The organism is Methylomonas sp. Uni0009, from assembly GCF_054188105.3.
The window spans coordinates 4,133,911-4,189,445 of the sequence record NZ_JBTAFN010000001.1; the positions used below are offsets into that span (position 1 = coordinate 4,133,911).

Annotated in this window: 62 protein-coding genes and 1 pseudogene (2 of these 63 only partly in view); 45 read left to right on the plus strand and 18 right to left on the minus strand. The window is 53.0% G+C overall.

What is annotated here, in order from left to right; translation table 11 throughout:
* Together ACWAU0_RS19080 and ACWAU0_RS19085 are read left to right on the plus strand one after the other, a co-directional pair.
* Window positions 1-434, plus strand: the 3' portion of a protein-coding gene (locus ACWAU0_RS19080) for a glycosyltransferase family 2 protein (RefSeq protein WP_458137596.1). It extends 307 nt beyond the left edge of the window; 434 of the gene's 741 nt are visible here — the last part of the coding sequence; its start codon lies off the left edge, out of view; it ends in the stop codon at window positions 432-434.
* Between the two features lie 28 nt (window positions 435-462).
* Entirely contained in the window at window positions 463-2,577 is a 2,115-nt protein-coding gene (locus ACWAU0_RS19085) for an NAD(P)-binding domain-containing protein (protein WP_458137597.1), read from the plus strand.
* On the opposite strand, the gene ACWAU0_RS19090 is transcribed toward ACWAU0_RS19085, so the two are convergent.
* Window positions 2,566-3,315: an IS5 family transposase gene (locus tag ACWAU0_RS19090; protein WP_129871393.1), complete on the minus strand. Its 750-nt coding sequence runs from the start codon at window positions 3,313-3,315 to the stop codon at window positions 2,566-2,568. The two genes, ACWAU0_RS19085 and ACWAU0_RS19090, sit on opposite strands and share 12 nt — an antisense overlap.
* A gap of 277 nt (window positions 3,316-3,592) precedes the next feature.
* Between ACWAU0_RS19090 and ACWAU0_RS19095 the strand changes: the two genes are divergently transcribed.
* The 3 genes from ACWAU0_RS19095 (at window position 3,593) to ACWAU0_RS19105 (ending at window position 6,140) form a co-directional block, all read left to right on the plus strand.
* Window positions 3,593-4,153 carry a carboxymuconolactone decarboxylase family protein gene (locus ACWAU0_RS19095; protein WP_033159447.1) on the plus strand — a complete coding sequence of 187 codons (561 nt, stop codon included), beginning with the start codon at window positions 3,593-3,595 and terminating at the stop codon, window positions 4,151-4,153.
* 47 nt (window positions 4,154-4,200) lie between these two features.
* Window positions 4,201-5,544: an MptA/MptB family glycosyltransferase gene (locus ACWAU0_RS19100; protein WP_458137598.1), complete on the plus strand. Its 1,344-nt coding sequence runs from the start codon at window positions 4,201-4,203 to the stop codon at window positions 5,542-5,544.
* Window positions 5,545-6,029: 485 nt separating this feature from the next.
* Window positions 6,030-6,140, plus strand: a complete 111-nt coding sequence (locus tag ACWAU0_RS19105) for a GDCCVxC domain-containing (seleno)protein (RefSeq protein ID WP_432205825.1) — start codon at window positions 6,030-6,032, stop codon at window positions 6,138-6,140.
* A 73-nt stretch (window positions 6,141-6,213) separates the two neighbouring features.
* Here the strand turns inward: ACWAU0_RS19105 and ACWAU0_RS19110 are convergent, their stop codons facing one another.
* Complete coding sequence (locus ACWAU0_RS19110; RefSeq protein ID WP_033159446.1) at window positions 6,214-7,122, minus strand: HD-GYP domain-containing protein; 909 nt, start codon at window positions 7,120-7,122, stop codon at window positions 6,214-6,216.
* A gap of 207 nt (window positions 7,123-7,329) precedes the next feature.
* Between ACWAU0_RS19110 and ACWAU0_RS19115 the strand changes: the two genes are divergently transcribed.
* The 9 genes from ACWAU0_RS19115 to ACWAU0_RS19155 all read left to right on the plus strand — a co-directional run bounded on the left by ACWAU0_RS19115 (window position 7,330) and on the right by ACWAU0_RS19155 (window position 14,565).
* Window positions 7,330-8,631 (plus strand): tetratricopeptide repeat protein, encoded by a 1,302-nt coding sequence (locus ACWAU0_RS19115; RefSeq protein WP_051670530.1) that lies wholly within the window; start codon window positions 7,330-7,332, stop codon window positions 8,629-8,631.
* Window positions 8,632-8,746: 115 nt separating this feature from the next.
* Window positions 8,747-9,070, plus strand: coding sequence for a hypothetical protein (locus ACWAU0_RS19120; RefSeq protein ID WP_033159445.1), 324 nt, complete (start codon window positions 8,747-8,749; stop codon window positions 9,068-9,070).
* 15 nt (window positions 9,071-9,085) lie between these two features.
* Window positions 9,086-9,958, plus strand: coding sequence for an HvfB family MNIO-type RiPP peptide maturase (locus tag ACWAU0_RS19125; protein WP_033159444.1), 873 nt, complete (start codon window positions 9,086-9,088; stop codon window positions 9,956-9,958).
* Entirely contained in the window at window positions 9,955-10,716 is a 762-nt protein-coding gene (locus ACWAU0_RS19130; RefSeq protein ID WP_101053409.1) for an HvfC family RiPP maturation protein, read from the plus strand. Before ACWAU0_RS19125 ends, ACWAU0_RS19130 begins: the two co-directional genes overlap by 4 nt.
* Before the next feature lie 17 nt (window positions 10,717-10,733).
* On the plus strand, window positions 10,734-11,288 hold the full coding sequence (locus tag ACWAU0_RS19135) for an HvfX family Cu-binding RiPP maturation protein (RefSeq protein ID WP_033159442.1): 555 nt from the start codon (window positions 10,734-10,736) through the stop codon (window positions 11,286-11,288).
* Between the two features lie 2 nt (window positions 11,289-11,290).
* A complete protein-coding gene (locus ACWAU0_RS19140) occupies window positions 11,291-11,938 on the plus strand; it encodes a DUF3047 domain-containing protein (protein ID WP_033159441.1) in 648 nt (215 codons plus the stop codon).
* A 2-nt stretch (window positions 11,939-11,940) separates the two neighbouring features.
* Window positions 11,941-12,903: an arsenosugar biosynthesis radical SAM (seleno)protein ArsS gene (gene arsS / locus ACWAU0_RS19145; protein ID WP_033159440.1), complete on the plus strand. Its 963-nt coding sequence runs from the start codon at window positions 11,941-11,943 to the stop codon at window positions 12,901-12,903.
* Window positions 12,904-13,133: 230 nt separating this feature from the next.
* Window positions 13,134-13,433 carry a nitrate/nitrite transporter NrtS gene (gene nrtS, locus ACWAU0_RS19150; RefSeq protein WP_165786332.1) on the plus strand — a complete coding sequence of 100 codons (300 nt, stop codon included), beginning with the start codon at window positions 13,134-13,136 and terminating at the stop codon, window positions 13,431-13,433.
* A gap of 67 nt (window positions 13,434-13,500) precedes the next feature.
* Window positions 13,501-14,565: a cobalamin-independent methionine synthase II family protein gene (locus tag ACWAU0_RS19155; protein ID WP_033159439.1), complete on the plus strand. Its 1,065-nt coding sequence runs from the start codon at window positions 13,501-13,503 to the stop codon at window positions 14,563-14,565.
* Window positions 14,566-14,731: 166 nt separating this feature from the next.
* On the opposite strand, the gene ACWAU0_RS19160 is transcribed toward ACWAU0_RS19155, so the two are convergent.
* Window positions 14,732-15,226 (minus strand): MerR family transcriptional regulator, encoded by a 495-nt coding sequence (locus ACWAU0_RS19160; RefSeq protein ID WP_051670526.1) that lies wholly within the window; start codon window positions 15,224-15,226, stop codon window positions 14,732-14,734.
* 279 nt (window positions 15,227-15,505) lie between these two features.
* Here ACWAU0_RS19160 and ACWAU0_RS19165 point away from each other — a divergent pair, with 279 nt between their 5' ends.
* From ACWAU0_RS19165 to ACWAU0_RS19185, 5 genes and pseudogenes are all read left to right on the plus strand, one after another.
* Window positions 15,506-17,659, plus strand: coding sequence for a dihydrolipoyl dehydrogenase family protein (locus tag ACWAU0_RS19165; RefSeq protein ID WP_033159438.1), 2,154 nt, complete (start codon window positions 15,506-15,508; stop codon window positions 17,657-17,659).
* A gap of 169 nt (window positions 17,660-17,828) precedes the next feature.
* The gene (locus ACWAU0_RS19170) at window positions 17,829-18,896 is read left to right on the plus strand and encodes an IS630 family transposase (RefSeq protein ID WP_458137599.1); all 1,068 of its coding nucleotides are present in this window, start codon (window positions 17,829-17,831) and stop codon (window positions 18,894-18,896) included.
* Window positions 18,897-18,911: 15 nt separating this feature from the next.
* Window positions 18,912-19,478 (plus strand): annotated as a pseudogene (locus ACWAU0_RS19175) (TIGR04283 family arsenosugar biosynthesis glycosyltransferase); the annotation flags it as partial.
* The gene (locus ACWAU0_RS19180) at window positions 19,475-20,269 is read left to right on the plus strand and encodes a sterol desaturase family protein (RefSeq protein WP_458137600.1); all 795 of its coding nucleotides are present in this window, start codon (window positions 19,475-19,477) and stop codon (window positions 20,267-20,269) included. The pseudogene ACWAU0_RS19175 and the gene ACWAU0_RS19180, both read left to right, overlap by 4 nt.
* 3 nt (window positions 20,270-20,272) lie before the next feature.
* Entirely contained in the window at window positions 20,273-20,899 is a 627-nt protein-coding gene (locus ACWAU0_RS19185; RefSeq protein WP_033159436.1) for a TIGR04282 family arsenosugar biosynthesis glycosyltransferase, read from the plus strand.
* 36 nt (window positions 20,900-20,935) lie between these two features.
* Here ACWAU0_RS19185 and ACWAU0_RS19190 read toward each other — a convergent pair whose 3' ends face one another.
* From ACWAU0_RS19190 to ACWAU0_RS19200, 3 genes are all read right to left on the minus strand, one after another.
* The gene (locus ACWAU0_RS19190) at window positions 20,936-21,157 is read right to left on the minus strand and encodes a tautomerase family protein (RefSeq protein WP_033159435.1); all 222 of its coding nucleotides are present in this window, start codon (window positions 21,155-21,157) and stop codon (window positions 20,936-20,938) included.
* A gap of 82 nt (window positions 21,158-21,239) precedes the next feature.
* Entirely contained in the window at window positions 21,240-21,842 is a 603-nt protein-coding gene (locus tag ACWAU0_RS19195) for a cysteine hydrolase family protein (RefSeq protein ID WP_033159434.1), read from the minus strand.
* Between the two features lie 28 nt (window positions 21,843-21,870).
* Window positions 21,871-22,452, minus strand: a complete 582-nt coding sequence (locus tag ACWAU0_RS19200) for a carboxymuconolactone decarboxylase family protein (protein WP_033159433.1) — start codon at window positions 22,450-22,452, stop codon at window positions 21,871-21,873.
* A 139-nt stretch (window positions 22,453-22,591) separates the two neighbouring features.
* Between ACWAU0_RS19200 and ACWAU0_RS19205 the strand changes: the two genes are divergently transcribed.
* Window positions 22,592-23,467, plus strand: a complete 876-nt coding sequence (locus ACWAU0_RS19205; protein ID WP_458137601.1) for a helix-turn-helix transcriptional regulator — start codon at window positions 22,592-22,594, stop codon at window positions 23,465-23,467.
* Window positions 23,468-23,477: 10 nt separating this feature from the next.
* On the opposite strand, the gene ACWAU0_RS19210 is transcribed toward ACWAU0_RS19205, so the two are convergent.
* Window positions 23,478-24,380: a LysR family transcriptional regulator gene (locus ACWAU0_RS19210; RefSeq protein ID WP_458137602.1), complete on the minus strand. Its 903-nt coding sequence runs from the start codon at window positions 24,378-24,380 to the stop codon at window positions 23,478-23,480.
* A 133-nt stretch (window positions 24,381-24,513) separates the two neighbouring features.
* Between ACWAU0_RS19210 and ACWAU0_RS19215 the strand changes: the two genes are divergently transcribed.
* The 18 genes from ACWAU0_RS19215 to traN all read left to right on the plus strand — a co-directional run bounded on the left by ACWAU0_RS19215 (window position 24,514) and on the right by traN (window position 41,310).
* On the plus strand, window positions 24,514-25,059 hold the full coding sequence (locus ACWAU0_RS19215; protein ID WP_458137603.1) for a carboxymuconolactone decarboxylase family protein: 546 nt from the start codon (window positions 24,514-24,516) through the stop codon (window positions 25,057-25,059).
* A 146-nt stretch (window positions 25,060-25,205) separates the two neighbouring features.
* Window positions 25,206-26,495, plus strand: a complete 1,290-nt coding sequence (locus ACWAU0_RS19220) for a pyridoxamine 5'-phosphate oxidase family protein (RefSeq protein ID WP_458137604.1) — start codon at window positions 25,206-25,208, stop codon at window positions 26,493-26,495.
* 15 nt (window positions 26,496-26,510) lie between these two features.
* Complete coding sequence (locus ACWAU0_RS19225; protein ID WP_458137605.1) at window positions 26,511-27,116, plus strand: glutathione S-transferase family protein; 606 nt, start codon at window positions 26,511-26,513, stop codon at window positions 27,114-27,116.
* A gap of 31 nt (window positions 27,117-27,147) precedes the next feature.
* Window positions 27,148-27,621 carry a nuclear transport factor 2 family protein gene (locus ACWAU0_RS19230; RefSeq protein WP_033159427.1) on the plus strand — a complete coding sequence of 158 codons (474 nt, stop codon included), beginning with the start codon at window positions 27,148-27,150 and terminating at the stop codon, window positions 27,619-27,621.
* 196 nt (window positions 27,622-27,817) lie between these two features.
* Complete coding sequence (gene traL / locus ACWAU0_RS19235; RefSeq protein WP_033159426.1) at window positions 27,818-28,099, plus strand: type IV conjugative transfer system protein TraL; 282 nt, start codon at window positions 27,818-27,820, stop codon at window positions 28,097-28,099.
* Window positions 28,096-28,707 carry a TraE/TraK family type IV conjugative transfer system protein gene (locus tag ACWAU0_RS19240; protein WP_033159425.1) on the plus strand — a complete coding sequence of 204 codons (612 nt, stop codon included), beginning with the start codon at window positions 28,096-28,098 and terminating at the stop codon, window positions 28,705-28,707. Before traL ends, ACWAU0_RS19240 begins: the two co-directional genes overlap by 4 nt.
* A complete protein-coding gene (locus ACWAU0_RS19245) occupies window positions 28,704-29,657 on the plus strand; it encodes a type-F conjugative transfer system secretin TraK (RefSeq protein WP_458137606.1) in 954 nt (317 codons plus the stop codon). Before ACWAU0_RS19240 ends, ACWAU0_RS19245 begins: the two co-directional genes overlap by 4 nt.
* Complete coding sequence (locus tag ACWAU0_RS19250) at window positions 29,657-31,036, plus strand: TraB/VirB10 family protein (protein WP_458137607.1); 1,380 nt, start codon at window positions 29,657-29,659, stop codon at window positions 31,034-31,036. The genes ACWAU0_RS19245 and ACWAU0_RS19250 overlap by 1 nt, the downstream gene beginning before the upstream one ends.
* Window positions 31,037-31,063: 27 nt before the next feature.
* Window positions 31,064-31,882 carry a DsbC family protein gene (locus tag ACWAU0_RS19255; RefSeq protein WP_458137608.1) on the plus strand — a complete coding sequence of 273 codons (819 nt, stop codon included), beginning with the start codon at window positions 31,064-31,066 and terminating at the stop codon, window positions 31,880-31,882.
* Entirely contained in the window at window positions 31,879-32,391 is a 513-nt protein-coding gene (locus ACWAU0_RS19260; RefSeq protein ID WP_458137609.1) for a TraV family lipoprotein, read from the plus strand. Before ACWAU0_RS19255 ends, ACWAU0_RS19260 begins: the two co-directional genes overlap by 4 nt.
* 131 nt (window positions 32,392-32,522) lie before the next feature.
* The gene (traA, locus tag ACWAU0_RS19265) at window positions 32,523-32,822 is read left to right on the plus strand and encodes a TraA family conjugative transfer protein (RefSeq protein ID WP_458137610.1); all 300 of its coding nucleotides are present in this window, start codon (window positions 32,523-32,525) and stop codon (window positions 32,820-32,822) included.
* Between the two features lie 13 nt (window positions 32,823-32,835).
* The gene (locus tag ACWAU0_RS19270; RefSeq protein WP_458137611.1) at window positions 32,836-33,093 is read left to right on the plus strand and encodes an RRXRR domain-containing protein; all 258 of its coding nucleotides are present in this window, start codon (window positions 32,836-32,838) and stop codon (window positions 33,091-33,093) included.
* Window positions 33,090-35,504, plus strand: a complete 2,415-nt coding sequence (traC, locus tag ACWAU0_RS19275) for a type IV secretion system protein TraC (protein WP_458137612.1) — start codon at window positions 33,090-33,092, stop codon at window positions 35,502-35,504. Before ACWAU0_RS19270 ends, traC begins: the two co-directional genes overlap by 4 nt.
* Complete coding sequence (locus ACWAU0_RS19280; protein WP_101053600.1) at window positions 35,494-35,811, plus strand: hypothetical protein; 318 nt, start codon at window positions 35,494-35,496, stop codon at window positions 35,809-35,811. Before traC ends, ACWAU0_RS19280 begins: the two co-directional genes overlap by 11 nt.
* 4 nt (window positions 35,812-35,815) lie before the next feature.
* Entirely contained in the window at window positions 35,816-36,379 is a 564-nt protein-coding gene (lepB, locus tag ACWAU0_RS19285; protein ID WP_101053598.1) for a signal peptidase I, read from the plus strand.
* On the plus strand, window positions 36,366-37,574 hold the full coding sequence (locus ACWAU0_RS19290; RefSeq protein ID WP_165786340.1) for a TrbC family F-type conjugative pilus assembly protein: 1,209 nt from the start codon (window positions 36,366-36,368) through the stop codon (window positions 37,572-37,574). The genes lepB and ACWAU0_RS19290 overlap by 14 nt, the downstream gene beginning before the upstream one ends.
* Window positions 37,571-38,527, plus strand: coding sequence for a TraU family protein (locus ACWAU0_RS19295; RefSeq protein WP_458137613.1), 957 nt, complete (start codon window positions 37,571-37,573; stop codon window positions 38,525-38,527). Before ACWAU0_RS19290 ends, ACWAU0_RS19295 begins: the two co-directional genes overlap by 4 nt.
* Entirely contained in the window at window positions 38,527-41,310 is a 2,784-nt protein-coding gene (gene traN / locus ACWAU0_RS19300; RefSeq protein ID WP_129871405.1) for a conjugal transfer mating pair stabilization protein TraN, read from the plus strand. Before ACWAU0_RS19295 ends, traN begins: the two co-directional genes overlap by 1 nt.
* Before the next feature lie 13 nt (window positions 41,311-41,323).
* Here the strand turns inward: traN and ACWAU0_RS19305 are convergent, their stop codons facing one another.
* From ACWAU0_RS19305 to ACWAU0_RS19355, 11 genes are all read right to left on the minus strand, one after another.
* On the minus strand, window positions 41,324-41,596 hold the full coding sequence (locus ACWAU0_RS19305; protein ID WP_033159592.1) for an HU family DNA-binding protein: 273 nt from the start codon (window positions 41,594-41,596) through the stop codon (window positions 41,324-41,326).
* 143 nt (window positions 41,597-41,739) lie between these two features.
* Window positions 41,740-42,510: a Qat anti-phage system TatD family nuclease QatD gene (gene qatD / locus ACWAU0_RS19310; RefSeq protein ID WP_033159591.1), complete on the minus strand. Its 771-nt coding sequence runs from the start codon at window positions 42,508-42,510 to the stop codon at window positions 41,740-41,742.
* Between the two features lie 13 nt (window positions 42,511-42,523).
* Window positions 42,524-43,459 (minus strand): Qat anti-phage system QueC-like protein QatC, encoded by a 936-nt coding sequence (gene qatC, locus ACWAU0_RS19315; RefSeq protein WP_458137614.1) that lies wholly within the window; start codon window positions 43,457-43,459, stop codon window positions 42,524-42,526.
* Between the two features lie 15 nt (window positions 43,460-43,474).
* Window positions 43,475-43,891, minus strand: a complete 417-nt coding sequence (locus ACWAU0_RS19320) for a hypothetical protein (protein ID WP_458137615.1) — start codon at window positions 43,889-43,891, stop codon at window positions 43,475-43,477.
* A complete protein-coding gene (gene qatB / locus ACWAU0_RS19325; RefSeq protein ID WP_201798989.1) occupies window positions 43,888-44,493 on the minus strand; it encodes a Qat anti-phage system-associated protein QatB in 606 nt (201 codons plus the stop codon). Before qatB ends, ACWAU0_RS19320 begins: the two co-directional genes overlap by 4 nt.
* Before the next feature lie 269 nt (window positions 44,494-44,762).
* Window positions 44,763-46,706 (minus strand): Qat anti-phage system ATPase QatA, encoded by a 1,944-nt coding sequence (gene qatA / locus ACWAU0_RS19330; RefSeq protein ID WP_033159588.1) that lies wholly within the window; start codon window positions 46,704-46,706, stop codon window positions 44,763-44,765.
* A 193-nt stretch (window positions 46,707-46,899) separates the two neighbouring features.
* Window positions 46,900-48,354 carry an ATP-binding protein gene (locus tag ACWAU0_RS19335; protein WP_033159587.1) on the minus strand — a complete coding sequence of 485 codons (1,455 nt, stop codon included), beginning with the start codon at window positions 48,352-48,354 and terminating at the stop codon, window positions 46,900-46,902.
* Between the two features lie 230 nt (window positions 48,355-48,584).
* Window positions 48,585-49,694 (minus strand): helix-turn-helix domain-containing protein, encoded by a 1,110-nt coding sequence (locus tag ACWAU0_RS19340; RefSeq protein WP_033159586.1) that lies wholly within the window; start codon window positions 49,692-49,694, stop codon window positions 48,585-48,587.
* Complete coding sequence (locus ACWAU0_RS19345; RefSeq protein ID WP_033159585.1) at window positions 49,691-50,290, minus strand: hypothetical protein; 600 nt, start codon at window positions 50,288-50,290, stop codon at window positions 49,691-49,693. Before ACWAU0_RS19345 ends, ACWAU0_RS19340 begins: the two co-directional genes overlap by 4 nt.
* A 148-nt stretch (window positions 50,291-50,438) precedes the next feature.
* The gene (locus tag ACWAU0_RS19350; protein WP_033159584.1) at window positions 50,439-50,639 is read right to left on the minus strand and encodes a DUF7706 family protein; all 201 of its coding nucleotides are present in this window, start codon (window positions 50,637-50,639) and stop codon (window positions 50,439-50,441) included.
* Between the two features lie 12 nt (window positions 50,640-50,651).
* Complete coding sequence (locus ACWAU0_RS19355) at window positions 50,652-51,305, minus strand: hypothetical protein (RefSeq protein WP_101053448.1); 654 nt, start codon at window positions 51,303-51,305, stop codon at window positions 50,652-50,654.
* 14 nt (window positions 51,306-51,319) lie between these two features.
* Here ACWAU0_RS19355 and ACWAU0_RS19360 point away from each other — a divergent pair, with 14 nt between their 5' ends.
* The 7 genes from ACWAU0_RS19360 to ACWAU0_RS19390 form a co-directional block, all read left to right on the plus strand.
* Entirely contained in the window at window positions 51,320-51,583 is a 264-nt protein-coding gene (locus tag ACWAU0_RS19360; protein WP_133120691.1) for a hypothetical protein, read from the plus strand.
* Between the two features lies 1 nt (window position 51,584).
* Window positions 51,585-52,148 (plus strand): single-stranded DNA-binding protein, encoded by a 564-nt coding sequence (gene ssb, locus ACWAU0_RS19365; RefSeq protein WP_458137616.1) that lies wholly within the window; start codon window positions 51,585-51,587, stop codon window positions 52,146-52,148.
* Window positions 52,149-52,290: 142 nt separating this feature from the next.
* The gene (gene bet, locus ACWAU0_RS19370) at window positions 52,291-53,340 is read left to right on the plus strand and encodes a phage recombination protein Bet (RefSeq protein ID WP_458137617.1); all 1,050 of its coding nucleotides are present in this window, start codon (window positions 52,291-52,293) and stop codon (window positions 53,338-53,340) included.
* A gap of 94 nt (window positions 53,341-53,434) precedes the next feature.
* On the plus strand, window positions 53,435-53,770 hold the full coding sequence (locus tag ACWAU0_RS19375; RefSeq protein ID WP_415878312.1) for a hypothetical protein: 336 nt from the start codon (window positions 53,435-53,437) through the stop codon (window positions 53,768-53,770).
* On the plus strand, window positions 53,767-54,768 hold the full coding sequence (locus ACWAU0_RS19380) for a YqaJ viral recombinase family nuclease (RefSeq protein ID WP_458137618.1): 1,002 nt from the start codon (window positions 53,767-53,769) through the stop codon (window positions 54,766-54,768). The genes ACWAU0_RS19375 and ACWAU0_RS19380 overlap by 4 nt, the downstream gene beginning before the upstream one ends.
* 351 nt (window positions 54,769-55,119) lie before the next feature.
* Complete coding sequence (locus ACWAU0_RS19385) at window positions 55,120-55,332, plus strand: hypothetical protein (RefSeq protein ID WP_033159580.1); 213 nt, start codon at window positions 55,120-55,122, stop codon at window positions 55,330-55,332.
* 111 nt (window positions 55,333-55,443) lie between these two features.
* On the plus strand, window positions 55,444-55,535 hold the 5' end (the start) of the coding sequence (locus ACWAU0_RS19390) for an AAA family ATPase (RefSeq protein WP_458137619.1). 850 nt of this gene lie beyond the right edge of the window; only the first 92 of its 942 coding nucleotides appear in the window; it begins with the start codon at window positions 55,444-55,446; the stop codon falls past the right edge of the window.

A 55,535-nucleotide genomic window follows, 5' to 3' on the forward strand; every position in this document is an offset into this window, starting at 1 on the left:
TAATCCTCTTACTTGATCCCGTGTCAAATGGTGCCGACATAGCCATAGGTTCGCGCTGCTTAGGTTACATCCAACCCGGCTCAATGAGCTTACCGCAACGGATAGGTAATGGATTGATTGCCAGGATTATTTCCTTGCTCTGGCAAGCCCAGGTAACGGATATTGGACCATTCCGCGCAATTCGTTACTCGGCGTTACAAGAGCTGGCGATGCAAGATCGTGCTTATGGTTGGACCGTCGAAATGCAAGTCAAGGCTCTGCAGCAAGGCTTGATCGTACGCGAGATTCCAGTCGATTGTTTAGTTAGAGTCGGGCGATCGAAAGTTAGCGGCACCGTGCGGGGTGTAGTCGGGGCAGCATTTGGGATGTTCGGCATGATAGTACGTTTGTGGTGGCAAGGCAGGCAGGCGGATAAAGCCAGTTTGCCAATTTAATTCAATCTTTGAACGAGTAAGGATCACCATGGATATCATCAATAAATTGAATAACCCGTTTATTGCCTATGCGAACTGGCTGCATTTGCGCTGGCCGGCTGAAGTACCGGAAGCACTTCCCGAGGTAGGTGTGGATGGCGCGACATCCATTCCGGGCATTCGGATTGCCGGCGATCTTTTGGGTGTGCCGCTACTAAAATTCGCCGCAGACTCCGGGGCAAGAGCGGTACGGGCGTTTATTGCGGAAAACGCGTTTATTGATAAAACTCAAGCGTCGGATCATTTAGATTTGGCTATAGTTGGCGGCGGGGTTGCCGGCCTTGCTGCTGCCTTGGAAGCTCAAAAAGCCGGACTCAAATTTGTGGTCTATGAAGCCAGTGAGCCATTTGCCACCATTGTTAATTTTACAAATGGCAAACCGATTTTCACCTATCCCCGAGAAATGCAGCCGCAAGGCGATGTCAAGCTGTCCGCATCGGTTAAAGAAGATTTGCTCGCAGAATTGCAAAATCAGGCACTACAAGCCGCTGTCCCTTTCGAAATTCGCCGTGTAGACCGTATCGTTCGTAAAGGTAAGATGTTGGAAGTGCAGTTCACCGAACCCAATACTGCTGTCCGCACAACGAGAGTCCTAATTTGCACCGGCAGAAGCGGTGACCACTACAAGCTAGACGTTTCCGGAGAAGATCTCGACAAGGTCCACAATCGATTATTTGATCCCAAAGACTATACGGGTAAAAAGGTCATGGTGGTGGGCGGTGGCGATTCTGCATTGGAAGCGGCTATCAGTCTAAGTGAAGCCGGAGCAGAGGTGACATTGAGTTATCGCGGCTCAAACTTTACTCGCCCAAAGCAGGAAAATATCGATCAAGCTCAAGCATTACTGGGCAGCCAGATACTGTACCAAACCCGCGTTACCCGCATCGAAACCGACAAGGTCTATTTACATGACGCCGAAAATACCCAAATCGAACTGCCAAATGATGCCGTTTTTGTGTTGATTGGCCGGGAAGCACCGGTGGATTTTTTTCATCGTACCGGCATCAGTATCCGGGGCCATTGGTCATTGCGAAAGACGATAGGCTTCGCTTTCACGCTGTTAGCAGTGCTATTCATCTATCGCTGGAAAACTGAAAATAGCGCAGTCGCCGATTTATTTCTGGAGAAAAGCTGGTTCCCCAATAACATTGACGTGGCTATCGGGCCTACCGAAAATCCGCTGGTCAAAATCCTCCAACATGAAGTTAACTCACCAGGTTTCTATTACGAACTGCTCTACACGTTGGTCATTATCGTTTTTGGCATTCGAAGAATGCTCCGCACACCGACACCCTATGTCCGTTGGCAAACTACATCTTTGATTTTGGTGCAAACCATTCCCTTGTTTATATTGCCTTACTTTATTTTGCCATTGTTCGGGGAATGGGGGTTGTTTGAAACAGACGCAGGGGAATGGTTAGCCGACCAATTGTTTCCTGTCGGGGACGGTGGAGACCGAGAATACTGGCGCAGTGTGGGTTTTATTCTGGCTTGGCCATTATTTATTTGGAATGTATTTACACCGCAACCCAACCTGCTATGGCTGGTGATTGCCTTTCTGCAAACCTTTGTGTTAATCCCCTGGCTGGTGCGCCGATACGGTAAAGGGGTTTATTGTGGCTGGATTTGTTCCTGCGGAGCGTTAGCGGAAACCTTGGGTGACGCCCAGCGCGCTAAAATGCCCCACGGTCCGGTTTGGAATAAAGTAAATATGGCCGGGCAAGTCATTTTAGGCGGAGTGCTAGTATTACTGGGGCTTAGAGTGGTTTCCTGGCTATTGCACTCTCAACCAACAGGTGAAGCTGTCGGCGCATTGTTCACCCAACTAACTTTCGACTATACATTGCTTGGTATTCCGCTGAATTATTCAGCTGTGGTGGATTATTTTTTGTCTGGGCTAATTGGCCTCGGTCTTTATTTTCATTTTAGCGGCAGAACCTGGTGCCGCTTTTTTTGTCCGTTAGCGGCATTGATGAACATTTATGGCAGATTCAGCCAATTCAGGATCTTCGCCGAAAAAGAAAAATGCATTTCCTGCAATGTCTGTTCTTCGGTATGTCACCAAGGCATCGATGTAGGGGCTGTTGCCGTTTCACATCGGTAACCATATAAATGCACAAGCCAGGGCGATAGCACCTTCAAAATTGCGTTTTAGTTTGTCATATCGGGTGGCAATAGCTCTAAAATGTTTCAGTCGCGCAAATACGTTTTCAACGAGGTGGCGATATTTATAGAGACACCAGTCCATTTCCTCATTCCCGACTATTGAATTTTGTTTTCTTGGGATGATGGGGACTGTGCCTTGGTCTCGAATTTGAATCCGTAACGGCTCGCTGTCATACCCTTTGTCTGCAATCATGTAGCCCGCCTGGGGGAGCTTGGCCACAAATTCCGGCGCTTCTTTGCAGTCATGTACTTCGCCCCCCGTAATCGAAAACTGGATGGGAAGTCCACCGGCATCAACCGCCATATGGATTTTGGTCGTGTTGCCTGCGACCGATTTCCCGATGGCTGTTGGATTTTCATGGGCGCCGCCGCTACTGTGTTGATGGGCTTTAATAATGCTGCCATCAATAAATAGCCATTCCAAATCAGGCTCAATCACTAGCGCTTGAAAGATACCCCTCAGCTTTTCTTGCAGTGACCAGGCATTGAAGCGCTTGTACACGGCATTCCACTTGCCAAAAGCGACGGGCAAGTCTCGCCAAGGGCAGCCAACACGCAAGCGATAAAAAATCCCTTCGACCGTTTGCCGAAGACCGGGTTTGTCGTAAATGCTGAAACTCAACATAATCGTTTTTAGCTTTTCCCAGTGGGTATCTGTAAGCAGTTGGCGTGGCATTCGCTAGTTATCGTTTGATTGAAAACTCAATCAATATGGCTCGCCAATCGATTTTCAAAGGGATTATGACAAAATGGCAACAGCCCCTAATGAATTTTGCCAATAAAGGCCTACCGATGGCAGATCCGCAATGCGTGCGCTGTTCCGCCTGTGTGAGTAGTTGTCCAACCGGCACATTGAGCTTTGGCCGTTTACAGTCCGATGGCAGCATAATGCTTGATCGGCTTCCTGCCTCACCGGTACAAATCCGAGAAGCGCTAGCTCAGTCGGAGCGATCATGAGTATTATCGACTCCCACCATTCCTATGCATGGTATATACGCCCGTTGCTGGCCCTAATGAGCAGACGCCGGAGCGGATTATCGGAGCCAGTACGTTTGTGGGCGCGTCAGCCCATGGCATTTTTTGGATTTTTACTGATGAACCGTGCCTTGGATCATGGGAATCCGTCATTAAGCAAAACGCTTCGCGCTTTAGTCCGAACGCGCGTTTCTCAACTCAATGGCTGCCGGTTTTGCATCGATTTAAATGCTGCCCGCGCCTTGGATTGCGGTCTCAGTCGTGAAAAGTTAGAAGCCCTCGCCTGGTTTTCCGACTCGTCATTGTATAGCGATGCCGAGAAAGTAGCTTTAGCCTATGCGGAGACTGTCACAACCCTTGGAAATGTGGCTGATGCAAGCCTAATTGAACAGCTGCGGCACACTTTTGATGATGACAGTATCGTAGCCTTAACCGCTCTCATCGCCCACCAAAACATGTCTGCAAAATTCAATGCTGCCTTAGGTGCATCGCCTCAAGAATTATGTATGACCCATTACGGATACCTTCCTTCGGATTGAGGGAAAAAACCATTTACCGCCTTTTAAACACCGAAAGTCCAATGCGATTGACGCGCCTGATCCATCCAAATAGCTTCGGCATTTGTCTATTAGGGTGCTGCGGCTTGCTCGCTTGGTTATCGCGTGCACCGCAATTTTTGAACTTGCCTACATTTGCGGGGACCATGGGGCTAATGTTTGCCTTTTATGTTATCGCATACCGAACGATTCAGCAGTCTGGTTCACATATGGCAAGAACGGTATTTTTCTGGGCTCTGCTGTTACGCCTATCCGGTTTGTTGGGCGAACCCATATTTGAGGATGATTATTTCCGTTATTTGTGGGATGGCTATCGCTTTGCCAGCGACGGAACACCTTTCGGTCGTCCTCCCGAATCATTTTTTAACGACCCCAGCGTTCCTAAGGCTTTTCGGACAATCCTGAGCCAGATTAATCATCCGGATATTCCAACTATCTATGCGCCCACTTTCCAATATTTTTTTCTGATTGCCAACTGGATAGCGCCTGGGCAATTGTGGGCCTTAAAGTTGTTATTGATTGCCGCTGATTTGTTGTTAATCCAGGGGCTATTTCGCTTCGCCGGCGCAAAGCAAACGCTGCTATATGCCTGGAATCCGCTGGTAATTAAAGAAATTGCCTTTACCGCTCATCCCGATGGCCTGATTCCGGCATTGCTTATCGGTAGTTGGTTATTCAGCTCACGAGGCCGACCAATCATTGCTGGTCTAATGCTGGTCGCCGCTGTGGCATCCAAGGCTTCTGCATGGCTATTGGTACCTTTTATTGCCATCAATATCGGGTGCTTGGGCATAGCTGCTTTTGTAGGTGGGTATCTGCTGCTTTATCTACCCTTTTGGGTTCAAGGCGCCACAGACATGACAGGACTCCGTGTTTTTGCTCAGGAATTTGAATTCAATTCCGCGCTGTACGGCTTGATAAGACTTGGGTTACCAGCAAATTGGACAAAAATGCTGTTAGGTATAGCTTTTATTGGTATGACCTCAGTTTATTTTTTCCGGTATTGGCGGCTTGGAAGCCAAAATTTGCCTCGCGGAGACTGGTTATTTGGCGGCTTATTGATCATATCCCCGGTTATTAATCCCTGGTATCTGCTGTGGCTAATGCCGTTTGCCTGTATTTACTCAGGCTTAGGGGTTTGGATTGCATCGGCTGCGCTAATTTTGTCTTATGTGACTGGCCTAAACCTGCAAGATTTCGTATTCGCCCCGTATGAGCATCCATCGTGGGTTAGGCCCTTGGAATTCGGAATAATTGCCCTCGGAATGGCGTTTGACAAGCGGCAATCGGTCAGAACACCCTCGCAAAGCAGGGGGCTTGACGAATATTTCCAGCCCTGTGAGCTGCCAGAGTTTAACCAACGAATGAATTAGTGAGCAGTCCCAACACATATTGAGTTCGATGCCCGCTTGCCAACCCGGCGAATCCTACTCACCATCGCCATAACGTCAACGGGGAGTCACTCGGTTTTGGGTGGTGTCGATGATTATTCTGTTGGCGCTGATTTTTTCCTTATCTGCTTTCCTGCTTTTATTAAGCCAATATCATGAATCGATACCTGGCTTTGTTCATGATGAGTTTCGCTGTTGCTCAACCGGCATCAGCCAAATCTCGCACCGCTGTAATTACGTTACCCGGCATGATCTGAGCGGTCTAAAAAATAGCTCTGAATCGGATCACGGGGGTCACAGACACGACGTTTAACCCCGATAGCCGTCAAGCGATTGTGCACTTCAATGCGGCTAAAACCACTTTCGAAGCCGTGCTGAGTGCTCTTGCGACGTCGAATATACTTCGACGCTAAAAGAGGTAACACCATGAAAAGTATTATTTTGGAATCCACACTGATCTGACCGGAATGCGGGTGCCGCAAAACCGAGACCATGCCCATGCCTGCCAATGGTTTTACGAGTGTCAGGGCTGTCATACCCTGTTAAAACCCAAGCCCGGCGATTGTTGCGTATTCTGATCCTATGGTAGCGTGCCCTGTCCGCCGATGCAGTTACACGGCAAACAGGCCGGGTGTTGCGGCGAAACCTGATTCACAGCCAGTCCCGCAGCTGCCGCAGCCAGCTTTTGCCGTTGCCACTACAGACCGGTAAATACGGCAGCGATTCCTCCAGCAATCTTGCCAGCAAGTCATGATCGATCAAGGCTTGTAAATCCGCTGCGCTGCCTTTTTGCATGGTTGGCTTAAGAGCCAATTTGCCTTGCTGCTTTTCCAAAGCAAAGCCGTTGCCACACACCCGGCAGAAGACCTTGTCGCCGGCTTTCTGGTGTTTATGCACCACCACAACCGGTCCGCACACCGGGCATTCGCGCATCGGAATGCCAGTGTCGCTATGTCCGATAATGCCATCCAGTTCACCGGATTGTGCCAACTCGATGAAACGGCGACCGAAATGCAGATCAAATTGCTTGTCCAGATTCACCTCGATTTGTTCAATCGCCGCAACCAGAGACATTCCTCGTCGATAAGGTCGGGTGCTGGTCATCGCGTCAAAGGCATCTGCAATGCCCACGATACGAGCCGATTCCGCAATCTTTCTGCCGCTTAAACCGGACGGATAGCCCCGGCCATCAACGCGCTCATGATGACTTAGCACCACATCCATTGCCAATGGCGCCAAAGGATGCCCCTCTAACACTTGAGCGCCCAAGGCCGGATGGGTTTTCATCACGGCATATTCCGCATCGGTAAGCTTGCCGGGATTATTAAGAATAGTGTCCGGCACGCCGACTTTGCCCAAATCATGTAAAAAGCCGCCCAACCCAGCAACCACAGCGTCCTGTTTGGAAAACCCACACGCCAATGCCAATCGCGTCGAATACAGCGACACCCGCCATAGATGCCCGCCGGTATAAGGATCGCGGGCTTCGACCAGAAACGCCATGCTGTACAAGGTGTGCAGCAAATTTTGAGTGTGACTTGCATTTTGTATTGATTTCATCGGCATCTCCTGTTTGGCAATACTGTATTCAGTACATTTTTCTTTGTCGTGAGAATGGATGATTTCCTTACACAGGTTTTTATACGACCTGTGTAAGGATTTTGACCGGGATGCGACTGATAGGTGCCCTGTTGCTAACTTAATCCCTCAACCCACCAGCGATAGGATTACTTCTCTTAATAACACATCAAACTTGGGTGAAGTCTCTTGAAAAATCAAACCGTCTTTGATTTAGCATCGGCAAAACACGTGGCCGGTGAGATTGTCGATGCCGCCATCGCTTACCGTGAAATGCTTGCCGCCGACCCGGATCATGTAGAGGCTTTGCACTATCTCGGCGTAGTCTTGCATCAGCAGGGAGATACAGCGGAATCTATCGAGATGATTTTACGTGCCCTGCAACTGGATGCATCCAGCCCGGAACGTTACAACGATCTGGGGAACATTCTCACGGAAAACGGACGTTTTGCCGAGGCACGCCAAGCGTTTTCCGCCGCGCTTGAATTGAACGCTACCGATGCCAATCTCTGGAACAATTTGGGGTCGGTACTGCATCGGCTAAATGAATTTCCCGAAGCGGAAACCGCCTATCGAAATGCAGTCAGTATTAGTCCGAATTTCGTGCCCGCGCTAAACAACTTGGCTGCGCTGCTGGCGGAACAAAACCAAGTGGAAGAGTCTTCTTTTTTTGCTTGCCGAGCATATGTGCAGCCACCTCTGACCGACAAACCCTTGAAGATGCTAGGCATTGCTTACTATCGGCTGGGACTTGTCGCCGAAGCCGCCGACTGTTATCGAAGCTGGTTGGATGCCGAACCCGACAATCCGTTGGCCAGACATCACCTTGTCGCATGCACCGGTCAAGACATCCCCGCTAAAGCCACGGATCGTTACCTGATAAGCCTATTTAACGACATGGCTGAAAATTTCGATACGAAACTGGTCGGTAAACTTGGTTATTGCGGCCCCGATATTGTCGGTAACTTGCTGAATGACTACTTGACGGCGAATGCAAATCTATCGGTACTCGACGGTGGTTGCGGTACGGGGCTGTGCGCGCCAGTATTAAAACCTTACGCACGTCTGCTTACGGGCGTAGATATTTCGTCGCGCATGCTTGGCAAGGCGGCGGAAAGAGCGCTTTACGACGTTTTGGTAGAATCGGAACTGACTAGTTATCTAAAAGGGAAACAGCAATCGTTTGATCTGATAACAATGGCCGACACACTGGTTTATTTTGGCAACCTAAGCGACATTTTCGCATTGGTCCGTCAAGCGTTGTTGCCGTTAGGGACATTTTGCTTCACTGTCGAATCCGCTAGTTCGGTTGAAGCCTCTCTGGGTTATCAACTCAATGCTAGTGGTCGGTACAGTCACAGTAAGAGCTATCTCACTGAGCTGCTAAATGCACACGACTTCATACTGCTACAAGAACACGAGGCAAACATAAGGCATGAGTTTGGTAAGCCTACGCTGGGTATGGGGTTCTTGACACAGATAGCACGCTAAGAAACATCAAAGCATCGAAAAAAATTTGTAAGGAATTCAAACTGACTCCGACTGATGGAGCAGGAAGGCATTGTTGCTTGTCCTGATCATTTATCTATCTATCGGAGAGAACACCATGAACAAAAAAACCTTGTCTTTAACACTAGGCAGCGCGTTGGCTTCAACCTTGATGGGCGCGGCGCCCGCCATTCAAGCGGGCGAAAATCCGTTTACGATGTCCAGCATCAATTCTGCGCAACAATTGGCGGCTGACGGCAAATCGGCTGAGGCCGGTTGCAGCGCCAAGATGAAAGAAGGTAAATGCGGCGAAGGCAAATGTGGTGCCAACAAAATGAAGGACATGAAAGGCGCCGAGGGCGGCTGTAGTGCAAAAATGCCTGAAGGAGGCTGTAGTGGCAAAATGCCGGAAGCAGGTTGCAGCGGTAAAACAGCGAAATAAGCCGGAGTCGCGCCGATGTCTATCACCCATCCTTTCCGTTTGAACGGCGCCGGTTTGGGCTTGCGCCGCAGCATGCTGTCGGCCTTGCAGGTTGAAGTGCCCCACTGCATCGATTTTTTCGAGGTATCACCGGAAAATTGGGTGGGCGTCGGCGGTCGTCTCGGCAAGCAATTTCGCCGCCTGACCGAGCGCCACCTGTTTGTGGCGCACGGTTTGGCCTTGTCGTTGGGCGGCCCCGCGCCGCTCGATACCGGGTTTTTAGGCGAACTGAAACAATTTCTCGATCATCACGATTTTGCCCTATACACCGAGCATTTCAGCTTTTGCAGCGATGAGGGACATTTCTATGACTTATACCCGATCCCGTTTACCGAACAGGCGGTCAAGCATGTCGCCAGCCGGATTCGCCAGACTCAGGATATTCTGGAACGGCCCATCGCCCTGGAAAACGCCTCTTACTATGTCCAGCCGCCACAGGCGGAGATGGACGAACTGACTTTTATCAATGCGGTATTGGCCGAAGCCGACTGTTACCTGCATCTGGATGTGAACAATATTTATGTCAACAGCGTTAACCACGGCTACGATCCGGTGGCGTTTTTACGCGGCTTGCCCGGCGAGCGCATCGTTTATGGGCATGTGGCCGGTCACGACCTGGAGCCATCCGGCTTGATCATCGACACCCACGGCCAGAATACCATAGCACCAGTTTGGGACTTGCTGGCCGAGGCTTATCGACGTTTTGGCGTGTTTCCGACCTTGGTGGAACGGGATAGCAATATTCCGCCCTTGGCCGAGTTATTGGTCGAAGTGGAACGGATCCGTGACTTGCAAAATGTTCATCGGCTCTACCGCAACCCCCATGACATCAGCGAGGTGGCGGCATGAACCCGACACCGGCCTTTCAACAACAGCAGCGGCAGTTTCTGAATTACTTGCGGCAACCGCAAACATCGCAGCTACCTGCAGGCTTCGCCCCTGAACGGCTGGCCGTGTATGTCGATCTACTCTATAACAAATTCGACGAGAGCCTGTCGGCCTGTTTTCCGGTCACCTGCAGTATATTATCTAAAGAAAAATGGCGGGCGTTGCTGCTGAATTTCATCGCAAAACATCGCTGCTTGACGCCGTATTACCGGCAGATTCCCGACGAATTTTTGCAGCATCTGCAACAGGAACGTGAGCATCTCGATGATTGGCCGTTTTTGGCCGAACTGGCGCAGTTCGAATGGATCGAATTACAGCTGTCAATTGCCGAGGCGGAGCCGGTCACGCGAAAGCAGTTGTCCGATGCCGAATTACTGGCCAATGTGCCTGTGTTTGCACCGGTCATGCAATTGTTGTGCTACCAATGGCCGGTGCAGGACATTGGACCAAACTTTTTGCCTAGTGAACCACAGACCACGGCGATTCATATCCTGGGTTTTCGCGATAGCGATGATCAAGTGCAGTTTGTAACCCTGAATATGGCCACGGCCAAGATGATCCTGTTGTTAAATAACGGCTTGACTGGGCAACAGGCCTTGCAAGCAATGAGTGGCGGCGAGCTCCCTGACGCGCAATTTTTAGAACTCACCCAATTCGGTCAGCAGATTCTGGCCGATCTACATAGCCAGGGCGCGATTATCGATATTCGCCCGGTTTGAACTTTGGAGCCTCACTGATGAACGACCTCGCTAAATCCGCCCAAGATCCTTGTACAGCTTGTCTGATTCCTTCCTGCATCGAGCGGCTATGCACTATGCCTAGCCTGCTTTCTCACTGTTTCGACAGAAACTTACAGGGCTTGGCGCCAATTTTTCTACGTCTGTTGTTGGCTTACGAGTTCGGCGAAGCCGGCCTGGAAAAACTCCATGGCGATAACTGGTTTGCCGATGTGAGCTTCCCATTTCCGTTCAGCTTATTGCCAACGGATTTTAGCTGGACCTTGGCCACCGGCTTGGAAATCATCGCCCCGATGGCGTTGATCTTGGGATTTATGACCCGCTTTTTTAGCGCGGCGCTAATGGTGTTGACCGTGGTGGCCATCGCGGCCGTACATTGGCCGGCCGAATGGCACACATTGGCCGAATTATGGAAAGGCTATGCCATCACCGATCAAGGTTATGGCAATTACAAATTGCCGTTGGTTTATTTGTTCATGCTCGGTTCGCTGCTGTTCAATGGCAGCGGCGGCTTGGCTATTGATACTTGGTTAAAACAACGCACAGCGGGTTAAACATGAAAAAATTCTGCTGGATATTTTTAACGATGCTATCGATGAATCACGGGGCGGTTGCCGATAACAAACTGCCTATCGGCGAGTTCAGCCAGAATCGCCTGGAAGGTTGGGAGCATAAAAGCTTCAAAGGCGAAACCGAATACAGTCTGCAAGCTATCGATGGCGTGACGGTATTGACGGCCGATAGTCGTGCCGCCGGTTCCGGCATGTTCAAAGAGCAGCATATCGATCTGGAACAAACCCCGTTCCTGAACTGGTCGTGGCGCATCGGCAAGCGTTTGAACGGATTGAATGAACAAAGCAAACCCGGCGACGATTACGCGGCGCGGGTATATGTGGTGGTCAAAGGCGGGCTGGCGTTTTGGCAAACCAAGGCCATCAATTATGTCTGGGCCGGCAATACGAAAAAGGATACCGTCTGGCCCAATGCCTTTGCCGGTGATCATGCGATGATGTTGGCTTTACGTGGACCGGAAGCCTCACTGAATGTTTGGCAAACCGAAAAACGCAATGTCCGGGCCGATTTCAAGAAACTATTCGGTGAAGACATCACCGCTATCGATGCCGTCGCCATCATGACCGATACCGACAACAATGGCGGTCAAGCCGCTGCCACTTATGGCGACATCTGGTTTTCCAAGGATTAAGCATGCACGACACCAAACCTCTGCTGATTAATAGTGACTTTCCGGCCCTATTCCGCAAGCCGCTGGAAGTGTTGCAAGTCAATCTCGGCTATTTGTGCAATCTGAGTTGCGTGCATTGCCATGTCAACGCCGGCCCCAAACGCACTGAGATGATGAGTCGGGAAACCATTGATCAGGTGCTGGATTTGGCTGAGGCCGCTAACATTGACACGCTGGATTTGACCGGCGGCGCGCCGGAAATGCATCCGCAGTTTTTGTATCTGGTTCGTACTGCACGCCGATTGGGTATTAAAGTCATAGACAGATGCAATCTGACCATTTTGGAAGATCCACGCTATCGATTTTTGGCCGATTTTCTAGCGGAACATGAGGTAGAGATCGTTGCTTCCTTACCGTGTTATTTGCAAGAAAATGTTGATAAGCAGCGCGGCAAAGGTGTGTTCAAAGACAGTCTGGCGGCCTTGCAACGCCTGAATCGGCTGGGTTATGGTCAGCCGGACAGCGGATTGGCCTTGAATTTGGTTTTCAACCCGCAAGACGCCGTGTTGCCGCCCAACCAACAGCAACTGGAACAAGCTTACAAACAGCACTTGCAGCACCATTACGGCATCGTCTTCAACCGCCTGTTTGCCATCGCCAATATGCCGATTCGGCGTTTTGGTAGCACCTTGATCAGTCATGGCCGCTTCGATTCTTACCTGGCGTTATTAAAAGGCAGTTTTCGCGCCGAAAATCTTGAAAACCTGATGTGCCTGAATACTCTCAGCATCGATTGGCGAGGCTATGTTTACGACTGCGATTTTAATCAGATGCTGGATTTGCCGTTAGGTGCCGCAGCTAAACCCAAACAACATATTAACGAATTGCACCTGGAACAACTGCAAGACGCACCGATAGCCACCGCAGCCCATTGTTACGGTTGCACCGCCGGCCAAGGTAGCAGCTGCGGCGGGGCTTTGCTCTGACTTTGGCCTTACCCGGACTTAAGCAAGCAATACAAAAGTGCTTGCTTGGAGGTCCTGCCTATTACATAAAACATGCAAGAATTTACATAATGTAACCTTGATGGTATATTTTGAACAAAGAGCATGGCTTATCATTTTTATCGTCAGCGCTTAAGTGCAGGGTTTTATGCGCATTGATTTTTGCCATACAGCGCGCTCCAAATCTACATTTTTGTTAGAGGTGATCCTGGATGGTTAAGTGGCTTGGTTGCAACGAAGCAGTCGGAAATTTCTTTGCAACATTACTGGATCTGCATTGCACGGCCGGTCGACTCGGCATATACCGCCGCTCCGGCAAGGTCGCTTTGGTAGTGGGAACCCTGTTGAATTTGATTAATCAGCCGCAAGCTGTGTTCGGCCTGCTGTCTTTGGATTACACGGCCATGCAACAACTCGATGTCTTCAAAGCGCTATTAACCTATGGAGTGCCATTTCTGGTGGCTTCCTACGGTGCTTTAACCACCATTGCTGAGCAGCGGACAGGCTCGTAATCCCAGCCATTCACTTGACCTAAAAACCTCTGCAACCCACTCCCTTAACGCCATACAGGAACGCCACATGTCCATACCCACCGAATCTATTGGCAGTATTCCCCGTCCGCCGCAATTGCTGGAAGCACTGCGGGAATTTCGCGCGGGCCGACTATCGCAACAACGACTCGATGCCTGCTACGACGAAGCGGTACGCGACACTTTACAACGTTTTGCAGACACCGGATCACCGGTGATCTCCGATGGCGAACAGACCAAGTCCAGCTTCGCCACCTACCCGTTGCTAGGTTTACACAATATCGCCGAAGACGGCATCGTGATTCCATTTGCCGATGGCCATACCAGGCAATTACCCCGATTAACCACGGGACCATTTCGCTACGGCGTCTATGCCGGCGCATTTGTGCAGGCCGCCAAACGCTATACCACGCGCCCGCTCAAACAGGCGGTGATTTCGGCTTCCGCCTTGAGCCTGCTTTATCCGCCAGAAGGCATAACCGGTTACTCACGAGAAGCGTTCATCGATGACTTGGTCAAGGAAACGGTAGCGGATATTCGCGGCTGTTTGGACCAAGGCGCACACCATGTGCAAATCGATTTCACCGAAGGGCGATTGTCGGTCAAACTCGATCCATCCAAGCAATTGCTGCGGCAGTTTATCGACCTGAACAACCGGGTATTGGCACACTTTACCCCGGAACAACGCCAACGCATCGGCGTGCATACCTGTCCCGGCGGCGACCATGATTCCACCCACAGCGCCGATGTCGATTACGCCGAGCTGCTACCGAATTTGTTCCAGCTCAACGCCGGTAATTTCTACATGCAGATGGCTAACGAAAAAGAGCCAGAGCGCGTGTTGGCTATCATCAAGGACAATATTCGTCCCGACCAACGAGTGTTTGTCGGCGTTATCGACGTGCTGAATCCCAACGTGGAAGAACCGGAATTGGTGCGAGATCGTGTATTGCGCGCAGCCGAATACATCCCGCTAAATCAGCTCGGCACCACCGACGACTGCGGCTTTTCGCCTTTCGAAGACGACACATCAACCGGGCGGGACACGGCATTCGCCAAAATCAAAGCCCGCGTCATCGGCACGGAAATGGCTGCTAAGGTGTTGAATTACTGAATGCGGGTTCGAACGGGCCACAACTCGCAATGTCTAACGGGTAATGCAACGAATGTTAAACAAATGCATACGCCGTAATAAGGCTATGACAATTGAGCTCCTTCGGATTACGCCCTACAGCAATAAATTACATTAACGTAATATTTGAAATGGCTCGACAACTCGGTCATGGACAACTCGGATCCCAAACCAGGCGACCAATATTGGTCAAATCAACGTTTTTGTTGACCGGACACTCCGGGCAATCCTGGCGATTGGGGCGATTTTGACAATTTACGCATTGGCGGATCAGCATATCCGCACGCTCCAGATCACTGTCCAGTTCCTGCAAATCTTCCAGCAATCCCCGAATTCTTTTACGCAAATCATGCAGGAGCGGCTGCATCGCGGCCGATGCTTCTTTGCCGGAAGCACATTTCTGCCGGGTTTGAGCGAGCTTTTGAACCGAGTCCAGTTCGATGCCGACACGACCAAGCTGCAACGCGATAGCCATACGTTTCAAATCTTTCCGAGCATAAAGACGTGTGCCGCCCTCGGTGCGGTCGGGGGCGATCAGTCCTAGTTCCTCGTACAGGCGAATCGTTCTTGGTGTAGTGCCGAGCTCTTCGGCCAATTCACCGATTTTGAGAACATTGCGCTGGTGTTTGGGCGGAAGGCGCATAATGAGTTACAAAATATAAGGTAGACGTCACATAGTGTAGGTATTGCATTAACCGAATACAAATTCCCCTTACAACACCGTCTGCCCGATACGGTGCCTACTAACTCGTGAAGATATTTATTCAGCCTGTTAAATTCAATTTGTTGAGATTTTTGTCAGGAATGACCGGCAAACACGACTAACAGGCAAGCCCAATAGTATTTAAGGAACACTGATGTTTAGCCTGACAACTTGCAAACACCCTCCGAAACCTAGCCCACTCAGAATTGGTAGGTCGGCATGAAAACATCCAGACTTTTGTTAATGCTGGGCATTGCCGCATTGATGGCGACGTTTTTAACCCTGGATTTGCAGCACTATTTGACGCTGGAAAATTTAAAAACCCGGCAGACCGGCATTGCTTATTACCGACAGGTTCACCCATTGCTGACGGCGGCACTGTATGCCATGTTGTATATTGCGGTTATTGCGTTGTCATTACCGGGAGCGACGATACTGACGCTCGCCGGCGGCGCAGTGTTCGGTTTGCTCTGGGGTACGCTGATCGTCTCGTTCGCCTCCAGCATCGGCGCGACCCTGGCATTTTTGGCGGCACGATTTCTACTGCGCGATTGGGTCAGAGCACGGTTCGGCCAGCGTTTACAGACCATCAATGCCGGTTTGCAGCGCGATGGCGCCTACTATCTGTTTACCTTGCGTTTGGTGCCGCTGTTCCCGTTTTTTCTGATCAATCTGGCCATGGGATTGACGCCGATGAAAACCTGGACTTTCTACTGGATCAGCCAAATCGGCATGCTGGCCGGCACCGTGGTTTACGTCAATGCCGGCACCCAATTGGCGAAAATCGACTCGCTGTCAGGGATACTGTCGCCAGGGCTATTGGCGTCGTTCGCCTTGCTTGGGCTATTCCCACTGCTGACCAAAAAGCTGTTGGCGGTTTGGCAAGCGCGCAAAATCTATGCGGGTTGGCAAACGCCCAAACGCTTCGACAACAACCTGATCGTAATCGGCGCCGGCGCCGGCGGTCTGGTGAGTGCCTATATCGCCGCCGCCTTGAAAGCCAAAGTCACGTTGATCGAAAAGCACAAGATGGGTGGCGATTGCCTGAACACCGGCTGCGTGCCGTCCAAGGCCTTGATTCGCTCGGCCAAGCTTCTCTCCCATATTCAACGCGCGCCGGAATTCGGCATTGCCACAGCCTCCGCCGATTTCGATTTTGCCGAGGTGATGGAACGGGTTCAACAGGTGATCAAAACGGTTGAACCACACGATTCGGTGGAGCGTTACACGGAACTGGGCGTCAAGGTGATCCAGGGCAACGCCAGAATCGTTTCGCCCTGGGAAGTCGAAGTCAGTACGCCTGAAGGCGGAAAAAAAACGCTGACCACGCGCTCGATCGTGATTGCCGCCGGCGCTCGGCCGTTCGTGCCGCCGATTCCCGGTATCGAGCAAATCGACTATCTGACCTCAGACAGCGTCTGGCAGCTGCGCGAGCAGCCCAAACGCTTGCTGGTACTGGGCGGCGGGCCGATAGGCTGCGAATTGACGCAAACCTTCGCCCGCCTGGGCAGCCAAGTCACGCAGGTGGAGATGGCGCCACGTATCATGGCGCGGGAAGATAGTGAGGTATCCGGGCTGGTAGAAGCGCGGTTTCGCCGGGAAGGCGTGGACGTACGAGTCAACCATACCGCCAAGGCATTCATCATCGAAAATGGCGAAAATATTTTGCTGGCCGAGCACGACGGACAAACGGTCAAAATTGCCTTCGACCAATTACTGGTGGCCATCGGCCGCGCCGCCAACATTAAAGGCTACGGTGTCGAAGAATTGGGCATTGCCTTGTCGCCGCGCAATACACTGGAGACCAACCCATTTCAGCAAACCAATTATCCGAATATTTTCGCGGTGGGCGATGTAGCCGGCCCCTATCAGTTCACCCATACCGCCGCGCATCAGGCCTGGTATGCGGCGGTCAACGCCTTGTTTGGGCAATTCAAGAAGTTTCGCACTGATTATTCGGTGATTCCCTGGTCGACCTTCACCGACCCGGAAGTGGCCCGCGTCGGTTTGAACGAGCAGGATGCGCAAGCACAGAATATCGCTTACGAAGTGTCTAGCTATGGCATTGACGATCTGGATCGGGCGATTGCCGACGGCGAAGCCCATGGTTTCGTCAAAGTGCTGACCGTGCCGGGCAAGGACAAGATTCTTGGCGTGACCATCGTCGGCGAACATGCCGGCGACTTAATCGCCGAATTCGTGCTGGCGATGAAACACGGTATCGGCTTGAATAAAATCCTCGGCACCATTCACATCTATCCCACCCTGGCGGAAGCCAATAAATATGCAGCGGGTGTCTGGAAGCACAATCACGCGCCCCAGCGCGTACTGGAATGGCTGGGCCGTTATCACGCCTGGCGGCGCAACGCTTGAGAGACAAGTTTCAAACATGACTTACCCAATTAGCATCATCATCCCGGTACTCAACGAAGCCGGACATCTCGCCGGCGAACTACAGGCTTTGCAGGGACTTCGTGACCGTTGCCAACTTGTGCTAGTGCTTAGTTGCGTTATTAAGCGCTAATAATGTAATCTTGTAGGGATGTCACGAGTAGCCCCAAAAATTGAGTGTTCCGCGGAAGTACGGGCAGAGTTAGAGCGGCGCGCAGCGAGCCGAACGGAAGAAGCTCGAATGGTCGAGCGAGCCCGAATGATTCTGGGCTGTCTGGATGGCGCGCAAGTCCAAGCGGTTGCCGCGCAATGCCGAACGCGAGCCAATACAGTCATCAAGTGGCGAAACCGCTTTATGGCTCAGGGGCTTTTGGGGCTGTCAGACGAACCTCGGCCGGGCGCACCGAAGACGTATGATGAGCATTTTCGACAGCGTGTCTTGGCAATCCTTGAACTGCCACCGCCAAAGGGACAAGCCGTCTGGGATGGTCCCGCTGTAGCTAGGGCCCTGAATAGTTCGGTTTACGCGGTTTGGCGCGTGCTCCGCAAGGAAGGGATTTGTCTGCAACGACAACGCTCCTGGTGCGTCAGTACCGACAAAGAATTTGCGGTAAAGGCGGCGGACATTGTTGGCTTGTATTTGAGTCCGCCCGAGAATGCCTTAGTCATCAGTGTCGACGAAAAACCCAGTATCCAAGCGCTGGAACGAATGACCGGGTACGTTGAAACCGACAGTGGCAAGATTGCGCGCGGATTCCAGAGCACCTATAAGCGTCATGGAACACTGAATTTGTTTGCGGCCCTGCAGGTTGCGACCGGTAACATCATCGCCCAGATAACCGAAACGAAGCGGCGTGAAGATTTTCTCGGGTTCATGGACACGATTGTTGCCGAGACGCCGGTGGGCAAAGAGTTGCATGTGATTCTGGACAATTACTGTACCCACAAAAAATGCGACGCCTGGCTGGCTCAGCATCCAAATGTCCATTTCCACTTTGCGCCCACCTCAGCCAGTTGGCTGAATCAGGTGGAAATCTGGTTTGGCATCCTGTCGCGCAAAGCTTTACGCGGCGCCAGTTTCCAAAACATCGCAGCCCTGCGGCAAGCGATTGAAGACTTTATTGCCGCTTACAATCCAACGGCTACACCTTTTCGATGGCGGAAACGCGAGGTCCGCGGTGCGCAATTACGAAATACTATCGCTAACTTACGGAATTAAGCACTAGTTGACGGCGGCAGTCATGATGACAGCCCGGAGATTGCGAAATCTCTGGTCGATAAGATCATACTCGCTGCTCGCGGTCGGGCCATCCAAATGAATGTGGGTGCTTTACAAGCTGAGGCGGAGATTCTGCTGTTTTTACATGCCGATACCCGATTGCCGGATAATGCGATTGATTTGATAAGCCAGGCCGTGGCCGAAGGTTTCCACTGGGGACGTTTCGATGCGGCATTCGACAACCCCAAGCCCATCTTCAAACTGATAGCCTTCATGATGAATCAGCGCTCGCGGCTGACCGGCATTGCCACCGGCGACCAAGCGTTGTTCATGACTCGGCAAGTATTTGCAACGGTGGGCGGCTTTCCGGCGATGGCGTTGATGGAAGATATTGCCATCAGCAGCAAGCTTAAAAAACTTGGTAAACCCTGTTGTTTAATCGCCAACGTGCAAACTTCGGCACGGCGCTGGCAACAGCACGGTATATTGAAAACCATCCTGCTGATGTGGCGACTGCGCTTAATGTACTTTTTCGGTGCCGATCCCGATGATCTGGCCATGCGTTATTACGGGAGACGATGATGGAAGTCATACTGCGCTTTGGCCTGTTTATCGGCATTTTGTTGTTGATGGCGATTTGGGAAGCGCTAAGTCCTACCCGGCATTTGAGCCTCCCGCGCAGCCAGCGCTGGGCTATCAATCTCGGTTTGGCGGCATTGAATGTCGGTGTGATGCGCATCAGCATCGGCGCGGCGGCCTGGTTGGCCGCGAACTGGGCAGTGGAACAACAGCTTGGCCTGTTCAACAACCTGCCCGTAGCCGATTGGCTGAACATTTCGCTCAGCCTGCTGTTACTGGATTTGGCGATTTACGCGCAGCATGTCGCGGCCCATCGTTGGCAATGGTTCTGGCGTCTGCATCAGGTGCATCACAGCGACCTTGATTTCGATACCACCACCGCGGTGCGCTTTCATCCCTTAGAGATCATGCTGTCCATGGCTTACAAAGTTTTGCTGGTGATTATACTCGGCGCCGCCCCGCTGGCCGTCATCGCGTTCGAAATCATCCTGAATGGCTGCGCGCTGTTCAATCACGGCAATGTCAGCCTGCCGCCGCTGGCCGAGCGGATACTGCGTTATCTATTGGTCACGCCGGACATGCACCGGATTCATCATTCCGCCCGGCAACAGGAAACAGACAGCAATTACGGCTTTTCCTTGTCGTGTTGGGACCGTCTGTTCAAGACCTACCGCCATCGATCACAGCAACCGCAAACCGCGATGGCTATTGGCTTGAACGGGTTTCGCGACCGACAAGAGTTGGCTTTCTTGCAGTTATTAGCCATGCCGTTTCGACCGTTGCGCAAGCGTTGAACCATGACCTATCCATTCACCGAATGCGTACTGCTGATTTTTTGCAAAGCGCCGGTTCCCGGTCAGGTCAAAACCCGGTTGCAACCGGCATTGACTGCGGAACAAGCCGCGCAAGCCCATCGGCAGCTAACCACTATGACGCTAGATCGGGCCTTTCGACAGCCGTTGTGTCCGGTCGAACTGCATTGCGCACCGGATACCAGCCATGACTATTTTCAGGATTGCGCGCACCGCTATCCGCTTACCCTAAAGTCACAGCAGGGCGACGATTTGGGCGAACGCATGCAGCACGCCTTCGATGATGCCTTGGGCCGATACCAACACGCCGTGCTGATGGGTTGCGACTGCCCCAGTCTTAGCGTCGATGATTTACATCAAGCATTGGTAAAGTTACACGCAGAGCATGACGCAGTCATCGCACCGGCCGACGATGGCGGTTACGTCATGATCGGCTTAAACGAGTTAAAACCGAGACTGTTTAGCGACATGACCTGGGGGCATGACCAGGTTATGTCGGTCACCCGCCGCCGAGCCAACGCCTTGGACTTGAAGGTTTACGAACTGGATAGTCAATGGGACGTGGATACCTATCAGGACTGGCAGCGCTATTTAGAGTTGGCAAACGGCTGAGGCGGCGAAGACTCCGCCGCACTCAAAACCCTGAATTTACGGGTTACCAACCCTCATTGACCGTAGATCGTCGGTAGTGACCGGTTGCCCGCCGACACCCCATTCGCCTGAAGCGACATCTTCGATCAATACCCAAGTGACCGGACGCAGACCTTCGCCTTCCACCGACACGATAGCATCAGTGACTTTGCTGATGATGTCCTGTTTTTGTTGTAGCGACAAATAGCCGCTGATGCCTTTGATTTGTACAAGTGGCATGGTGTTACTCCTGATTTAATGTTTAGGTATAAAAAAACTAAGATGCGCCAACGCGAAAGAAGTGACGCATCCTGGCATGCGCTTATGCTGCCGCTCGATCCAGGAATACGTTATGGGTCATCGGCTCGCTGAACATTGGCCAGTTGTGTTCGATGGAAGCGTCGTACTGCTCTAAGCCGATAGTGGCACTGGCATCGGTAATCCCGAACACGCGATACCCTTTGTCGTAAGCGGCGCGCATCGTGGATTCGATACAAATATTGGTTAGTTGTCCAGCCAGGGCAATGGCGGTAATGCCGTGCGATCGTAAAACGAAATCCAGATGCGTGCCGGCGAAGGCATCGATGCCTGATTTACCCTCAACGACAATATCGTCGGCTTGAATATCGACACCGTCGGCAATCGCGCTGCCCCAAGTATCCTTGATCAAGGCACCGGCATTTTTTACCGCTTGCAGAATACCGTATGGCGCATCGCCCATTTCCCGATAATCGGTCGAAAAGCTGATAGGCACATGCACGATCAGCATACCGCTAGCCCGTGCCGCCCGGATTAACTCGTTTTGGTTGGCTTTGACATCGTAGGTTTCCAATACCGGCTTCAATAACGGGTATAGTTTGCCGCCTTCAGTTAGAAAGTCGTTTTGCAGTTCCAATAAAACCACTGCGGTTTGTTTTACTTTCATGGTGTTTACCTATTTATAAGTCAAACAATCAAGCGCACTGCCGACTGCTGCATTGCGCGGGCTCTTCCCAGGCTTCGGCCTGAAAAGCGGTATCCAGCGGAGCATGGATAATATGGTTGGTGTAATTGCTCAAGGTTTTGAACGCCACGCCCAGCAACACTTCCAATACCTGCGCCCGGCTGTAGCCTGCCGTGATAAATTTGTCCAGGGTTTGCCCGCAAACTACGCCGCGGTTTTTCACCACTGCGCGGCTAAAACTGGCCAGAGCGTCCAATTTGGCATCCGATAGCGGTTTGCCGTTGCGCAGGGCTTCGACGATCGCCGGATCGGCCTTGGCCATGTGTTTGGCGATCATCGAGTGCGCGGCAACACAGTAGGTGCAATGGTTTTCGACGCTGATAGCCAGCAAAATGACTTGCTGTTCGGTCGGGCTAAACGATGTCTGATCAAACAAGGCCGTCAATTCGATGTAAGACTTCAAAGCCGCCGGCGCTTCGGCCAAACCGCCGTGCAGGTTGGGCACGAAGCCGTATTTTTTTAATGATCCTTCCAGCAGTGGTTGTGCAATGGCAGGCGCTGTCTGGATAGAATGTATTTTGAATTGGGACATGCTGTCTCTCCTTTAATTTAAAAACATGAGGTGTAATGCCGATGCGAATTCGTTTCGACGGGGATAGGTTAAGAAAAACCATTGCTTCATCCCATGCGCACGCTTCCGGCGTACTTGTCCGATATTCCGGGAGTAAACGATGGATGCCTTGACCCCGTTGATTAATGGATTGAATCTGCACGCCAAATTGGTCTATTCCGGTGGGGTGTGCGGGCGTTGGTTGATGGACCATAACTCGGACACCTCGGTATGGTTTCACTTGGTCAGCAAGGGACGCGGCTTTGTCCACTCGCCAAGTTGGTCGGAGCCGATGCCGCTGGATACCGGCGATTTGATTCTGTTTTTGCCGCATGCCGCGCGGCATTTTCTGTCGTATAGCGCCGAGGATTTACCGGATAACGATTGCGACACCCGAATGACCCCGTGGGCTGCAGGTGACGTGGGTTTCGTGTGCGGCGAAATCCAACTGGCTGCCCCAAAATCCCTGTTGTGGCAAGCGCTGCCTGCCGAAATCGTGATCCGGCAAAGCCAAGCTGGAATGATTCTGACGCGGTTACTCGAATTGGTGATTGGCGAAACCTCGGCGCCGCGTTTCGGCAGTGATTCAGTCGTGGAGCGCTTATGCGATAGTTTATTCGTCTTGGCGATTCGTCATTGCATCGAGCAAGATTTGGTGCGCGAGGGCGTGTTTGCCGCCATGCAGGACAAACGCCTGGCCAATGCGTTGACCCTGATCCATGAGTCTCCATGGCATGCCTGGACGCTCAGCGAACTATGCGCCAAGGCCGGCGTTTCCAAGTCGGTGTTATCGGAGAAATTTGCTGCCTTGATCGGCCATTCACCCATCGAATATCTGACGCTATGGCGCTTGCAAATCGCTGCTCACTGGTTAATGGAGCCGAATATGACCGTGGAGCGCGTGGCGGAAAAATGCGGTTACGAGTCGGTGCCGGCATTCAGCAAAGCCTTTAAACGTCACTTTGGCGTATCGCCCGGAACGTTCCGGAAAAGTTAACAACCGTTCGTCAATTCAAGGCCAATTCTGCCCGCAGCCTTTTAGCCATTAAATCGACGAACGAACGGATTTTGGCAGAGGAATGACGGCCTTCGCGGTGCAGGATATGCACGGGAACCGGCGGGCTTTCGTAGTCGCCCAGCACGATTTTCAGTTGGTCGGTGCGCAGCGGTTCGGCGATTTGATAGTTCAGCAAACGGGTAATGCCCAGTCCAGCCATGGCGGCGCTGGCTGCCGAATCGTTGTCACTGACACTCAATACCGGTTGCAATTTGATCGTCTGCGCCTGCCCATCGTACTGAAAGCGTATTTCATTGTTCGGATTCAAGCCGCGCGCCAAGATGATTCGATGCTTGGCTAAATCTTCCGGCGTTTGCGGGATGCCATGTTCGGCCAGATACTCCGGCGAGGCACACGCTACCCGCCTAACCGAACCCACCCGCAACGCCCGGTACGACGAATCGGGCAAATCGCCGATGCGTATCGCCACATCCACACCTTCCTCCAGCATGTTGACTACCCGGTCGACGAACAAGGCGTTGACTTCCACCGTCGGATAGCGGCGTAAATACTCGACAATGCCCGGCATGATGAACAAACGCCCAAACAATACCGAGGCAGTCAGTGTGAGTTGGCCACGCGGTTCGGCGTTGATGCCCAGCGCCGCATCGTCGGCTTCGTCGGCCAAGGCGATGACGCGCTTGCTGTCTTCGTAATATTTCTGGCCGGCCTCGGTCATCCGCACATAGCGGGTGGTACGGTTCAGCAACTTAACCCCCAATCGCTCCTCCAAAGCCGCTACTGCCCGCGTCACGGCGGGTGGCGACATTTGTAGCTTGCGCGCGCCGCCGGCAAAGCCTTCGGCTTCGACTACTGCCACATACACGTTCATCAAATGCAATCTGTCCATCATTAATTCCACTTGTCGGAATAGTTAATTAAATATTTTAGATATTCTTTATTATTTCGCAATAGATCACACTGTACCCGCCTGTTGAATTTCATTCAGGCAAACGAAAACCCCTTTCATTTTTTGGAGAAATATCATGAGCCGTATTACCACCATCAGCAACGAAACAGCCAACATCGAACAACGTGCCCTGTTTGAAGCCATCCAGGATCAACTGGGTATGGTGCCTAATTTCTTGCGCGTGTTTGCCCACTCGCCAGATGCCTTGAAGGCCTTCCTCGGCTTGCATCACATCGCCAATCATGGTTCTCTGGATGCCAGTACCCGCGAACGTATCGCGTTAGCGTTGGCGCAGCAGAATCAATGTGAATACTGTCTGTCTGCCCATACCGCCATCGGCCGCAAAGCCGGCTTGAATGGGGCGGAAATCGAAGCCAACCGCGCCGGCACCAGTCAAGATGCCAAAGCGGCGGTGGCGGTCAAATTCGCCCGCGCCCTGGTTGAGCATAAGGGCGAGGTGACCAATACCGAACTGCAAGCGATGCGTGACGCCGGTTTTAGTGAGGCTGACATCGTCGAGGTGATTACCCATGTCGGCATGAATATCCTGACCAATATCTTGGGCAAAGCCAGCCGGGTTGACATTGACTTTCCGAAAGTCACGTTAAAACAAGCCGCCTAAACCCTAACCGGGCTAAGCGCAAAGATAGCGTTTGGCCCGATTTATTCCGCTAAATGGAATAAGGTATTGCCAATAATGACTATTCAATACGATGGATGATTGTGCCAGAGTAGCCGTCAATATTTCACCCGTCCGGAGTAAAGACCATGGCCCGTGCGTTTGCCAAGATCAGCTTCACCCCTAACGTCCAAGCGGTACAAGCCGAAATGGGCAGTCGCACGGCTTACCGGTCAGTCGAACTCGGCGACACCGAAACGGTGGCGTTGAGCGAGTTCGAACAAGCCTTCATCGCCGAACGCGACAGCTTTTATCAAGCCACCGTGAGTCAGAGCGGTTGGCCATACGTTCAGCACCGCGGCGGGCCGGCTGGGTTCTTGAAAGTGTTGGACGAACAAACCATCGGATATGCCGATTTCAGCGGCAACCGCCAATACCTTTCGGTCGGCAATTTACGCGGCGACGACCGGATGAGCCTGTTGCTGATGGACTACCCCGGACGGCAACGTCTGAAAATCTGGGGCCGAGCGCGAGTGGTCCACGAACTTAACGAGCCGGAATTATTGTCCAAGCTGGAATTACCCGACTTTCGCGCTCCAGTGGAACGCGGCATCGTGATTCGAGTCGAGGCCTTCGATTGGAATTGCCCGAAATACATTACCCCGCGTTACAGCCAACGCGAAGTCGAAGCACTGTTGGAGCAAACCCGGCGGCTGCAACAAACCTATACGGCAGCACCGCAAACACCCGTCGTGTTGGGAAATGGCACATTGCCCTTGACCATCAGCGGGATTCGTCAATTAACGCCAAGCATTCGCGCCTACGAATTGCGCCATGCCGATGGCGGGCCATTGCCCGCTTACCAAGCCGGCGCCCATTTGCGCGTGCCGATCGCGCTGCCCGACGGTACGATCACCAGTCGGGCCTATTCGCTGACCGATGCACAGGACCAAAGGGATTGCTTCCGCATCGCGGTGCTGCGGGTAGGAGACGGAGACGGGGGATCGCGCGCCTTACATGATGGCTGGCAACTCGGAACTAGAATCAACACTGATCTTCCGGAAAACTATTTTCCACTCCATGACGACGAACGCCCGGCGCTGTTGATTGCCGGCGGCATCGGCATCACCCCCATCAAAGCCATGGCCGAAACCTTGGCCGCACGGGGTACGCCATTTCAACTGCATTACACCGGTCGAGCGCCGCAGGAAATGGCATTCATCAAAGACTTGCAACGATGGTTTTCCGAGCGATGCCGGTTTTATTTCAGCCAAGCGCAAACCCCGACCCGGTTGGACGTTCCAAACATACTCAGTCATGCAACGGCCGATACCGTCATCTACGTCTGCGGCCCAACCCGCCTGATCGAAAGCGTGCGCCAATCAGCCCGCCAACTCGGCATCGCCGACGAACGGGTGCAATTTGAGAGTTTCATTTAACCGAAGGAGTCCAGCATGATCACCCTTTACGATATGGCGCTATCCGGCAACTGCCACAAAGTTCGCCTATTGCTCAGTTTACTGGGCTTGCCCTATCAAACCCAGCCAGTAGATTTGCGCGGCGGAGAGCAGCACGGCGCCGCGCATTTGCAACGCAACCCGTTCGGCCAGGTGCCGGTGCTGGACGACGACGGTCTGATCGTGCGCGACAGCCAAGCCATTTTGGTCTATTTGGCCAAGCGCTACGGCGGTGAAACTTGGTGGCCGGACGATGCCTATCAACTTGCGCAGTTCGCCGCTTGGCTATCGACCGCCGCCAATGAAATCTTCCACGGCCCTGCCAAGCTACGGGTATACCACAAATTCGGGAGTCCTATCGATACGGCAACAGCCCGGCAAACCGCCGACAAGATTCTGGACATTATCGACCGCCATCTGCAAAACCAAGACTGGCTGGTCGGCGACTCAGTTTCCATCGCCGACATTGCCGTCTATCCCTACTTGGCGCTGGCTCCGGAAGGCGGTTTAGACATCGGCGCCTACCCCAACATCATCGCCTGGTTCCAACGCCTTCGCGCATTGCCTGGTTATGTGGCGATGCCCGGTATGTGGCAAGCGTAACTCAATCACCTTTTCATCACGGAGAAATACTATGACCCAAGAAATCAAAGCCCCCGTCCCGCCGTTTACCGGTGAAACCGCCGCGCAGAAAGTGCGCATGGCCGAAGACGCCTGGAACTCGCGCGACCCGGACCGCGTCGTGCTGGTCTATACCGAAGACACGCTCTGGCGTAACCGCGCGGAATTTCCGCAAGGCCGCGAACAAGTCCGCGAATTTTTGCAGCGAAAATGGGCCAGGGAACTGGATTATCGCTTGATCAAGGAATTGTGGGCGTTTACCGACCACCGCATCGCCGTGCGTTTTGCCTACGAATGGCGCGATGATTCCGGCCAGTGGTTCCGCAGTTACGGCAACGAGAACTGGGAATTCAATCCGCAAGGTTTCATGCAACGGCGCTTTGCCAGCATCAACGATTTGCCGATCAAGGAAGAGCAGCGTTTGTTTCACTGGCCGCTGGGCCGGCGTCCCGATGACCATGCCAGTTTGAGCGATTTGGGCTTGTAAATGGCCGATTGACGGTGCGGTTAAAGCAAGTTTAGCCTCCTGGAGTTTTGCATCCGCGATCAAACTGAGGGACGATTAAGTGTAGATCGCTCAACCGGCCGTCAATTTTTAAAGCTGAGCGTAAATTCGTCGTCAGCTGCAAAAGCCCTTCTCAAATTCCCCTTCACAATAATGACCATCCCAACCGGAGGTCATTATGGAACCCGTTGCCATCCCCCAATCGATCGACGATCCGATCCATATTTTATTGTGGAGCGCCGACGAGATCGTACCCTTCATGGTCAGCATGCTCACCGGCATGTTGATCGACCAGTTCATTCCCGGCCTGGCGCTGGGGTTGATTGCGGTCAAGTTTTACCGGCGTTTCCGCGATAACCGACCTGACGGTTACACCTTACATGCGTTGTATTGGCTGGGTTTGTTGCCCAGTCGCGCGCAGACCATCCCCAATCCTTATATCCGCCAGTTTCTGCCATGAAATGGGCGGAGTTTCTGCAAACCTGGGACGGGCACGAGACCGAGAACCGGTTTAGCCGCGTCGTCATCATTGGATTGCTCGTCGTTTGTGTGACTACCTCGCTGGCCGCCTGGCGCACCGAACGTAGCATCATCCTGGTGCCGCCGACCTTGACCCAGGAAGTCGAAGTCACCCGCAGCCAGGCATCCAGTGAGTTCAAAGAGTCCTGGGGTTTATTCCTGGCCGAACTCCTCGGCAACACCACGCCGGCCAATGCCGATTTTCTGAAAACTGCGGTTGAGCCACTATTGGCGCCGGATATTTACCGCAGTGTCCTGGATGCCATGAGCGATCAAATCAAGGCCATCAAGATGGATCGGGTGGCAATCAGCTTCACGCCTCGTCATGTCGATTACGAAGCCGAAACCAATAAAGTCTTCGTCAGCGGCGAACTGAAAAGCCAAGGTCCCAGTTCCAAACCGGACGTGAAGCCTCGTACTTACGAATTCATCATCGTCATTAAAAACTATCGGCCCCGATTGGAATACATCGATGTGTATCCGGATACCCCCAGAACGCTGGCTCGTTTGAAATCTACGCAAGGCCAACCGCATGAGGCTCAACCATGAAACGATTATTGCACCCCTGGTTATTTCTTTGCTTCGCCAATGGTGCCTTGGCCGCCGGTGAGTTACCGGTGACGATATTACCACCGGTCACCACCGTGGCCGAAGAGTCACCCGCATCGCCATCACAGCCCGACTTTGGCATTGAGTTACCGCCGGTCGATGCCAGCGTATTGAAAGCTGCCAAGCAACAAGCGGAATCATCAACGACCACAACCTCAATCGGTCCGCAGCACATCGCCGTCAAACCCGGCATCAACGAACTGATGCCGATTGCCGTCGGCCACTTGAATCGCCTGGTCACGCCGTTCGAACATCCGGTAGTCACGACCACCAGCCAGGCGACCACCAGTACCAAAGGCAAAATCGTCTATGTCGCCACCGCCGACGAAACGCCGGTCACGTTATACATCACCCCCGGCGACAACCAGGACATTGCCTTGTCTCTTACCCTGATCCCCAAACGCATTCCGGCGAGGGAAATCCACCTTGATCTGGACAAGGACAGTTACCAGTTGCTGAACCAATGGCAGCACGCCGATGCTGCGAGCCGAACCTCGAGCCAACAGGAACAGGCCTACATCAGCCAGCTAAAAGCCTTGTTTAGGGATTTGGGTTTGCAAAAGACCCCAGCCGGTTATTCACTCCGCGAACCCAAGCCCCAAGAACAAATTCGCTGCCTGCAAGACCGCGTGCAGATTAAAACCGGCCAAGTTCTGGAAGGCCAGGATCGGCTGATTTTGGTGGGCCTTGCCAAGAATACCGGCAGCGACATGCTCGAGTTCGACGAACGCAGTTGCGCGACGACGCAACAGGACGTGCTCGCCGTTTCGGTCTGGCCCAACGTGGTATTGAAGCCACAGAAAGCGACCGAATTGTATGTCGTGGTCCGACAATCGCCTGAGGCGTCATCCAGTTTGCGGCCTTCGTTACTGAGCGGAGGTCAACAGTAATGGCCAGCGTCGATACCTGGTGGACACGCTTGAGTCCGAGCGCCAAACGTAATTTAGCTGTCGGCAGCATCGGTACAGTGGTATTGGCCGTCATCATCGCGCTGGCCACCGTCACCCCGGAAGTCAACAAACCGCTGAGTAAACAGGCCACCATCCAACATATTCTGACTGACAGTGATCCGCGCTCGCTCGGTATCGACGGCATTTCCGCGCAATTGCGCGATCTGCTGCAGAAGAACGAGGAACAAGCCCGTCGTCTGGCGGCTATCGAGGAACAACAAAAGCGCGAACAGCAATCCGACGAAATCCGTTTCAAACAATGGACCACCGCCGAGCGCGACGCCTATGAAGCCAAGCTTCAAGCGGTCACCGGTGAAGTTGAGACGTTGAAGAATAAAGCGTCTACAACGGCAGTGGCTGGCAACCCTGGCGACGCCAATCAACCTGCTGTGGAGCCAACGGCACCTGGAAGACCGTTATACCGCCGCCCGAGCAATCCGCCCTTCGACAACGGGCAAGACGATCTCAACCGCGTGTTCGAGCAAGCCGCTATTCCCGCACCGACTGCTAGCAATACCGGCGTCTCAGGAGCACGAGCCAATAACCAAGCGCCGGCGGCGATGCAAATTCGGGTCATCCAGGAAGGCGCTGACCAGTCCAATGGTAAAGACAAAGACGCAGCCCCTAGCGAGGGTCGAGGCCGCTCGAACCGTGATCACGCCAGCAGCGATGTTTTCATCCCCGCCGGCAGTATTTTGACCGGCGTGTTGTTGAATGGCCTCGATGCTCCGACCGGCAAAAAAGCCAAGAAAGAACCGATGCCGGTACTGTTTCGTATCAAGAAGGAAGCCATTCTACCCAACCGTTTCCATGCCGATGTGCGTGAATGCTTTCTATTGGCCGCGGGCTTCGGCGACTTGAGTGCCGAGCGCGCCTATTTTCGCGGCGAGACCTTTTCCTGCGTACGCCAGGATGGCGGCGTGATCGAAGTGCCGATGAATGCCTACGCCACCGGCGAAGACGGCAAAAACGGGGTGCGCGGTCGGGTGGTGTCGAAGCAAGGCGCATTGCTCGCCCAATCGATGATGGCGGGCTTTCTACGCGGCTTTTCCGATGCCTTCGGTCGCAACCAGATTCCGATGCTGATGACCGGCGGACTGGGGGCTCTTTCCGGTACTACACCGTTTCAAAGCGCGTTTTCCTCGCAGTCGATGGAAGGCGGTGCCCTGAAAGGCGCCGGTTATGCCATGGAGCGACTGTCGCATTTTTACATGGACATGGCCGAAGAGATTTACCCGGTCATCGAAGTCGATGCCACCCGCCAAGTCAACTTCATCGTGCAAAAAGGCACGGCGCTGAAGCTGAAGATGCCGAGCTGATTCTTTAACCCAAACCCAAAGGTCGTTATGACGCTACGCCACATTCCTTTATTACTGGCCATGCTATTCGGTACATCCATTGCCCTGGCTGCCAACCCTCAAAAGCCTGCGGTCTCGGATATTACCGCCGGCTTGCTATCGATCAAAATCGACGGCATGCAGGACTTGCCGATCTCGGGCCTGAAGATGGTCAAGTCCGGCGAGCAGACGTTGTTTATCTCCAGTAACGGCCGCTTTGCTTTTTACGGCGGCAAATTGATGGACATCTGGACCCAACAGGAAATCAAGGAATTGGCTGATATCGACAAAATCGCCAATCGCATCGACCTGTCGCGGATGAAACTCAAGTCCGACGATTTGGGCGCCGTGACCGTCGGCCACGGTAAAGCCCAGGTATTGGTGTTCATCGATCCGCGTTGCCCTTATTGCGGCAAAGTTATGAAAGAGCTGCAATCCTTGCAAGACCAGTACACCTTCAAACTGGTCATGGTCCCCATCCTCGGCCCCGAGTCGCAAAACCTCGTCGTGCAACTGGCGTGTCAGTTGGGAGCCAGCGATACCAAAGCCAAAGATGCCGTGCGCGACCGACTGTTGAAACAGGATTACGCCGGCTTGCCGACCGAACCGCCCGCTCAGTGCAACAAAGAGCCACTGCAGAAAGCCGTCGTCACCGCCAAGTTGTTCGATTTGAAAGGCGTGCCGTTTCTGATCGCTCCGGACGGTCGCACCCACAGTGGCGCACCCGAGGTGTTAGCCGATTGGTTAGCCGATAAACCGAAACCGACGCCAAGCTCGGTATCGATGCCAGATCCTCAAAACGCCACAGTTACCGAGAAAAAGCCATGAAATCGATTTACGCCATTCCTCGTTATGGCTTCAGTGTATTACTGATCGCCATCACCACCGGCTGTGCCACCGAATACGGCTGTAAAGGCATGCCAGATGAACCCAGCTGTCTGTCGACGACGCAGGCCTACCAGGTGACCAATACGGCGATAAAGGAAGCGCCTCCCGAAACCAGCCAGGAATCAGAGCCAATGTCAAAACCGGCACTCGCACCACCGTTACAACAACCCGTGCCCAAAATAGAGGATCCCACGCCGATTCGCACGCCATCCCAAGTCATGCGTATCTGGATCGCGCCTTGGGAAGATGCCGAGGGCGATTTGATGGTGTCCAACTACGTCTACACCGAACTGGAACCCCGGCGTTGGATGATTGGCAAGGCGGCACCGACAGCCAGTTCGTCTTTGATTCCTTTACAAGTCGAGCAACGCCCAGCGGAGAAACGATCCAGCGTCGATACCACTGATGACGACAGTCCAGTGAATCGATTAGGCAAACAATTGCCCTGATCCTTGATCCCATTTCACCGCAGGTACCACACCCCCTGCGAGAGCGAGCGGGCAACCGCTTAAAACCTGCCGGACTGAACGTCCGAGATTCGACGGGCAACCGTCTTTTAACCTTAACGAGGACATCTTTGATGAAAACATCGCATCGAACCGGGGTACTGGTGACCCTGGCATCGCTATTTTTTATGTTGATGGCATCCGACGTCATGGCCGGTGCCGGCGGTACCGAGTTCAACAACGTCTGGACCTTGCTGACCGGCTGGGTAGAAGGCTTGCTCGGCCGCATCATCGCCATCGTGTTCGTCATCGTCGGCCTGGTCGCCGGTGTCGTGCGTGGCAGCATCATGGGCTTTGTACTGGGGATTGCCAGCGGGGTCGGCCTGTTTGCGGCGCCGACCATAATCACCAACATCGTGACGGCCACGATTTAGGCCTGGAACAACGATGACCGGTTCAACTATTGATACCGAGAACACGGCGGGCAACCGCCGCCCTTGCACATTGGCGAAGGATAAGCGGACCGTCAAGGTCCAAGCCGCCAATGGTCAGCCGATCAACCCCTGTCATCCGGCTAGAGCCCGGCAGTTGAAACGCAAAAAACGTGCAGTTCGCGTTTGTCGACATCCCTTTACGATTCGCCTGCGTGCCGAGCATCAAACCGAAACCATGCAACACCTGTATTTCGAGGATCAGACCCCATGACCACCGCGCAACGCCAACGTGCCGATCAGTTATTCACGGTACTGGCTTATGAATATGACCATCATCTGTTCTTGATGGCCGATAGCAGCATTGGCTTTGGTTTTCTGTGCCGGCCGATGACAGGTGCCGACGCCAGCGTGTCGGCGAGGGTCAATGTGTTGCTCAATCAGGACTGGCCGACTGACACCTTGTTGCAGATCAGCCTCTGGACTTCGCCGGACATCGAGGAAGCGCTGGCGATCATGCAGACCCGGCGTTTGAAGCAGCAAAAGCCGACCTATAAAACCATGACCCAGGCCAGCGTTGATTTTTTGCGGCGCGGCACGACCAAGGCGCCGGAAGCAATTTCGGGGGCACGCCTACGGCGCAGCCACATTCTGGTCACGGTCAAACTACCGATGGCATCCCCCCGACCGAGTGAAGCTGACATCCGCCGGGCCAGCGAATTGCAACTCGCTACCCAGCAGTCGCTGTCGACTATCGGTTTGTATCCCGAAATATTGGGCGCCGATCAGTATGTGCGTATCGTGAATACGCTACTCAACTGGCAGCCCGATGCCGGCTGGAAAGACCGGGTGGTACCCGAGTGCGATCCGACCCAACTGATTCGTGATCAGTTATTGGATTACGACAACGCCATTCGAACCGACGAGAAAGGCATTTGGCTTGGGTCAAAACGCGTCAAAACCTTGTCCGCCAAACGCACCCCCGATCATTTTTATTTCGGCAGTGCCAAAAGTTACTTGGGCGATATTCTCTCCGGTACTCGTGGCATCCGCCAGAATACTTTGCTCAGCCTGACCTTGCATTATCCCGATGCCGAATCAACCCGCACTCGACAGGAAGGCGTACGGCAATTCATCACCAATCAGGTCAATACGCCGATTGCCCGTTTTTTACCGGTGCTGGTCCAACGCAAACACCATTTCGACGTGTTGTTCGACGCGTACCGCGACGGTGACCGACCGATTCGGGCTTATTTCGGGGTGCTGCTGTTCTGTGACGAAGCCGAAGAAGCGGCGGCCGTTTCGAATGCGCGGGTTTATTTTCGGGAGCTGGGTTTTCAGCTACTGGAAGACAAGTATTTCTGCCTGCCATTTTTCCTGAATTGTTTGCCGTTTGGTCCCGAGCGTTCGGCGATTGCCGATCTCAAACGCTACCGCACCCTGGCCACGCGGCATGCGATTCCGTTATTGCCACTGTTCGGCGACTGGGCCGGCACCGGCACGCCGACCTTGAATTTCGTCTCGCGCAACGGCGAACACATGGCGGTGTCGCTATTCGATACCACCGGCAACTACAACCTGTGTATCGCTGCCGAATCCGGTAAAGGCAAATCCTTTCTGACCAACGAGATCATCGTCAGCTACCTGACCGAGGGCGCACAAATCTGGGCGATCGATGTGGGTCGCTCTTATGAAAACCTCTGCGAGGTACTGGAAGGCGATTTCGTCAAATTCACCCACGGTTCCAGCATCTGCATGAACCCCTTCGAGATCGTGCAGAACTTCGAGGAAGAAGCGGATATGTTAGCCGGTTTGGTCAGCCAGATGGCTGCGCCGACCGAGAAACTGACCGATTTTCAAACCGCCGGTCTGAAACGCATCCTGAAACAGCTGTGGACTGAAAAGGCACAGGCCATGTCCGTTGACGACATTGCCCGGCAGCTCTGCGCCGAAGCCGATCAACGATTGAAAGATGTCGGCGAGCAGCTGTTTCCCTTCACCACCCGCGGCGAATATGGCCGCTATTTCAACGGTAAGAACAACGCCAAATTCGCCAACGACTTTACCGTGCTGGAACTCGAAGAGCTGAAGGGCCGCAAGCATCTGCAACAAGTCGTGTTGCTGCAACTGATCTACCAAATCCAGCAGGAAATGTATCTGGGCGAACGCAACCGGCCCAAGATCGTCATCATCGACGAAGCCTGGGATTTGCTCACCGAAGGCGATGTGGCCAAATTCATGGAACACGGCTACCGGCGGTTTCGCAAATACGGCGGCGCGGCGGTGACGATTACCCAGTCGGTCAACGACTTGTACCGCAATGCCGCCGGTCGGGCCATCGTCGAGAACTCGGCGAATATGTATCTGCTCGGCCAGAAAGCCGAAGTCATCGAAGGCATGAAGCAGGATCGACGCTTGCCGTTGTCGGACGGCGGCTACGAACTCCTCAAAACCGTGCATACCTTGCCGGGCGCCTATTCCGAGATTTTCTTCATCACCGAGATGGGTTCCGGTATTGGTCGGCTGATCGTCGATCCTTACAAACGTATTTTGTTTTCCACCAAACCCGAAGACGTCAACGCCTTGAAACAGTTACGCCGGCAAGGTTTGAGTCTGGGTGATGCCATTCAACAACTCATCGACAGCCGCAGCAGCAAACCCAGGGAGACTGGTTATGGATCCTAAATCGCAATGGCTCAGCACCGTTTTCATCGCAGCCTGTCTGGGTGGCATCAGCGGTTGGCTAGCTGCTCAACAGCAATTACAACAGCCCTTGGCGCGCCTGAGTCTGGTCACGCCAGTGTTCGTACTTGACCGGGGCAAGTTAATTCAATCGATACCGCCCAATGCCAGCCAGGAGCAAATGGCCAAAATAGTCGATGACTGGCAGGGTCAAGCCAAGAAACTCAGTGATGCGGGTTATCTGGTCATCGATTCAACGGCGGTGGTGGCTGCCCCGGCGGATGTTTATGTTCAGCATCACACCCGGTGAGTCTATGCAATCCAATCATTCAAACCTCGCCACCACCAAGACAACCAAAACCAGGCAGAGACCCTATCAAACCCGAGCGGCATTACGGCGATTCATCGGGAAAGCTTTACCGATTTTGTTGCTGGTGCTGGTCGTTGAACGCTATATCGGTCAACGCTTTCTGATCGGCGGCGACGATCAAGTCAATCGCTGTCTGCCGGACAAATGGGTGTACCTGATCGACACTCATAACAAGGATATCTGGCGTGGCGATTTGATTGCCTTTCGCGCCGAGCGCATGGCACCGTTTTTCAAGGATGGCCAGATCATCGTCAAAATCGCCGCCGGTGTTACAGGTGACACCATCCACGTCGATCCGCAGCACACCTCAATCAACGGTGAACGGATCATCGACGGGCTGCCTTTGACGGAGAAACTCAAAAAGCCGACGACACAATTCAAACGTCATGAAACCATTCCACCTGCAGCCTATTGGGTCACGGGGCAAACCGACAAAAGCTTCGATTCACGATACTGGGGCTATGTCTACGACCATCAAGTGATTGGACGGGCCTATGCGTTGTTTTGATCTTCCCCAAAAGCCTTGGCGTCAATCGGTGGTCTGTTTGCTCTGTTGGTTCGGTGTGCAAGCGGTTCAGGCGGAGGAAGCGTGGCTGCAACGCTCTCAGGCTATTTTGAAAGCCTTAGAAGGCCAGTCCCGACCCGACTGGTTAAATGGCCAATCCGAACAGTTGGACATAAAACGCCAGGCGCAACAAATCCTGGAGTCTTCACAAGCGATTCGGGCAGAGGCGCTATCGACAAGCCCGACAAAATTAGCGAGCGGTCTGCCAACAACGCCTTCAAACAAACCAGTCACGCAATTGTTTGTGTCCTTCTCGCTGGGTGAGTCCGCGCTGAAAGGCATCTTTGAAGAAGTCGCAGGCCGAGACGATGTGTTGCTGGTGTTTCGCGGTCCAAAGCCCGGCCAAAAACTACCGGCGTTGATGGCCGACCTCAAACGCTTGCTGAAAGGCATCGAGCCGCTGCCCAACATCGTCATCGACCCCACCCGCTTTCAACGCTGGTCGGTGGCCTCCGTGCCGGACATCATCGTCGAACAGGAAGGTAAAGCCCGGCTGCACGTTCGAGGTGTCAGCAGCCTGCCCTGGCTGGACGAACAAATCAAAGCCGGCAAACAGGGTGATTTGGGAACCTTGGGCGATGTCGGCGAGATTGCTGAAATCGACTTGCTCGAAGAGATCAAACGCCGGATGGCGGCCATCGACTGGAAACAAAAGCAACGACAAGCGATTGAGAGATTTTGGGGACAACAAAAATTCGAAGACTTACCCACGGCTCAGGCCGATCGTGAACGGATCGTAGATCTGACCATCACCGCCCCGCGCGATCTGACGGCACCCAATGGACAGCTGATCATCCGAGCCGGACAAACCGTCAATCCGTTGGACAAGATGCCGTTTGGCTTATGCCTGAAGGTATTCGATGCCACGGTGCCGGCTCAAGTCGAGTTGATTCAGTGTCAGTCCTGCCAGAATAAACAGGCTCGGGTGATGTATCTGGCCACGGCTCTGCCGCGCCAGTCCGGGTGGGATAGTTTGCAGCGTTTGGAAACTGCGCTTCAGGCACCGGTGTATTTATTGACACCGGATGTGCGCAGCCGCTTTCAATTACAGCAGGTACCGGCGATTGTCGAACAAGTCGGTAACCAGTTAGTGGTTCGTGAACGAAAACTGCCTGCCTCAACAGGAGAGCGGTCATGAATCTGTGGATTTTGCCTTGGACTTTGGGAGTGTTGGTGACGTTGGCTACCCCGGTCTATTCCGAAACCACCACCAATAGCGTCGACCCATTGTGCTCGGACGCCGAGCTGTGGTCCGGCAACCTGATTACCGATATTTGTTGGAGCTGCTTGTTTCCGATTCGTGCAGCCGGGGCATCGTTGGGCGGCGGCAACGTACCGAGCATCGCCACCGACGAGAAGTTCTGTTTTTGCACCGATCCGATGGGCATTCCGGAGCTGGGCGGACATAAATTCAGCGCCTCGAATGTGCGCTTAATCGCCACTACCGGCAAAGCCGATTTCGATGCCAGCGAAATGTCCTTTTTTAACTACCACTACTTTGCGTTTCCATTGACCATTTTGCTGGACCTATTCTGGGATGGTCGCTGCAACACTGATGGCTACCGGGATTTTGATTTGCTATATGTCTCGGAACTGGACCCGACCTGGAACAACGATTTATTGGCGTTCTTCACCAGTCTGGAAACAGCGTTATTTGCCAATCCGGTGGCCATTTCGGCTTGTGTCGCCGATGCTGCTGCGGCGGCGGCCGGTAATCCTTTGGATGCTTTGTTCTGGTGTGCAGGCGCCTGGGGTCACATGTATCCCTTATCCGGCGTTTCGCCGACCAGTTATGGCACCGATCCGCGCATCACCAGTCTATTGGCTACGCGGGCGACCGCCTCCTTGCACCGGCGCGGGCTGGCCTGGAAGACCTCGGGCAACGATGCTTTATGCGGTGGCTATATCTATCCCTTCATCCCCAAGTCGCAATACCGGCTATCGATGTTTTATCCAGTTGCCGAAACCGAGTCCAATCACGCCATTGGCGAAACCACCTTCAAGTGGGGTGCGGGACGTACCTATCCGGGGCCGGGTGAAGACCATCTTTACCTGCTGTGGCGTTGGCAGGACTGCTGCGTGGGGCTGTGATGACTGTCAGTGAGTTATTCGAACCGCAACATTGCTTGACGCAGACATTGTCTGCGATTTTGTGCGTGACGCTGGCCTGGACGCCGTTTGGCGTATCTTGGGCAGATGCGATTCAGGCAGCTGGGCGCAATGGCCAACAACTAGGTGAGCAAATCCTCGGCGATTTTGCCTTTCCGATTGATACCGGCAATGGCTCGCTGACCTTGAATCCGGGGACGGGTCACGAAAGCGCCATTTCGATCGGCACATTGTTTCCGGATACGAATAACACATCAACAACGACCAGCGATTTTGCCAATCTTTATGGTAACAACCCCGGCACGCTAGCGGCGGGTCTGGATGCACAGACCGCCCTGAACGGCGAAACCAGCTTCACCGGCGAAGCCTATCGCACCTTGATCGACAATGCCCACCAGTCGCATCCGGATTTACAAGCCGATCCGATCTGGCACAACGGCGATCAGGTAATCAGCGACTTCACGCCTTGGGCACAGTCGTTCTCGGACTGTACCACTGTGACCACGCAAACGGCGACTAGCCATTCAGTACAAATACCTGATTATCAATTGTGTCTGCGGCAACCAACCGTGCCGCAGAGTTGCACGGCGACGCATCAGGTCAGTGTCGTACCGTTACTCAGTTTTGTATCCGGTGACGGCGGCATATCCAATTGCGGGCCGGGCTGCATGGATTTGTATGTCGGTCGGGTCGGCGACAACTATTGGTCGTCCGGATGCGCGGTGTTTACCTGGCAAGTGACCTATAACGTCCTGCATCCGGAAGCGATTGTCAGCGCTACATTGGAGGACGTGGAGTTCGACGACCATGCTCGGGTGTATTACGGCGGCAACCTGATTTATACCGGTTCCACCGGCTGGGGCGGCGCTTGCGAGCTCAGCAATAGCTGGGTCGATCATCCCAATCGCGACGTCACCTACGCCTTCAACAGCGCGGGCAATAAAGTCTTCAAACAAGACACGATGGTCGGCGGTAATGGCGAGGGCTATTCGCGAATACGACTGCGTTATGACTTGTCGAAACTGATCACCCAGGACGAATGGAGCTGGAGTGGGCCGAATTGCCAAAACTTGGCCAATGCGATCACCGACGGCATTTGCCAGGCTGGCAGCCAATTGAGTTGTACGAACGATCCCGCCAATACCTCGGGTTGTTACGTCGATCCCACTTCGCAAGTCATGGTCTGCGGTACGGATTTGTCACAAGCCCCGGTGGCAAGTTCGTCAGGGATTCGTAATACCTGTATGAATATCCAAGCCGCCGGAAACTGCGATTTGAATCAGTACGGCCAATGTTGGACCGATACCGCCGGCACCCATTGTCTGGAGCCGCCGGCGAACGGCGTGCCCCAAAAAACCTGCGTTTCGTTAGAAACCCGAGGCTGCTCGTTCATCAAAAGCCAATGTACCAGTGTACTCGCCTCAGGTACCTGTTGGGACAGCGTCGATACCTACGACTGCGGACAAACCGTTGGCATTCCCGGCATTCAAAGCAATACTCAACAGCAATGCGCCGGGCCGATCCGCTGCATGGGCGAAGACTGCATCAGCGTGAATCGCACGCAAAGCCAGGATTTCACCAAGGCGGTGGCCTTACTCAACAGCGCCCAGCAAATGGCGATGGATTTGCATTGCGATTACGCCAATGCCGATCTGCAGCAAAAGGATCCGACCACCTGCCAGGTATTCCAAGGCAAGCCGGCCAGTTGCAAAATGGTCGGTGGCGCACTCAGTCTGGTCGATTGCTGCGAAACGCCCTCGGGTGCGATGGGACTGGGACGTTACATTGATTTATTGATCGCCACCAGTCAGATGGACAGCGCGGTGATGGCCATGGACAGTACCTCGGCGATTCGAGGCGCCTGGGAAACCATGCGTACCCCGTTCACGTTGGCCGGCGATGCCTGGAACAGTTTTCAGGCGGATTTTGCCTCGACAGTGAATGACTTGGTCGGCACCGACATGCTCAGCACTAGCGACATTGCCTCGCAAGGCTTGCTCGACTCGCTCAAAGGCGAATTGATGAAGTCGGTGGCGGAATGGATAGGCCAGACCTTTGGTGAAGCGGCCGGCAATGCGCTGTTCAGTGCCGGCGGCCAGGCGGCCTTCGATTCGGCGGGTAATCTCACACCTGCTGCGGAATCCGGTGGTGTCGAATTGGGCGGCGGTGCCGCGGTTGCCGGCGAACTGCTCAGCACCTTGATGACAGCCTATACGGTGGTGATGATCATCATCATGATCATCCAGATCGTCTATTCCTGCGAGGAACCGGAGTATGAACTGGCTGCCAAGAAACAACTGAAAGTCTGCACGGACCTCGGTACCTATTGCGAAAGCAAGGTAGCTGGCGTGTGTTGGGTGCGCAAGGAGAGCTATTGCTGCTATAACTCGCCGTTAGCGCGCATCCTCAACGAACAGATCAAACCGCAACTGGGCATGGATTTCGGTACGCCGGAAAGTCCGAGTTGCACCGGCATCAAAGTATCGGATCTGGACCGAGTGGACTGGACCCAAGTCAATCTCGACGAATGGTTGGCCATTCTGGCACAGACAGGGCATTTGCCGTCCGCCGCCAATGCCGCGTCCATGCTGAATCTCGATCAACTCACCGGGTCGGGTAGCCGACTCAATCCGCAGAAATACGGCGCAGCATCCAGCGGCAGGCAGGATACCTTAACTCGTACCCAAGGCCGGATGACCGATTTGGATGTCCCCTCGGTCAAACGGCAGTCTGAACTGGAAGGCTGGGGTATGGGGCCGCAATAATGAGGTCTATCCCTTACTGAACCGCGTCTTTCAAGCCCTTGCCGGCTTTGAACGAAGGCAATTTGGCGGCGGCAATCGTAATGGCTTCGCCGGTTTGCGGGTTGCGGCCAGTGCGCTCGGCGCGTTCTTTTACTTCAAAGGTACCAAAGCCTACCAAAGCCACGGAATCGCCGGATTTCAACGCGGCTTGAATGGATTGAGTAATGCCATCCAATGCGCGACCGGCGCCGGATTTAGTCAGATTGGCGTGGCTGGCGATGGCGTCGATGAGGTCAGATTTGTTCATGTATGTTATTTCCTTTTTATGGAGACGGTTTATTTGAAGTTTTGTCAGCGAGCGCGATCCTAGACTCGGCAATTTTGCCCCTCGCTCTGAAATCGATTCAGTGAATAACGAGGATTAGCCATATTTTATGGCAAAAGACAGACTTAGTAGTCCGAGCTCCCTTTCGATGCCAACATCATACGCAGATTTTCACGTATAGTTGCCGTCAATAGTACAGTCGAAATTCCATAAAGCCGGCTTAATCTCTCAACTACACCTGTTACATCGGACGGTTTTGATATGCGATCACCAATTTTGGTAAATGGACCGTCAGTTTCCGTCAATAATCTATCGAGAGGGATGAGGGTAACGGTTGATGTATGTTTCTCATTTTCAAGCATTGCAGAATTGACCGAAAAATAACACCCCAACTCGATAGCGCGTCTGACTTCCGCCTTACTACCGGTGAACCAGTGCAATACGACTTTTCCTCTAGGGGGAGGCAAATACCTTTCAATATAATCCAGTACAGCCTTTGCGGAACGGGCACTGTGGACCGAAATAATTTTATCCCCTACCGCTGCACAACGTTGCAAAATATGCCGAAATACTTCCTTCTGTAATTCGAAAGACTTATAAAAACGCGGTCCCGCGTCTAGACCAACTTCTCCGACATAGCGAGTTTCGGGCAAATAGCGTTCCCACAATTCAATTTCACTCGCTCGCTCGGCTACTAACTGTGGATGCAAACCTAGAGCTGCTCGCACATGCCTCGTACACTGGGCAATCTCGTGGTTACGTGGCCATGCCTGTGGGGTTGTCGTGACCGTAAGTGTGTATACGCCAGCCTCTTCGGCCTCCCGCACGGCAGCTTGATGGTCCGGGTACAAATCAAGGTGACAATGGAAGTCCACGAGACCCGCTGTAGCGTTCATGAGCATTTTCCCCTCAGCTTGGTTTCGTCTTGACACCATCAATCAGACTCGCCACTTCGTCCAAGCCACGTCGGTAAACATCGGCAAAATGATCCAAGCGCGCAATCTCGTCGGTAAGCGAACCAGGTTTGTGGATAAGGAGATGTGCAAGCTGCGGATTTGCCCTGAGCCGCTCAATCGCATACTGAAAGGAACGGACTTGCTTACCAGTCGATTCCCGAGTATCCAGAGGCCGGGCGTGTAGGTCGGACACGGTATATGTCGTCCCATCACTCCCCTTACCCCAAGCAGTGTCCAATGCAGCGCGACGAATCAAACATGGAAGACAGTAGCCGCAATGCTCAATGCCTAGCCCGTGCCATCGCCCCTTAGTAGGTGATGAGCAAGATAACGAATCTGATGCCAGCTGCTTTAAAAGTTCAGGATTTCGACAATAGGCAGCCATCTCACCTTTTGTCTTATCCCAATAAGGGTTATCAATGCTGCCGTCAATTCCAAGCTCTCCTAAAAGCTCATTCCATCGCGCCATGTAGAAAGGATGCGTGGTGCGCGTGCTATTGGAGCCGAGTCGCAAGGGATCCAAGGGCACATTCAGTGCTATAAACCCGTTTTCCGGCACACGAAGAGTGAATCTCTTCCCAAGACCAGAGCCAACAAACACGCCTAGGGCGAAGAACAGAAATGATCGACCACGGGTCGTGTTTTCTGACCCAACACCTTGCACAAGGCCATCCTCAAAAACCATCCCGACTCGCAATCTCTCGAACAGCGACTTGTCATAGTACTTCTTCAACCCAGAAAACAGCTTGCTTTGGGCATCGCTGGTCGCGCCTTCACCGAAATGACTAACCAGTAAAGGAGTCTCGCCAGTTTCCAGCAAGTCGATGGCGCCTATCAGGCTGTCCAAACCGCCAGAAAACAAGCTCACTGAATCGAAAGGTGGAGCCATCAAACTTAAAGAGGACTACTGTGCGATCACCGCAAAACGGGACGGACGCGCCCTGAATCCGATAATCCACCTATCGCCCGTCAGAAAATCCAGCGCTTTCTTCAGCGTTGCTACTACTCCGCCCCATCGTTCCGGTTCACTGACCGGCACCACGAGGCGAATCTCTCGCGTCCAAGAGTCTTGCGACTGTTCGGTACGAGAGATTCGTGTATCTGCCGCATGCACATGAGCAGCAATCAAGAGCAGATCAATACCAATTTCCGATGGGAATACACCAAGCTTATTTAGATTGGTCAGTGCATCACCAATGCCGTGATCCAAGGATCGATTACCAGCAACGAGCTGAAGATAGGTCGTTTGCTCGTCGGCTTCTGAAGGAACTTCGAGGAGATCATCAGGGCCAAAACGGCCCACCAAAAGTTGCCTCTTCATTGGTTAGCCTCTGCTTCTCCCATTGCCTGCAGGATGCTAAATGCGGACTCATAAATCGAATCCACGAACGATTGGATCTTCTCTATGGTCAGATTTGGTGAATCCACGTAGGCTCGTGTTAGCGCGTCGCTTACCCCGCCACGGATGAAATCGCGTAATTGTTTTTCGACGCGAAGGGCGACCTTAGCATCTGCCGGCATTGTTACCACCTTGGTGCCGATGTCATTACATATCCGGGCTTCGATCGCATGCGTCGCATAAAGCTCGAAGACAGTCTGCATTTGATCCGGAGTGAACGTGGAAAGATCGGTTAGCCCTTCACTTGCCAACTCTACAATGGTTTCGATGTAAGCTTCGCGAGCAATGCCTTCATCGACCGTACCAGCTCCAGGGCAGATATAGTCAGCTAAGCCAACAAAAATTTCGGTGATCGGACGTCCCGCGAGAGACTCCAGATCAAGTGCACGCAATGCCTCACGAACACCCCGTGCCTGTACATCAGACAGGAAGCCTAGGAGCCGAGCACCAGCCGTTCGTGATGCGCCCATGCGCTGGGCGGCCAGGCGAGCACCACCGGTCGACGCAGAAACATATTTCGACACTGCCCGGCCTAGGCTGGCTCTATCACTACCACCAGAACCAGCGAATCGAGTAAAGTTATTACGGGCACCAGAAAAACGTTGTGGGTCAGCAGCTTCACCAATGGGTGGACGTTTTGGAGGTATTGGTGACCCCGCACTATCGGCAGGTGGCGGGCTATCCGTTCCAGCCGGAGGGGTTACGGGAGCCTCCCTACCATCTGCATCCCCGAGCCATGTTGGAACTAACGGCGTACCGCCGCCAGGACCGCCATACGACGTCGACGTTCCCATCAGCGCCCTCCCTTTATTTCCTTGAGCGCCGCGTCGGCAGCGGCCTTAAGTCCAGGGTTGTTGGTGACCTTGCTCCAATCTCCCAGTAGTTTTGACAGACGCAATTTGCACTCATCGTCTTTGATGACGCTTTGCCATCCACTAACGGCCCAAGGTCCGCATTTGCTACTCGGCAATGCCTCAAGGAAGTCCATTAAACGACCTTGCAAACCGAGTTGAGCTTTAACGAGAACGACGAGCCCATCGACACCAACCGGTTTCGTATCGAAGGTGCCTGTGCTCATGATCTTGGTACGCACTGCTTCAAATACCTTGTCTGCTTCGGGTTGAACGAGCTGCTTCAGTTCGGATTCGTAACCCTGGACAGTCATTTTGCCACCGAAAAGTTTTTCTACCACAACAGCCAAATAACCTAGAACTGATACCGGGCCAAAGTAATCTTTTTTGTCCTTTGTTACGAACAAGTAAGGGCGTAAATCGATGCCCGAAAGCTTTGGTGATAAGCATGCCCATTCACATACTGTTTCCAAAGACTTCCATTCAGCTAAGACACCAGAACCAGCACTAACCCCTGGATCGAAGGATTTCTGATCTTTCAATTCGTTCTCTGAGTTGTATTGTTCCTCAGAAGTCGCCAAGTCATTTTCAAGTGATTCGAGATCTTCGCATAATCCTTGAGGATGAACTGCCGCAACAAACGCTATCTGCTCAAACAGTCTCGGAATGAAGCGCTCTGCAAGCATGAGCTTAGCAAGCACTGGTAATTTAATGTCATCCCCGAAGCCACGTGCCTCAGCGGTGCGCTCACGTAAGAGAAGCGTATTGAGGAATCTTTTGATCTGCCGCGGATTGCCCTTGCTTCCGCTGGCCAGAACCGGACCAATCTGATCACTGAGGGCGAGCGCATTGTTGACTTTCTCTGCCTTCTGCCCAAGCGCATTTTTAACGGTCGCGGCATCGAGACCACCACTGGTCCAAGGACGCCTAAGCTGCTCCCGAGCCACACCAATGAGCTTCGCGTAGTCTGCATCTCCCTCGCCAATCTCCGCGCCGGCGAGCAACAACGTTACGTAAATTCGTGTTTCAGCCTCACCGAGTGCAGGAATGCGGAACGGAACCTGAATGAGCTTTTCTAGGTAGTTACGGGCATAGTCCCGAGGCCCAGTGCTATCAGGAAGGTCGGGAAAGTGCTTGCGTACCGCATACTCGATCATGGCTTCGTCAGCTGCGACTACAAATGCAGTTCGGGGCGTGAACACGAACAGCCTAATTGCTTCGAGGGTTTCGATCGCAGTATCAGGCAAGCAACGGTCAAGGTCGTCGATTAGGACTACAAGCTGCTCGATACCCGCATCCTTTAAAAGCTGCTCAAACGCCTTGCGGAACGCTTCTACCTCTTCAGGTACATTCTTGGTTTCGCAGGGCTTCAGCAGAGCTTTCACTTCACCGATAGTGGCCGAGATATTTTCTTTCGTTGCCAGTTTAGCAGGATCTTCCAACACCCCTTCGAGAGAGCCAATAATACCCGTTACCTGATCAGGCGTTGGAATTCCTGTAAAAGCCGTAACAGCCAAACCTCCCGCTCTCTTGGCAACCTTCAACCAATCTATGCGGTGGAACACCTCCTTGACACCGGATACAGCTTTGGTAAGCGCCGGACGTTTTTCGATCAAACCAGTTACGATTCCCTCAATTAGGGCGATTTTCGCATCCTCGAAACCCTGGAAGCGCCACCCGTTGAACTTGAGGCATAACACTTCTTCAGTCCCTTCGAAACCTGAGTCTATCATTTCAAGTACGCTAGACTTGCCCGCCCCCCAGTCGCCATGCACACCGATCGTCACAGGATGATCTGGATTTTTCCGAAGAAGGCCAATGATTGTCGTCGCTATGGCCTCGTTATTCAATAAATCGACTTTGGTCTCGTTATCGGTCAGGATCATTATTTTCCCTTACACATTGCGTCTGCTACCTTGGCTAAGTTTGACTGAATTCAAATTTACGATTGCGGCGCAGCGATTGGTTTGCCTCGGCTATACACGTCGCGCAGACGGTCATCGGCGATATTTCCAGATTAAGTCTGCAATCCATTTGAGTTGGCTTTGATGCATGGTTTCCTATCGCCGGTTGCCCGGCTTAATCGTTAAATTCGGGTTGATTCAATTCCGAAGCCCCCATCCAGTAGCACAGCAACGGTGCGGGTAGACGCATAATCTGGCTGGCAGTATCGCCAGTTTGCGGCAAACCGGTCATTAAGCCGAAGTCATCCAGCGATTTAGTGACAACGTAGCCGCGGGCAATTTTCTTTTGCTCACACAGTTCGATCAAACCTTTCAGTTCCCGTGCGCCGGTATGCTGGGCACGGTATTTCACTTCAAAGGGGATCAATTGGCCGCCGATTTCCGCGACTAAATCGACCTCGCGGTCTTTTTTCCCGTGCCAGTAGGTAAAACGCACATTTTGGGAATAATAGCGCGCAAAAAGATGTTTAAACACGGCGGTTTCGGTCGCTACGCCCAAGGCGGCGGGATCGTCGATGATACTTTTGCCCTTGAGTAAAACAGCGGGCGCGATCGCGGCATCGGCCAGATAAATTTTGAAGCGGCCCTTGAGCACGTCTTTGCCATAGCCAAACGGCGGCAAGCGATAAATCAGGTGGCAGGCTTCCAACAGCTCGATGAAATGCTGAGCCGTGGGACGTTTGACTTCCAGGTTGCTGGATAAGTCGGTGATATTCAGCAAACCGCCATCATGCATGCACAGATAGAGGAAGGTATGCTCAAGATCGAGAATCCGGCGCACACCAAACAGCGCGGTCATATCGCGCTTGAGCGCCTTATCGATAATGTCTTCACGCAGCAAGCGTTGCGCCTGAGTGATGCTTTCCACTTGGGCGGTTTGCGGGAAACCGCCGCGAATCAGATACTCGTGGAAATGGCCGACATAAGGCACGGCGATTTCCTGCGCCCGGTAAAATTGTGGCGGCGTCCAGTCGAACAGCTCGGTCAAGCTCTTTAATGGCGGTAACGGTGGCAGTTGCACTTGTTTGATTTGCAGGTACTCGTAGAACGACAGCGTAGTCAGCCGAATAGTGTGCCAGCGACCGACGCCGGACTCCTGGTCGGCTTCCACCAAGGGCATGGCCGAACCGGTAAAGACGATGCGACGCTGTTTGTTGAAATCGATCTGGTGTTTGACCCAGGTGCCCCAATCGCGAATAAACTGAGCTTCGTCGAGGAACAGATATTCAGGTCCATCGACCCGCGGCTCGCGTTCGCGCCAGGCTTCCAAAACCGCTTCGATGCCTGCCAACTTGAGCACCGGATGGTCAAAAGTGGCGTAAAGGATGTTGGCCGCCGGAACACCTTGCTTTAACAAAGCGTCGATCTGTTGCAGCAGCAATGTGGTCTTGCCGACCTGGCGTGCGCCGGACAGCAAAATGGCGCGATGGGCAGGCGGATGATTGATCCAGCGACTTAACTCACGCGAAGCGGCACGCTGCCAATCTGGCAAATCGGCAATCGGTTCGCTTCTCCACCAGGGATTGAATTGGGCCAATACGGCAATTAGTTCTTCTTTTGAGACTCTCATGAGTCAATCTTAGCACTATAATGATTTTATTGTCATGTATAGATAACAATAAATAGGTCATAATGCTAATACTGCCGAATTTTTTATGCCTTAGCGCATTCTTCTGTCAACCGAATGTCGTCACCCTTCGACAACAATTCCATTCATGAAGGCTTGCCAGAGCCAAAGCAAGTCTTAAAGAAAAGGCGATTGTCTAGCAAAAAAAACGACATCAAGTTACTTTTGAAAACCTAATTCAAACTACGATGATATTGCAGAATAACAATATTATTCTGAAACGATTCATCAGCTTTAACGCCAACCAACTGATCGAGAAGTTCAGGTTTTACAAACATCAAGTCGGCAATCATTTTTCTGGACATGCCGCATTGCTCGGCCAAAACTTTCATGCTGTCCAAAATAACTTCAGGCTTTTCCTGAACCATATCACGATCTTCATGCTCCTGAAGCGCTTCCCCGTGCCGACGCAATGAAATAACACCAGACCGATATTGCTCTTCCGAAAACGCGCCGAGCTGCCGACCACGATACAAAATCGCCGCTTTTGAGACCCCCCAGCGCATTTTGATGTCGGACAGTGCTTGCCAATTCAGCCGACTGCCGCGTAACGCTTTTTGGCACTCCTTAATAAAATATGCGCGCGGCATTAAAAACGCGCTCGCAAATCGGTTGGCTTGGGATTCTGTTGCTCTATCCCCCGTTTGGACGCCAACGTGAATGGTCAAGTGTCCAATTTCATGCGCGATTCCAAACCGGGTACGGCAAGTCGATTTCCCTCCAGCATTTAACGTAATAACCGGCCGCCGAGTAGCAAACGAAATGGCATCGATCTCGTCCGCTAGCCCACCCGTTTTTACCAATACCGCACCAGCATTTTCTGCAACGCGGCTCATATTAGCAATTGGCCCTAAACCCAACCCCCAATGAGACCGGCTTATTTCAGCAACGCGTTCAATCTCTTCGGGCGTTGATACCTCTTCATGTAGAAAATCGTAATTGGGAAAATCTAAGTTCTGGTCAAGAACGGACACCAGTCGCTTAAACATCTCGCCCTGTGCACGAGCGACCTGCTTAAGCGCAACTTTCGTGGTCAGCTGTTTACGAAAATGGCACTGCTCGTCGGAAATCGGCATCGGATCGACTTCCCTGAAAAATCGGGGCAGCACGTCCAGAGCTTCCGCCAACGCTGTTTCCAGGCTTTCATGCGGAGGCTCTAAGCCTGATTCCAACCGACTGAGATATTGCTTTGACTTATTGACTCTATCGGCCAAATCCTGCAAAGACAGCCCGTGAAATAACCGAGCAAGCCGAAGGTTTTGCCCAAGAAAATCGGCGGTCATAGCCGATTGGCCTCGTCTTTGGAACCCGCGACTGATTTTTTCGGTTTGACGGCAGGTTTGCCTATTTCAACAGCTTCAGGAACAACAACGGCATTAACACTTTGGAAAGTTCTAATCGCACCGGACTCCCATTGACACCGCACCACGCCCGTCGCGTCGAATCCGAGAAAAACAACTGAAGGCTCAGCATCATCATTGATGCCTTGATCAATGATGAAACAGTAACGGCATGGGTCCTGGTCGCTCTCAATATCATCGAAAAATGACGCTTGGTAGCGATTAACCGTCAAGACGGCTTTTTTCTTTGGGCTGTTTGGATCGTCACTGCTGAATCGACAAGGTACGCTACCAATTGTGAAGACCAAATCATTGGCGTTATTACTGACCTGTAACCAAGAATAAGTTTTTGCCAGAGCCAAGCCTTTAATCCGGTTTTTTTGCCGTCCGAATGTGGTGCAGCCACGCGTGTAGTTATCATCTGTTTCTGAGGAAAGATCGTCGAGCGTTTTGTAGTGTTCATCCAGTAACAACTCTGCGACGACGGATAAACGTTCATGAGTCAAATCCGAGTGGTAATGTATAGGTTGAGGAAGCATTCGCCCTCCAAATTGTGCAAAAATAAAAAATCGTCAACCTAATAATTGTGCATTTTTAAGATTTTGTCAACTTAGCACTTCAGATTCACTCTAATCCTCAGCCGAATTTACGGTTAGCTTCTTTTCAACGAAATTGACGGGGTGTTTCCTAGCGTGGGTCGTAGCCAATGGCAACCAAGTTCCTTCTGACCTTTTCCGCAACAGCGCGCATGCGATAAGCCCCCTCATCATCGACAGCCTGACTGCAATAATCAGCAAATCCAGTTCGCTTTAGAAATTGCGCCAAATCCAAAGCCTCCTGTTCGGATAACGAAACACACAAGCATATTTCACTCGAATCAACGCTCATTGCGCACCTGCCTTAATTCGAGTCGGTCTCATCAACCAATGAGTCCTCATCCTTGGAAAGTTTCACTGGCTCACCCAACAGTCCAGATTGCTGTCGGGCCAATCGCACTTCCTCTCCATGCCCTTGTTCATAAGCTGCCTGATGCGCATGCCGTTCCATCGTCACAATTTTATTCGCTAGCCGCTGCAAGCGCTGCTGCCACTGAAGACGTGCATCAATGCAATGTTTGTTGGAAATGACCTGGCACAGCCACAAGGTGTCCATCACGATCATCAACTGGTCCAGCAAACGAATCAACTCGACGAACTGGGCAATCTGGGGCGAGGCAATCTTGGCCACAAATTCCCTGGGATGCGTGTACGTCGGCGTTTCAGTGATGCCGTTGTCGGCCTTGAGTTTTTCCAACCGACTCTTTTCCTGCTGCAGTTGCTCCGCACATTCGGCAATCATCTGACTGACGAGGCTTTCAATTTCATCGACCGTTTCCTCTCTTCCAATGATGCGCAGAATCACGTCGATGGCGTACAGGGACACCATCAATCGATGATAGCTGTTACGAATCACCCGAATGGCTTGTTCGCTGTTGATGCTAAATGTACGTTCAAATATTGGCCGACTGATGGCACGGCGCGGGGCTGGTTTGGGCTGTGGAGCTGCTTCGGACATGACCGTTTCCTGATGTGAACGAATGGTTCATGATCGTAAGCCAGATTCTTTTTAGCCTTTCCGCAGCTGATGGCGAATTCGGCATCAGCTGCAAAAGCCCTTCAAAAAATCTCTGCTTCAATACCAGCCAACGGAATTGGTTGGCCATCAGCCTTCCGCTTCTCCCCAGACTTTCTCGGCTGGTCTTTCACGACCGCCTTGATCCGACCTCGGTCGGCGTTCCGTTTTTAAGCGGCGACGGTGGTGTTCCATCGGCGTGTCAGGTGCGTCAAGCCTGATGTGAGTATTAATTGTTTAACCCTGCCGGGCGTATCGATTCCCCCAGGGATTCGAGGCGTCGGCATGCCCATCGCCGCGCCGCTGGGTATTGTTATCGTTGAGTCGGGCGCGGCCGACAGGAGGAATGTCATCATGGCCAATCGCGGCGTGAACAAAGTCATCTTGCTGGGCCGGCTCGGCGCCGATCCGGACGTTCGCTTTATGCCCAATAACGGCGGCAAAGTCGTCGCCATCCGTTTGGCAACCAGCGAAATCTGGAACGATCCCAAAAACGGTAAACAGGAGCGGACCGAGTGGCATCGGGTGGTGTTTTTCAAAAAACTCGCTGATACCGCCGAACAGTATTTGCACAAAGGCAGCCAGATCTACATCGAAGGCCGTTTGCGTACCCAGCAATGGGGTCAAGCGAATGACAAGCGATACCGTACCGAAATCGCCGCCTTTGAATTGCAGATGCTGGATCGCCCTAGCGCATCGGCAGCCGCCAACAGTTCGTCATCATCGCCAGCAGCCCCTGAGGACGCCGATTGGGATGACGAATACAGCGATATGCCGATTCATTAAACCCCGGCGCGCCGATTATTGGCGTTCGATGGTTTGACGGTTACACCGCCGACCTTTTTCAGGTTTCGGTATTTCAACCCCCTGGGGAACTCCATTCCCTGGCGGGCGATGGCGTTCCCTTTTTTATTGAAGGAGACTCACCATGAGCCAAAACAACCGCAACAATTTACCCAAAACCCGTGACTTGCCGATGCCGGCAGTTGTCCAGCAAAGCTACGGTCTGTCGGAGCAATCCTGGAAAGTGTTGACCGAAGTCACTTTTCCCACGGCCAAAACCCCGGAAGCCATTCTGATGGCGCTGGATTATTGCAAGGCTCGCAAACTCGACATCTTCAAAAAGCCGGTGCATATCGTGCCGATGTGGAGTGCGGCATTGGGCCGCAATGTCGAGACCGTCTGGCCGTCCATCATGGAAATCCAGACTACCGCGTCTCGGATCGGTGTTTGGGCCGGCATGGATAGGCCCGTCTGGGGTCCTGATGTCAGCAAGACCTTTACCGGGCGCTACAAGGACGACAACGAGCAATGGCAGGAGTCCAGTGTCACCGTGACTTTTCCCGAATGGGTGGCAGTCACCGTGTACCGGATTGTCGGCGGCAAACGTTGCGCCTTTACCGAGGAAGTGTATTGGCTGGAAGCCTACAGCACGGCCGGCGGTAAAAACTCACAAGTGCCGACCGCGATGTGGATCAAACGCCCCAAGGGGCAATTGGCCAAATGCGGTAAAGCGGCGTCTTTGCGTACTGCCTTTCCAGAGGAATGCGGCTATGCCGCGGAGGAGATGGATGGCAAAACGCTCGACGATGTTGTCGACGGTACCGTAATCGATGGCGAGGCGACGCATTGGGAAACCGATGTTGGTTCTGCTGATGATCGGTTTATAGGAGCATCCGAGCCTACACCGCACGTGATTGATTTGTCGCAAATCCATCCCAAGGTGCAAAAAGCGGTCGCAGAGCTGGTTAGACGGACTGCGGCGGCAGGTGCCTGGAAAGCAGCCTACGACTATGCCCACCAGAAGTTCAAAGGCATGGATCTGACCTTTGCGTTGGCCGAGTTGGACAAGGTATCGCAAGTTGAACCCAAGGCAACACAAGCCCTGGAGCAAACCGAAAACACTGGCATGCCACCCTTGTCAGCGAAAGACATGGCTATGAATCAGGCCCGTCAAACCTTGGGTAACGCCGCCTAATACGCTGCTACCCAAAATTCCCTAACCACCCACGAGGGCGTCATGTTTCGCCCACGGGGTTGGACATGACACCCTTCTTTTATTAGGAGAGGTCATGAACACAAACGATCAATCATTAAACCGCGTGCCCTGTCATACCGACTGGCAACGTTACGATTCCCCCACGGTATTACGCCGTCACGGCCGGGGCTTTCTGGAACGCCTGTGGCGACCCCAGGGCAACGAACCGAATCCGCAACCTTTGAGCCAACCGGAACTGACGACACTTGCCGAGAGTTTTGGCGGCGTGTGTCTGCCGGCGCAAGACGAACTGCTGTTGCTGTTCGGCGATGGCTATTGGGCCCGGCGCTGCCAGACCCAGTTGCACAAGCTTGGCATTGAGACGGTGCGATTTGGTTGTCAGGTGCAGTTGACCGGATTTTTCCGATGAAGGTCGTCGACGTTTCGCAGCGTTCCGCCGCCTGGCGGCAGTGGCGCTTACAAGGCATCAGTGCCAGCGAAGCGGCCATTGTCATGAACCGTTCGCCGTACAAAACCCCGTGGCGTCTCTGGGCCGAGAAAATCGGCCTGGTTTTGGAAGCCAGCCTGGACAACAACCCGTTGATCCGCGCCGGCATCCAGCAAGAGCCCGAGGCTTTGCAACGCTTCGAGGACAAACACGATCTGATGTTGTTGCCGCTGTGCGGCGAGTCGGAACAGTATCCCTTGATGCGGGCTTCATTCGACGGTTTGTCCGACGCGAATGAACCCGTGGAAATCAAATGTCCGCACGAGACCACGTTTCTGGATGTACTGTTGAATCGGGAAGCCTCGGCCGCCTATCAGTTGTATTGGTGCCAGGTGCAACAGCAACTGCTGGTCGCCGAAGCGCAACGCGGCTTTTTGTTTTTCTACCAACATGACCAGGATGTGGAATTCGAGATTCAGCGCGATGAGCACTTTCTAACGGCTCTGGTCGAGTCCGCGATGGATTTCTGGTCGGCGGTCAAATCGAAAAAGGAACCACCCAAGGATCCTGAGCGCGATTTGTACTTGCCCCACGGCGATGTGGAACGGCAATGGCAACAACTGGCGGCGACGTATCGGCAACGGGCGTTGACCATCCTGGATCTGAAAAGCCAACTCAACGGCTTGGAGGATGAGCAGTCGCGCATTGAAGACACGTTGGTAGCGTTGATGGGTGATTACGTGGCTGCGGAGCATTCCGGATTGCGGATCAGCCGATTTCAAAGCCAGGGTGCTATCGATTACAAGGCAGCATTGCAAGCCTTGCAACCGGGTGTTCAGGCCTCGGCGCTGGAAGTCTATCGAAAACCGTCGGCTACGCGTGTCCGCGTGACCTGTCGGGACGACGACGGCAAACATGCCGAAGTGCCGTTCGACGCCCAAACCCTGAAAGACCTGGCGGGCGTGGATTTTTGGTTTTGAGTTTTCGTCGTCTTTCCAAGACATCCTGTAACCCCTGTGGTTATGGGATGTTCTTTGATTGACGTCAACCGGCCAAGATAATTTACGCCGGCCATATGATCGAATCAGTTATTTCTGGCCTGTCGGTTTTAGGCTGGGCTTTCAACAGAAAAGTCCAACCCAAAACCCGCATCGTTCAGGCATTCCTTTCTGGAATCCCGAATCCGGTTTCGACCGGCGTTCCGTTGTTAAGCGGCATGAGCATTTGCCTCGTGTGCCAGGTGCGTCAAGCCTGGTGTGTTTAGTTTGTCCCGTTGGGGTTCATCACCCTTGCGGGACGGTGACCCCTTTTCACTTTTGAAGGAGGTCATTATGAATCACGACTTTTGGAAAACCTTGCACGGCTGGTTGAACGTTGCTCATAGCAACGACATCCAGGCCAAAAAGCGTTTGCTGCTGGAGATGCACCGTCAAATCTCGGAGCCCGGTTTGAGAAGCGACATTCAGCGCATCCTGCGTTTGATGGATCGGGAGCTGTTGGCCCGCGCCGAATGGGCGATGTACTGCGTCATGCAGCTACGTTGATTTTTTAATCCGTCCTGGCATGCCAGGGCTTTATTCACCCGCTGGGGCTCATCACCCCTCGGGGCGGCGTGCCCCTTGTTTTTTCTGAGGCTAGTCCTCGAGGAGCTCACCATGTACCAACAATATTCCATTACCGACTCCTTCGGCATCCAGGCACCGGCTTCCATGAAAGTGGAAGGCTTTGTTCCGGCAAATAACCTCTA

Bases quoted from the DNA above. Each gene is read 5' to 3' on its own strand.
- ACWAU0_RS19085 (WP_458137597.1), top strand. From the start codon at position 463: ATGGATATCATCAATAAATTGAATAACCCGTTTATTGCCTATGCGAAC.
- ACWAU0_RS19090 (WP_129871393.1), bottom strand. From the start codon at position 3,315: ATGCCACGCCAACTGCTTACAGATACCCACTGGGAAAAGCTAAAAACG.
- ACWAU0_RS19095 (WP_033159447.1), top strand. From the start codon at position 3,593: ATGAGTATTATCGACTCCCACCATTCCTATGCATGGTATATACGCCCG.
- ACWAU0_RS19105 (WP_432205825.1), top strand. From the start codon at position 6,030: ATGCGGGTGCCGCAAAACCGAGACCATGCCCATGCCTGCCAATGGTTT.
- ACWAU0_RS19110 (WP_033159446.1), bottom strand. From the start codon at position 7,122: ATGAAATCAATACAAAATGCAAGTCACACTCAAAATTTGCTGCACACC.
- ACWAU0_RS19120 (WP_033159445.1), top strand. From the start codon at position 8,747: ATGAACAAAAAAACCTTGTCTTTAACACTAGGCAGCGCGTTGGCTTCA.
- ACWAU0_RS19125 (WP_033159444.1), top strand. From the start codon at position 9,086: ATGTCTATCACCCATCCTTTCCGTTTGAACGGCGCCGGTTTGGGCTTG.
- ACWAU0_RS19130 (WP_101053409.1), top strand. From the start codon at position 9,955: ATGAACCCGACACCGGCCTTTCAACAACAGCAGCGGCAGTTTCTGAAT.
- ACWAU0_RS19135 (WP_033159442.1), top strand. From the start codon at position 10,734: ATGAACGACCTCGCTAAATCCGCCCAAGATCCTTGTACAGCTTGTCTG.
- ACWAU0_RS19140 (WP_033159441.1), top strand. From the start codon at position 11,291: ATGAAAAAATTCTGCTGGATATTTTTAACGATGCTATCGATGAATCAC.
- arsS (WP_033159440.1), top strand. From the start codon at position 11,941: ATGCACGACACCAAACCTCTGCTGATTAATAGTGACTTTCCGGCCCTA.
- nrtS (WP_165786332.1), top strand. From the start codon at position 13,134: ATGGTTAAGTGGCTTGGTTGCAACGAAGCAGTCGGAAATTTCTTTGCA.
- ACWAU0_RS19155 (WP_033159439.1), top strand. From the start codon at position 13,501: ATGTCCATACCCACCGAATCTATTGGCAGTATTCCCCGTCCGCCGCAA.
- ACWAU0_RS19160 (WP_051670526.1), bottom strand. From the start codon at position 15,226: ATGCGCCTTCCGCCCAAACACCAGCGCAATGTTCTCAAAATCGGTGAA.
- ACWAU0_RS19165 (WP_033159438.1), top strand. From the start codon at position 15,506: ATGAAAACATCCAGACTTTTGTTAATGCTGGGCATTGCCGCATTGATG.
- ACWAU0_RS19170 (WP_458137599.1), top strand. From the start codon at position 17,829: ATGTCACGAGTAGCCCCAAAAATTGAGTGTTCCGCGGAAGTACGGGCA.
- ACWAU0_RS19180 (WP_458137600.1), top strand. From the start codon at position 19,475: ATGATGGAAGTCATACTGCGCTTTGGCCTGTTTATCGGCATTTTGTTG.
- ACWAU0_RS19185 (WP_033159436.1), top strand. From the start codon at position 20,273: ATGACCTATCCATTCACCGAATGCGTACTGCTGATTTTTTGCAAAGCG.
- ACWAU0_RS19190 (WP_033159435.1), bottom strand. From the start codon at position 21,157: ATGCCACTTGTACAAATCAAAGGCATCAGCGGCTATTTGTCGCTACAA.
- ACWAU0_RS19195 (WP_033159434.1), bottom strand. From the start codon at position 21,842: ATGAAAGTAAAACAAACCGCAGTGGTTTTATTGGAACTGCAAAACGAC.
- ACWAU0_RS19200 (WP_033159433.1), bottom strand. From the start codon at position 22,452: ATGTCCCAATTCAAAATACATTCTATCCAGACAGCGCCTGCCATTGCA.
- ACWAU0_RS19205 (WP_458137601.1), top strand. From the start codon at position 22,592: ATGGATGCCTTGACCCCGTTGATTAATGGATTGAATCTGCACGCCAAA.
- ACWAU0_RS19210 (WP_458137602.1), bottom strand. From the start codon at position 24,380: ATGATGGACAGATTGCATTTGATGAACGTGTATGTGGCAGTAGTCGAA.
- ACWAU0_RS19215 (WP_458137603.1), top strand. From the start codon at position 24,514: ATGAGCCGTATTACCACCATCAGCAACGAAACAGCCAACATCGAACAA.
- ACWAU0_RS19220 (WP_458137604.1), top strand. From the start codon at position 25,206: ATGGCCCGTGCGTTTGCCAAGATCAGCTTCACCCCTAACGTCCAAGCG.
- ACWAU0_RS19225 (WP_458137605.1), top strand. From the start codon at position 26,511: ATGATCACCCTTTACGATATGGCGCTATCCGGCAACTGCCACAAAGTT.
- ACWAU0_RS19230 (WP_033159427.1), top strand. From the start codon at position 27,148: ATGACCCAAGAAATCAAAGCCCCCGTCCCGCCGTTTACCGGTGAAACC.
- traL (WP_033159426.1), top strand. From the start codon at position 27,818: ATGGAACCCGTTGCCATCCCCCAATCGATCGACGATCCGATCCATATT.
- ACWAU0_RS19240 (WP_033159425.1), top strand. From the start codon at position 28,096: ATGAAATGGGCGGAGTTTCTGCAAACCTGGGACGGGCACGAGACCGAG.
- ACWAU0_RS19245 (WP_458137606.1), top strand. From the start codon at position 28,704: ATGAAACGATTATTGCACCCCTGGTTATTTCTTTGCTTCGCCAATGGT.
- ACWAU0_RS19250 (WP_458137607.1), top strand. From the start codon at position 29,657: ATGGCCAGCGTCGATACCTGGTGGACACGCTTGAGTCCGAGCGCCAAA.
- ACWAU0_RS19255 (WP_458137608.1), top strand. From the start codon at position 31,064: ATGACGCTACGCCACATTCCTTTATTACTGGCCATGCTATTCGGTACA.
- ACWAU0_RS19260 (WP_458137609.1), top strand. From the start codon at position 31,879: ATGAAATCGATTTACGCCATTCCTCGTTATGGCTTCAGTGTATTACTG.
- traA (WP_458137610.1), top strand. From the start codon at position 32,523: ATGAAAACATCGCATCGAACCGGGGTACTGGTGACCCTGGCATCGCTA.
- ACWAU0_RS19270 (WP_458137611.1), top strand. From the start codon at position 32,836: ATGACCGGTTCAACTATTGATACCGAGAACACGGCGGGCAACCGCCGC.
- traC (WP_458137612.1), top strand. From the start codon at position 33,090: ATGACCACCGCGCAACGCCAACGTGCCGATCAGTTATTCACGGTACTG.
- ACWAU0_RS19280 (WP_101053600.1), top strand. From the start codon at position 35,494: ATGGATCCTAAATCGCAATGGCTCAGCACCGTTTTCATCGCAGCCTGT.
- lepB (WP_101053598.1), top strand. From the start codon at position 35,816: ATGCAATCCAATCATTCAAACCTCGCCACCACCAAGACAACCAAAACC.
- ACWAU0_RS19290 (WP_165786340.1), top strand. From the start codon at position 36,366: ATGCGTTGTTTTGATCTTCCCCAAAAGCCTTGGCGTCAATCGGTGGTC.
- ACWAU0_RS19295 (WP_458137613.1), top strand. From the start codon at position 37,571: ATGAATCTGTGGATTTTGCCTTGGACTTTGGGAGTGTTGGTGACGTTG.
- traN (WP_129871405.1), top strand. From the start codon at position 38,527: ATGACTGTCAGTGAGTTATTCGAACCGCAACATTGCTTGACGCAGACA.
- ACWAU0_RS19305 (WP_033159592.1), bottom strand. From the start codon at position 41,596: ATGAACAAATCTGACCTCATCGACGCCATCGCCAGCCACGCCAATCTG.
- qatD (WP_033159591.1), bottom strand. From the start codon at position 42,510: ATGAACGCTACAGCGGGTCTCGTGGACTTCCATTGTCACCTTGATTTG.
- qatC (WP_458137614.1), bottom strand. From the start codon at position 43,459: ATGGCTCCACCTTTCGATTCAGTGAGCTTGTTTTCTGGCGGTTTGGAC.
- ACWAU0_RS19320 (WP_458137615.1), bottom strand. From the start codon at position 43,891: ATGAAGAGGCAACTTTTGGTGGGCCGTTTTGGCCCTGATGATCTCCTC.
- qatA (WP_033159588.1), bottom strand. From the start codon at position 46,706: ATGATCCTGACCGATAACGAGACCAAAGTCGATTTATTGAATAACGAG.
- ACWAU0_RS19335 (WP_033159587.1), bottom strand. From the start codon at position 48,354: ATGAGAGTCTCAAAAGAAGAACTAATTGCCGTATTGGCCCAATTCAAT.
- ACWAU0_RS19340 (WP_033159586.1), bottom strand. From the start codon at position 49,694: ATGACCGCCGATTTTCTTGGGCAAAACCTTCGGCTTGCTCGGTTATTT.
- ACWAU0_RS19345 (WP_033159585.1), bottom strand. From the start codon at position 50,290: ATGCTTCCTCAACCTATACATTACCACTCGGATTTGACTCATGAACGT.
- ACWAU0_RS19350 (WP_033159584.1), bottom strand. From the start codon at position 50,639: ATGAGCGTTGATTCGAGTGAAATATGCTTGTGTGTTTCGTTATCCGAA.
- ACWAU0_RS19355 (WP_101053448.1), bottom strand. From the start codon at position 51,305: ATGTCCGAAGCAGCTCCACAGCCCAAACCAGCCCCGCGCCGTGCCATC.
- bet (WP_458137617.1), top strand. From the start codon at position 52,291: ATGAGCCAAAACAACCGCAACAATTTACCCAAAACCCGTGACTTGCCG.
- ACWAU0_RS19375 (WP_415878312.1), top strand. From the start codon at position 53,435: ATGAACACAAACGATCAATCATTAAACCGCGTGCCCTGTCATACCGAC.
- ACWAU0_RS19380 (WP_458137618.1), top strand. From the start codon at position 53,767: ATGAAGGTCGTCGACGTTTCGCAGCGTTCCGCCGCCTGGCGGCAGTGG.
- ACWAU0_RS19385 (WP_033159580.1), top strand. From the start codon at position 55,120: ATGAATCACGACTTTTGGAAAACCTTGCACGGCTGGTTGAACGTTGCT.